The following is a 57,671-nucleotide window of genomic DNA, read 5'->3' on the forward strand; positions in this document are numbered from 1 at the left end:
AACGGACAGACTGGAGATCATCAGCGTAATGCTTCAAGCTTGTTCGTAATTACCGGTATTATGGCGTCAGGCAAATCCACGGTTGCGCAATTGTTGGCGGAACGCTTTGCGAGAGGCGTCCATGTTCGCGGCGACGTGTTCCGCCGCATGATCGTAAGTGGTCGCGAGGAAATGCTGCCCGATGCTGCGGAGGAAGCGATCAATCAGCTTCACCTTCGATACCGTTTAGCTGCAGGTACAGTGGATGCCTATGTAGAAGCCGGATTTACGACGGTCGTTCAAGATGTCATTATCGGAGAAGTGTTACAGTCTTTCCTACAGTATATTCGGACACGTCCTCTCTATCTCGTTGTACTTTGTCCTAAGCCTGAAATTGTAGCGGAACGTGAAGCGTTGCGAGAGAAGAAAGGGTATGGGCTCTGGAGTGTTCAGGATTTAGACGAAGGTCTCCGTCATGCCACGCCTCGAATCGGCATGTGGCTGGACAGCTCTGACATGACACCGGAAGAAACCGTCGGCGAAATCATGCGCAGAGCGTGGACAGAGGCAGAAATACGCTAAGTTTATTTTGAATCGGAGGACAAATAATGGCTGCTAAGGAATATCTCGATACATTTACAAGTGAAATGGAGCCTATCGGTGTTAGTTCACGGGACGAGGCTCATGCTAGGGGATTTTGGCATCAAACCTTCCATTGCTGGTTGTGGAAGATCGAGAATGGAAAGCTGCTTTTGTTGTTCCAACGCAGACATCCGCAGAAGAAAGATTATGCGGGTCTACTGGATATTACGGCTGCGGGCCATCTGGAAGCCGGAGAAACTCCAATGGATGGGATTCGGGAGTTGCGTGAGGAACTGGGGATCGAGGTTGAATTTTCTCAGCTAACGTACAGTGGTGTTATACCAAGCAGTATTGAGCACGAAAATAGGATTGATAATGAATTTTGTCATGTATTTCTTCATGAATACAAAGGAGACATTACAGATTTTCGATTGCAGGAAGATGAAGTGGTATCCATTGTCATGCTGGAAGCAGCACAATTCCGCAAGCTGATTGCAGGCGAAGTACAGCAAATTACTGGCGAGGAATTTATGCCGTCGAACGGTGTGAGCGGGAGCAAGCTGGAATTAAAGATGAAGGACTTTGTCCCATCCAGAACAAGTTATTATGAATATGTACTCGATCAAATTGCAAGCTTGGCTCTTCAAGAATCTCCATGCTTCATCCGGAAATAATCCATGGATTAATAGCATACTGGTTTTGTATGATGAGATGAATGAGAACCTTTTTCAATAATACGAACGAATGATCATGTAGTGGACGCAGCAACCGATAAAAGGAGAGCGAGATATGTTTATCGAAACGAAAACGATCCAAGTGAAGGAAGGAACTTCACAATTGGTGGTTGATAGGTTCAGTGGCGCGGGCGTTATCGAGAAATCAGAGGGCTTTATCGATTTGAGCATTTGCGTAAAGAAAGTCAGCAGAGGTGATGAGGAAGTCGTCATTCTCATTCGCTGGGAGTCTGAAGAGGCATGGAAGAAATGGGAGACAAGCGAAGCTCATATTGAAGGCCATAGACAGAGCCGCGGCAAGCCGAAGCCAGAGCATATATTGGGCTCTCAGCATGCGGTGTATGAAGTGAAGGCCGTCAAGACATTCGTGAAGATTTGATTTGATCAGAATATAGCGTAATCAGAAGAGGGGATCCATACGGATGCTCTCTTTTTGTTAATCAGACATCATGTTTGCTAAGGGTGTCACAGCCACTTCTGTTATTCAAGTAAAAGCCAATCCGGAGCGCAAACGCAACACAAGGAGCCGGTCCTCTGTACGAGAACCGGCCCTGCATCCTTTTACGATTGCGTAGTCTATTTAGATATAGAAGTATATTGGAGACTATACGAATTAATTAAGCTCGACCTTCACACTTGTTGTTGAACCGCCATATACGTATGCTTGTGTTATTCCGTCTTTTAATTTCCTATTGTAAGTATCAAATGCACCTACCCAGATTTGATGCTGATGGGGATTTAGTCCAGAAAGAGTAATATTCTTAGTAGCTACACCGTATTGTTGGTGTTCGATCACAATTTGGCCGGTTTCCATGTCTCTGACCGAAACTTTGAAATGGTCGACATTTAAGACGAAACTCCAAGAGATTTGGAGACTCCCTGTTGCAAGCGGGGCTACGCTTTGTTCGGATCCTTTCGTTGCTTGGGACTCCGTTGTATGAAATGGAACTTGCGAATCTTTAGCCAGCGCAGAACCCGTACCTAATGTTAGCATTACCGTCGCTGAAAGCAAAAGAGTTGAATACCGCTTTAACATAAAAAACCTCCTACTTAAAAATAAAACATACGATCTTAAAATATGATAATTAACCATAATTTAGAACAAAAAACTCTGAATGATAAAAAATATTATATGTTTTCTTCATTTGATTCTTGATCAGGTGAACACAAGTGCCCTTTAGGTTGTTTCATTTTTAAATAGAGTCTGTATAATTTTACCTAGTTATCATGTTCGATAATAGGAGGAATGCTTCTGTATGCAGCGATGGGTGGGCAAATCATTGAAGCGCAAGCTATCCATTATCTTGTTAGGTGCCATACTTGTACCGCTATTGTCCCTGGGGTACGTATTGTACAGCATTGCAGCGATGGAAGCCGAAGAGCGAACGAAGCAGTCCAGCCTTGGGCTGCTGGATCAGATCAAGACGAATCTGGAGTTCATCGTGCAGGATGTTGAGAATATGTCCATTTTCCTCATCGGACAGGAAGACATTCAGCGTTATCTAGCTTCAACCAATCAAGGCAGTGGGCTGCAAATTAAGCTTATGGGGTTTCTATCTAACTTTGCCTTTTCGAAATCCTACATTTCCAATATCTCCATTTACCCAAACAACGGCAATCACACGCTATCCAACACGACTATCTTCAATAATGGGCTTTTCAAAGACAGAAACAACACGATCATCCAGCAACTACATGATAAATGGTGGAGCTCGCTTTATACCAATGTGACAACGAACGGAGAAGAAAAGGTGATTTCCTTCGTTAGGCCGATAGGGAGCATGACTACTTATCAGCCTAAGGGGTTGTTGTCTATCAGCATTAGCGAGGCCGCTATCGCTGAATTTATGATGAAGCCGGTCCTCATAAGCGGAGAAAGCTTGCTGCTTGTAGATCGTGATCAACGGATGATATCAGGAACGATGAGGGATGGATTGACGCAAGCAGTGACCCATCTGCTGCCCGGCTTGGACGTGCCGAACATGCAGGAAGGGCAGGGATTTGTCACATATGGGGAGGGGGAAAACAAGAAGACGATTGTGTACGCAAAGGTACCTCATGTTGATTGGCTCCTGTTGGCCGTAATTCCGTATGCACAGTATCAGGCTCAGAACCAATATGTAGTTACAGTGACTGCGATTACGGTAGGTCTAGCCATGATGATCATTGCAGGAATCGTACTGTTCCTTATTATTCGAGTGACAAGACCGCTGCAGACGGTTGCTGCATCCTTGAAGGGCTTTCGTCCAGACGGAGAAGTCATCGCTCTGCCGATTACATCCTCGGATGAGATCGGCATGCTCGTGCACAGCTATAACAAGCTTGGAGAACGTGTTCATGTCCTCATGCAGGAGGTGAAACGCCAAGAATCGATGAAAAAAGAGGCGGATATGCAGGCACTGCAGGCGCAGATTAACCCGCACTTTTTATATAATACGCTTGCGTCCATACATTGGATGGCGCTCATGAACAAGGATGCCAAAATCGCGCAGATGGTTGGATCGTTAAGCGACTTCTTGCGCTTTAGTTTAAATAAGGGAAGCGAGTATTGTCAGGTCAAGCAGGAAGTGCTCCATGTGCAGCATTATGCATCCATACAGCAGATTCGCTACCCGGAGAAATTCGAGATTGCTTTTCATATCAGCTCCGAGCTTGAATCCGAGCACATGCTGAAGCTGCTGCTTCAGCCGTTGATCGAAAATGCGATCATTCATGGCATCCTTGGCAAGCAATCGAAGGGCTGCATTACCGTAAGTGCACAGCTGACCCAAATGGGCCATATGCAATTCACCATTGAAGATTCCGGACAGGGGATGTCACAGGAACAATTGCAGACGCTCCTTCAACAAATAGAGGTACCGCTTGATCATACCATTAAGCCAGCAAGCAGCTATGGGCTGCGCAATGTGCACCAGCGGCTCCTGCTGCATTATGGAGAAGAGTCCGGGTTAGTGATACATAGTGTTGAGGGACGAGGAACAACCATATCCTTCACGATTTCGTCCATAGAAAAAGAGGAGGAGGGAGAAGGCGATGAAGCTGCTTATCGTCGATGATGAAGTTATTATTCGAACAGGCATACATCAAGTGATCGACTGGCTGGCGATAGGAATTGCCCCCTTGCAGCCTGCCGCTTCGGGAGAAGAGGCATGGCAGCGAATTCAAGAAGAACAGCCGCACATTGTAATGACAGACATTCGAATGGGAGCGATGAGCGGTTTGGAGCTGGCAGCACTCGTGAGAAACCATTATCCATCTACAGAAGTCATTATGCTGTCCGGTTATGATGATTTTGCCTATGCACAACAGGCGATGCGGGCAGGAGCTCAGGATTACATCTTGAAGACAGGCCGTCCAGAGGAAATTATGGAGGCGGTATTGAGGGCTAAGCAGAGATTAGAAGTAAAGCGGCAGGAAGCTAGTGCAGGACGAATGAGCATGCGCATGTTGAAAACACAGCTTTTGGACAAGGTATTGACGGAGGGAATGCCGGAAGAAGAATCCGCACGTCGACAAATACTTGAATTGCTTCATCTCGAACCAATCTCCACAGCTTATCAAGTCATCATGCTTACTGTATCTGGCTGGAAGGATGAACAGCTGCTGCAGTTCGCGGCTGCCAATTTCATTGAGGAGACGCTGCAATGCGATACTCTGCTGCATTCGAGTCATATGGTGCTGTTGTGGCGGCTGAAGACAGCCTTTGAGTCCTCTAGACTCTTAACCGATACACTCTCTTCATGTGAGAGGCTTCTAAAATGCTCGATATTTGCAGCTTGTGGTTCCGTGGTCGCTCATTTCACAGAGACAAAGCAGTCTTACGGGGAAGCAGAGCAGGCATTTGCCTATGCTCAGATCGCGAACTGGAAAGGAGTCATTTCATATGCGGACATCCAGCATCGAACGGGAGGAAGGATAGTATGCACACGTGAGGAAGAGGCTGAGCTATTCAGTCTTTTAACGCAAGGAAATCGAGCGGCATTGGCGCATTGGATTCAAAGCGTGGTCACGGTTCACATGCAGGATGAACAGACGACACCTGACTCGCTGTTGGCATACACCCAGTCCATTCTTGTGTCCGCGTGCCGCTGGCTGGAGCGAATGATTCCGGAAGAAAGAGCACTTCGCGATATCCGTCATCGTCTTTTGTCCGATCAGCGTGTGGAAGAGGCGCTGTATCACGCATGTTGTGCGATTATGGAACGCTATCAGCAGTACGATGATCGGAACCGTACCAGCTCCTATATTCAGCGTGCGATGTTCTATATCAGGGAGCACTTGCATGACAGCTTGTCTTTGCAGCAAGTTGCCGCCTATGTGCATGTGAATCCGAACCATTTTAGCGAGGTATTCAAGCGTGAAGCGGGAATGAACTATATTGACTTCGTGACTGCGGAGCGCATGAGACTAGCGAAGGAGCTGTTAACGGGTTCGGAGCGCAAAATAAGCCATGTGGCTAGTGATTGCGGGTATGAGGACGTGAAATATTTTTGCAAGCTGTTCAAAAAGCATACGGGATTATCCCCGTCTCAGTATCGGCTTCACAACTGAAAAAAGTACCCCCTTTCACCGAAGATTATCTCCTTTTGCTTGAGGAGTCTTCAATTTATAGTGGTAGCAAGTGGATAAACGTTCAAAAATGTGTCGGCAAACAAGCAATGCGATGCTGGACGGAGATGCTTTTTGAACTTGTTTCTAAGTCATAAGGAGGGGCTGTGAATGTTGAAGGACAAAATGCGTTGGAGTCAAATGCTTATGCTCGTTATGATGTTGGCATTGGTACTGGCAGGGTGTGGAGGCGGTTCAGCATCGTCAACAGAGTCTAATTCGGGGGCAAAAACAGATTCAAAAAATAGGATTCAACTTACACTGTGGCACAACTTCACCGGGGAAGACCTGCGCGCCAAGGCAATGCGGGGAATTATTGAGCAGTTCAAGCAGAATCACGCAAATGTAGATTTGCAGATTCAAGCGATACCGCCGGATGCGTATCGCCAACGGTTGAAAGCGGTTGCGGCTGCAAATGAGATGCCGGACGTATTCATTATGCATCCCGGAACGATTGCCAAGGAGTTCTCGGCCGCAGGCTTGATTCAGCCGCTGGATGAGCTGCTGAATTCGAATCAGGCGTGGAAGGACGGCTATATGCCGAATTCCTTTGATGACTTTACTTTTGACGGTAAAATCTACAGTGCTCCGATGGGATTGTCGCCTACATCCATTTTGTATTACAACGAGAAAATGTTAGCGGACAATGGCTTAACCGTACCAAAGACGTGGGATGAGCTGCTGCATGCAGTTAAAACGCTTAAATCCAAAAACATCATTCCAATTGCGCTTGGCAACAAGGCTCCATGGCTTGCACAATCCAGTATCCTCAGTTCACTTGCGGATCGGGTGACGGGAACGGATTGGTTCCTGAAAGCAGTTGCCCAGGATGGATCGAAGTTTACGGATCCTGAATTTGTAAAGGCGCTTGGGCATTTGCAGGAGCTTGCGACGGTTGGCGCGTTCCAGGATGGCTTCAATGCGATCGACACGACACAAATGGAACAATTGTATTCACAGGGCAAGGCTGCGATGTTCATCGAAGGCGGATGGGCGGTTACGAATCTGGCTGCATCTGCTCCACAAGAGATACTAGATTCAACAGGTGTCGCTGTTCTACCATCTATTCCGGGCGGAAAGGGAGATCCGAACTCTGTTTCTGGTGCCATTGGTGTCGGACCTGCGTTAAGCAGCAAGATTGAGGGCGAGAAGAAAAAGGTTGCAGAAGAGCTTGTTCTCGCGTTGGCTGGCCCTGACGCCCAGAAGACGACATTAGAGGCTAATCAACTCGTTAGCTTCAAGGTGGAGCTTGATAAGAGCAAAGTAAATCCATTGTTCGCCAAGCTGTATGAGCTTGTTAACGAAGTGAAGCGAACGCCTGTTTATGATTCGAAATTAACGTCTGGCGCTACAGAGGCTGTTAATAATGGCTTGCAGGAGCTACTGCTCGGCGGGAAGGCCGAAGATATCGCGAAGAAGATACAGGATGCGCAGGAGCAGGGACTGAAGGAGTAGGATGGATTCAGTTCACACTTAGCATCTGCATCTCGGTCATATAGGCAAAAGTACTGAGATCATGGAATATTATGCAGCCTAACAAAAGAAAAGGATAGATGTCTATGACTGCTGCATCGCGTGCGCGGATGTTTATCGTGCTTGGCTTGTTGCCCGCGCTTCTTATTTATGCTGTATTCGTCATTATTCCGGTTATCTGGTCGTCGTATTATGGGCTTTTTAGTTGGAAGGGCATGGGCGCCATGAAGTTCATTGGACTGCAAAATTATAGGGAAGTCGTTAGCGATCCGATCTTCTGGAGCTCATTCCGCAATAATCTGTATATCGTTGCTTATTCCGTGTTCGGGCAAGTTCCAATTGCCCTGCTGCTGGCGCTGCTGCTTGTCCGCAACCGTTGGTACGAGAAGTTCATTCGGGCTTCGGTGTTCATGCCGATGGTGCTGTCTTCCGTCGTTATTGGATTAGTATGGGGATACATTTATCATCCGCAGATCGGTATATTAAACTATCTTCTTGATTCGCTTGGGCTATCTTCCTGGAAGCTCGGATGGCTGTCAGATCCGAAGGTAGCCATGCTGTCTATTGGGCCGCCGATAATATGGAGCAATATTGGGCCGTATCTAATTTTGTTCATTGCGGCTTTGCAAAATATACCGAGTGAAGTGAACGATGCTGCCAAGCTGGATGGCGCCGTAGGCTGGAAGAAGCTGTCCCGCATTACGCTGCCGATGATTTGGGGCATGATCAAGGTGGCTGTAATCCTATGCATTTCGGGGAGCTTGAAGGCGTTTGATCTGATTTTTATCATGACACATGGCGGTCCGGCACATTCAACCGAGCTGCTTGCCACGTACATGTACAATAACACGTTCAATATTTTCCGATATGGGTATGGCAGTGCAGTTTCAACATCTATCGTCATTCTTAGCTTAATTCTTATTGTCGTCAGTCAATTGTTGATGAATCGGAAAAAGGACGCGCTCTAAGTAGAGGAAGGTCTCGAACATGATGAGTAACATGGATGACATCGATGTGGATCTATTATGGTTATGTGGATGTAGATTGTGTGTTGCGTCATCCAAGTCCAAGAAGACAGGAGGAGTGGATCATGGGGAACCAACCCGTTCAACAGCTTGGCCGCATGCCTTCCTCTCGCAAGAGCCGTTATTCTCATTTGGCATGGAAACCGTGTATTGCCGGCATCACATGGGTATTGCTTGTGCTGTACGCTTTGTTGACTCTGTATCCATTAATTTGGCTATTTATAAGCAGCTTTAAAAGCAATGAAGAATTCTTTTCCTCTCCATTCGGCATGCCGATTGAGTGGAGATGGGAGAACTTCGTTCGGGCATGGGATGTTGCAAGTATGAATGTCGCCTTCGGCAATTCTCTGGCTGTGACGGTAATCTCGTTGCTTGCTACATTGCTGATCGGAGCGCTGTCAGCCTTCGTGTTGTCTCGGTTCAGCTTCAAGTGGAAGCCGTATATCATGGGCTTGTTCTTGCTCGGCATGCTCATTCCGATACACAGCACGCTTGTCCCGCTATTCATTATGATGAAGCAAATGTCTATTCTCGATACCTATGCGGCGCTTGTACTGCCTTATACGGCATTTGAGCTGCCGGTCGCGATATTTGTTCTGTCCGCATACATGACCTCCTTCCCGAAAGAGCTGGAGGAAGCGGCCTTGATCGATGGAGCGGGTTATACCGGAATCTTCTTGCGGGTCATTCTTCCGCTGTCGCTGCCTGCGCTTGCAACTGTAGCCGTACTCGGCTTCCTGCGTTTCTGGAATGACTTCGCATTCCCGCTCGTCTTCATCAGCAATCCGCTGCTGAAGACACTGCCGCTAAGTCTTTCCATCTTCGCGGATGGCTACGGCACGGATTACAGTCTGACGCTCGCCGCGCTGAGCCTGTCGGTTGTTCCGACGATCATTATGTACTTGCTCTTCCAGGAGCAGATTATGAAGGGGATGCTGGCAGGAGCAGTGAAGGGATAACGTTCGAAGATGATACAGCAGAGTTACCGCCAACGAAAGGAGTTGGCGGTATTTTTGCTTTTTTTGTTGTTGCTGAGGAAAAATAGCCTGGAGTTTTGCGTCTTGCAGCAGGGGATAAATGCTGCTTGTGGAATGCCTAATTCTTTCCGTATTGGCAACGCGCCGTGTCTAACCTTTCTCAGCATCATAAAATGAATATGTACCTAGAGAAAGGAGGTCATCTCAATGGGTGAATTCGTTGGCAATGCGGGTTGTGGAGTTGGAGGCTTTACTTCCACAGGCGTAATCTTAGTTCTGTTCATTTTATTGGTCATCATTTTATGCTCATGCTTTATATAATACGATAGGAATGAACACTGTTACTGCCTTCAATAAAACACATGCACGTGTGTTAGGCCTTGCTGATGAAGCAGGGCTTTTTTCTATAGGGAGTTCGTCTAGTTTCTTTGTACCTAACTTCCAGTTTAATTGCTCACATGTCATTATCGGTATCGTCATTGCAAATATGGCACACATACTATAGGGCTTGTTTTTTACAGCGGTTTAAAAGTTCCCTTTCACACTTATATGTTTACAATATGCTGAACGACTTGAACCCGACTGAGTAAAATGTAGAAGTTAGCAGCATCTATTTTATTCGGTGAGGGAAAAGAAAAAGCACCCTGTGCTGGGAAAGTCCAGACGAAGGGTGCTAAAGGGTAGGTCGAGCCTAATCCTCAAATAACTCATCCATCAATTGGTCGACTTCTTTTCTGCGTTTTGCCGTCGCTTGTTTGTCTACAGTAATTACATTCCCACGAATATGAACCACATCTCCAACCTCAGCTTCACCGGGCAGCAGGTGTTTCGGATACTCGATGGTATGCCCGTCTTCAACTTCTATGGTTGCGATATCGCATTCAATTTGGTCGATTACACCTTGAATCAATGCTTTTACCTCGCCTTCTCAAATGTTATTGAATTCCCGTCACTTATTGAAGTGACAGTACCCTCTTTATCGGTTCGGTACACTTTAACGTTGGCTGTTTTGAGACGCTTTATGATAACGTCTTTCGGATGCCCGTATTTGTTATCCTTGCCAGCGCTAATGACCGCATACGCTGGATTGATCGCCTGTAGGAATTCAGTGGATGAGGACGTATCCGAGCCGTGATGCCCTACTTTGTATACATCTGCTTTGAGGTTGGCTCCGCTTTTCACCATGTCGGCTTCACTCTTGCGTTCAGCGTCTCCAGAGAATAAGTATGATGTATTTTGGTATGTAAGCTTGAGAACCGCACTCCAGGCGTTCAAATCCTTTCCATAGTCCCCAACAGGGCCGAGGAACTCAGCGCGGACCCCATTTAGCGGGAGCTCGACACCCGCTTTGGCGGATTTAATCTTGAGCTTCTGATTTTTGACGGCGAATAGAAAATCTTCGTATGTCTTCGTAGTGTGCGATACTCTAGGCGCATATACGGATTTAGCTGGAATCGCATTCAGCACAGTATCCAGACCGCCGATATGATCGGCGTCAGGGTGAGTGGCAATGACTGCGTCCAGTTCTTTTACGCCGTACTGCTTCAAATATTTCACGACATTCTCGCCTTGACTGTTGTCCCCGCCGTCGATTAACACATGCTGCCCTTTGGGCGTGCGGATAAGTGTTGAATCGCCTTGCCCTACGTCAAGATAGTAGACCTTCAATACTTCTGATGAGTGTGTTGTGGACTTGTCTTGATGGATGTTTCCTTGGGTTTCCCTACTTGCAGTCACTGGCGAGCAGGCTGTCAGAAATACAGCCAAAAGTACGAATAGTAAGTATAGTTTCTTCATAGATGCCTCCCTCTCCTACTAATCTATTTTATCATAATGAATAAAGGATGAAGATAGTTGATATTGGTCTCATTTCTATATAAGAAAAAACTCATGCTCAGCAAAAAACACCTTCAAATTTGTGCTATATCCTGCGATATAAGAACACTCATGGGAAGGTGCTTTCATGCCACTCACAATCTGGGTGAGTTGGGTAACTTTGTTGTTTTATAATCCCGTGTTTAAAGATATGCTTACAGCTTCAACAGCATGTATGTAGGTTGTGTTAAATCTTGAGTATGCTTATATGTAAAAAACATATATTAAGATTCGATAGGATAGGACAAAACGTATAGCTAAGCAATCGAAATTAACCAAATTTAAGAGCTTATGTGAATATGGACACATACTCATTAACAATGTAATATGAATGTGAATAAACAACATGGGGAGTGTCATCATGAAGAAGTATTTTGTAATATTTTTAATGGCTGCATTAGCTGTAGTGACTGTAGTATCTATGCCAATGCAGACATCTGCAGCTACTGATTACAGAGGGGGAATATTGGACGGAGTCGGTCTTTATTTAGCCTCAGATGCAACAAAGCCAGGAACACTAGTAACAGAGGTCACTGATAACAATGAATCTACAACAGTAACAATGTCGGGTTGGAATGTTGGGACTAATCAAGATCATATTGTTAAATCGTTCTCGGAGCCGGTTACAGTAACTTCGTTAAGAGTTAGTGCAACTAAAGCTATTAGTGTAGGATTTTACGATAAAAGTGGCACTTACATTAAAGTGAATGGTCAAGATCTGTTAGAAATTCCTGCTGAACAAGCAGATGGAAGACTAATCGAAATTCCTGAAACAAGCGGAATTTATAAGGTGTTTCTATTTAATGGATTGAAAGAATCTTTAGATGTCAGGGAATTTAATCTCTATAACAATTCTCAAGAACCAGAACCCACACCGGATCCTAAGCCAGAACCTACGCCTGAATCAGGGGATAGAGCAATCTTAGTGGTCACTATGATCACAGGTTTAGAAAAAGAATTTGATCTGAGCATGGATGAGGTAAATGCATTCATCACATGGTACGAAAACAAACAAGCTGGATCGGGAACTGCATCCTATGCTATTGACAAGCACAACAATAACAAAGGACCATTCAGCGCACGTAAAGACTACGTTATCTTTGATAAGATCTTAACGTTCGAAGTAAATGAATATAAGACTAAATAATTTTAAAGCCGCTCCTAGTGGTCATAACTCTGTCAAGTAGACAAGAATAAAAAATATGCTGCGACCGTTTCTCGGTATTCCACCGGGGAACGGTCGTTTAGTTTCTTCTGAAAGCGTTCATGGTTGTAGAACGAAACGTATTCATGGATAACTTGTTCCAAGTCAGAGATCGATCGTAGATTGGTTAGATATATTTTTTCGGTTTTCAGATGTGAAAAAAACGATTCGATGCAGGCATTGTCAAAGCAGTTTCCACGTCGAGAATGGCTACCAACGATCCCAAGCTTTGTGAGTATACAGTTAAACGGCTTTGAGGTGTACTGGAACCCTTGGTCAGAATGCAGAAGAGCACCGGTAAGATTTGTTTTCTCGCTGAGGATGTCCACTGTCTTCGTAACAAGTGAGAGATCGTTTCGTTCGGACAGATGCCAAGCCACAACCTCGTTGTTGTATAGATCCTGGATTACGGAGAGATATACAAAACGATCTCCCACACGAATGTATGTAATATCAGTGACCAGCTTGCGCAGCGGCGCTTCTGCATGGAACTTGCGATCCAGCCGATTGGGATGAACAACAGACGCCTGCTTGCCGAAATAGCGCCGCCATTTCTTCTTCTACGCTTGTGAACTTGATCTTCGGTTGTCCTTTACGAAAGGCTTTTTGCTTAAATGGTTGGCCTTCCTGATACCGCTTCAACCATACTTCTACCTGTGTCTTATTTCGAATCCTAAGTTGTTTGGCCACCTCTTATGTACGACATATTCCCCTCGGTTACCAGTTTAACTGCTTGCATTTTTAATTCTTCAGGATATCTGTTATTCGTACGGCCCCGTTCTCCCATGAAAAAATCCCCTCCGGTCGATAACGATTTAAGTCCATCTTAACAGATGTCTTTTTTACGTTGTCTACCATGAGGGGATATTACCACTATGGGCGGCTTTTTATTTTAACCTTACTCTATAGCCACTCTAAGGGGCGGCATTATCAGATCTTAGTGAATTGGATAAACAGGACCCTCGTAAGTTACACCCCACCAATCACCGGCTCCATCTTTATACGAGATGACAACCGTAATTTTGAGGTTACCAGCGTACTTACCATCATCGTAGTGATATGTCGATGGGATGGATGCTCTCGTAGGGTAATATTTCTTGTTATATGCCCATACGACTCGTTCGGTACGTTGGGCTGTATAATCTTCTTTTGCAGAGTTTGGCGCTGTGGGGGGCGGGGCTGCACCTACTGTTGGTGTGAGCGAGCCGACTAACAAAACACCTGACAACACGAATGACCATAATTTGTAATTCACGACTATCTCCTTCCTTATTTGGTATATTAAATCATATAATATCCATATGTATCGGAATGAAATATATGCTGATACGGCGGTGTTTTGAATGCTCGGGGATTTTATAAAAACAGATGGGCAAAGGGAGAAAGGAATTTCTTCAAAAGAACCTCGACAAACCGTTCCCCAGTGGAATACCGAGAAACGGCCTGCAGCGTAAGATTTCCTTTTCATACTTGATAGGGGGATGGTCATTTTAGTTTTTCATTTAAAGATAAATTTACAGCTTCAACAGCATGTATATAGGTTGTGTCAAATACAGGAACCTTGGAATCCTCCGGTTTTACCAGCAATCCAATTTCTGTACATCCTAGAATGATTCCTTCAGCGCCCATTTTAATTAATCCATGGATCACTCGTTTATAATAATCCCTTGATTCCTGATGAATCTTGCCCAAACATAATTCCTCGTAAATAATCTTATTGATATGTTCTCTCTCCGTGGCATGGGGTACAATAACCTTTATTCCATTCAGCTCCAAGCGGGCTTTATAAAAATCCTGCTCCATCGTGTATTTGGTGCCAAGTAGCCCGACAGTTCGAAGCCCGTTTTCTTTAATTCTGCTTGCCGTTGCGTCTGCTATATGTACAATGGGGATATTGATTTTGGATTGGATATTATCGATAACTTTGTGCATCGTATTCGTACAAATAATGATAAAATCAGCCCCTCCTTTTTCTAAAGAACGAGCAGCGTTAGCTAGTACAGCCCCGGCTTTTTCCCAATTTCCTTCTGACTGGTACTGTTCAATCTCCTCAAAGTCGACACTATACAAAAGGCATTTTGCTGAATGCAGCCCTCCCCGTTTTCTTTTTACCTCTTCATTAATGACCCGATAATATTCAACCGAGGATTCCCAACTCATTCCGCCAAGCAAACCAATTACTTTCATGTTGCCCCTCCATTCATATAGTTGCCTGATTATTCTACTCCGTTCATAACCGCATTTAATTTCTGATTTGACGGTAAGCTGAACAAGCGGCTAGTAACAGTGAAATAAAAGTTATTTCATGTGTAGATTCTATGTTTCTTTTTATATGCCTCCTTCTTCTATGGTACTTTATTATAATATTGGAAAGAGTAATGATGGTCAGGTTAAATCGAAATGTACGTAAAAATTTTGTCGTCGACCTCCAATAGCGTAAAAAGTCTTGAGGATCGACGACAAATTATAAATAGGAGATATAAAGGGGAAATCGTTGATAGTAAAAGGAATCTATAAGTTTTTGTCTGTTTAGTGTTAAGAAAATATGGCTTGTTTGCTCAAGTGGCTGTTTGGTAGAATGGGCGTATTGGCGGTATTTTCTTGGGTTTTGAAAGTACCTATTAAGAATTGAAATTGTACACTTGCCTGGCAGTCTCCATCGCCTAAGGTGATCGTTTTGAGCGTACCTAAAGGTGTGCCGACGTTTCTAAGGAATCAAATGGAACCACCGCTTACGTTCAGAATAGGTTCAAATTAAAAATAAAATTGTAACGTAAAAGGACCTCAACAGATGTTGGGGTCTTTTTTTGTATTTCCATATTTTCATTGACTTCCCTATAATGGTATGTTAGTTTAATTTTGAAAATGAGAATCATTATCAATATATATATTTTTGGATTACTCATCAAATTGCTGCACCGCGAATTCAAGAGGGAGGGATATTTATGCGTACGATAGAAACAGCGCATACAGATAACGGCTCGAACGCGATGGTCCACATGCAGAAGACGGATTTGCAGGAGATTAAATTATTCATGGAGCGGCATTACAACGAGCAGCTCACCATCGGACAATTGGCGGAAATGGCGAATATCAGTCCCAAATATTTTGTGGATTTATTTAAACGTACGTTCGGTCAGAGCGCGATGGAATTTTTGACGGGTGTGCGCATTATGCATGCAAAGCGCCTGCTGGCGGGATCGGGTGAAAGGCTGCGGGAGATTGCCCAGAAGGTAGGTTACAAGGATGAGTTTTATTTTAGCAGAAAGTTCAAAAAGGAGGTCGGCGTGTCGCCATCTGATTTCGCTAAAAATTCGAAGAGGCAAGTCGCCGTTTGCCAGTCCTCGGCCATTGGCCATTTGCTCCCGTTAGGCATTATCCCAGAGGCCGCACCTCTCGATACCAAGTGGTCTCCTTATTATTACAACCTACTTAGCGGCAAAATTAAAACGCATTTGCTGTTAACGGATCCTTATCATAAATTCACGTTTGAAATTAATCTGGATAAGCTGTGCCGGGCACGACCGGACGTCATCATTGCCTCGGATCAGCTAAAAATGCGCGAGAGCAGCAAATTGAATTCGATTGCCCCTATTCACATCGTCCCGGGTAAAGCAGGCTGGCGGGAGCAGCTTATGGGGATTGCCCGTTTTTTGAACAAGAAAGAGCTTGCACAGCAATGGATCGATCGCTATGAAAAAAATGTGAAATTCGGGCGCGCGCAAACGACACGGACTCTTGGGGGAGATCGCGTTATAGCGCTGCGAATCTACCAGTCGCAAATATTTGTGTATCGCAATCGGGGTTTGGAGGAAGTGTTGTACGATGACTTGCAAATCAGGTCTGCATTTGAAAGAGAGCAGCACAGCCTCTCGACGATTTCGATGGAGGAGCTGCAGGAGCTCAATCCCGAACGAATTTTGCTTGCCGTGTGTCCGGAGGCATCTTCCCGCAAATATTGGCTGTCATTGCAGCACTCTTTGGAGTGGAAGCAGCTTCAAGCAGTGCGGAACGGTCATGTACATCCGATAACCGCTGATCCCTGGTTTGAATATTCGGCTGTTGCGATTGCCCGAATGCTGGATGAGGCTTTGCTTCTCTTTACTGGAAATTGTCCAAACACAGTTCTGGATAACAGCTATGGTGAATCTTTCGCAACGTGAGTATACTCAAAGTCGATTGAGAATCATTATCAATGAAGGGGAGATATTGTGTTGAGTCGGCGGAATGCACGTAAAAAAGTTGGAAGATTCAAATAACAGCACTGTTGTGCTGTGTGCTTATCGGAAGCTTGCTTGCAGGTTGCAGCAGCGCTAAGAAGGAGGACGGATCCGCTGCATCCGAACCTCAGGGTGCAAAAGGAGTCGCGTCCAATGTGGCGGCGGCTGCTGCCGGAGCAAAAAATGAAGCAGCAACCGAAGAACGGATCGTAACGGACGAGCTAGGGCATGAACTTAAGCTGTCATCCGCACCAAAGCGGATATTCGCCCCTAACATGGAGGACTCATTGCTGAAGCTAGGCGTGAAACCTGTAGCGCAATGGTCTAACGGGAAGAAAGGGCATGAGTACCTGCAAGAGGAGCTGAAGGATGTGCCGAAACTGGACTTGTCAGCAGGGCTGCCTTCGCCGGAGGTGTTAATGTCCTACAACCCGGATTTAATCATCCTACATACGGAAACGTACGCTAAGGACGCAACAACCTATGAAAGCTATGCAAAAATCGCACCGACGTATGTTTTTAAAAATGCGTCTGGAAATATTGAAAAATCACTTGCTACAATTGGAGACTTGCTCGGCAAGTCCACTGAGGCTGATGCGGCATTGCAGGCCTATCGGCAAAAGGTAACGGACGGTAAGGAGAAGCTGAGCAAGGTTGCGGAGAACAAAAAGGTCGCTATTATTCGATTTGCGCCGAGAGGAATTAGTCTGATGGGCGGCAAGTATTTGTGCGGATATGTGCTGCATCAGGATTTGGGACTTGGCATTACGAAGCTGGTTGGAAATGAGAACAGCGCGAATCTCTCGCTAGAAGTCCTTCCTGAACTGGATGCTGATTATATTTTCGTCATCAACGCTTACGATCAAGGAAGCGACCGCATGAAGGAGATGATGGACAGTCCAATTTGGAAGAGCATGCCTGCGGCCAAGCAGGGTCATGTCTATGAAGTGAACAACCAGTACTGGCTCGGGAGCGGCTTGATTGCGTACGAAAAAATCGTTGACGACACAGTTCGATTGTTGACGGAATAGGGGGCAATCCGGTTGGGACAAATGAATTCAACGCCAACGCTTACCAAGTTTTCACGCTATAGGATTGAGCTGCCTCTTGCGGAACAATGGGTACTTCGTTCACGCGCGGAGCGGCGCACGTATCGGATTATGGTGGCTCAGCCCATGGGATCGCCTCCACCCAGCGGATTTCCGGTCATTTACTTGCTGGATGGCAATTCCGTATTCAGCATGATGGTGGAGGCGCTGCGGCTGCAATGCCGTAGGCCGGATAAGACAGGGGTATTGCCCGCGATTGTTGTAGGCATTGGGTATGAGACGAATGGGCCGTATGCCCCGGATCGCTTCTACGATTTTACGCCGCTGCCAGCTGAGGACTTCAAGCAGCGTTCTGACGGTACGCCACTTCCTGAGCAAGGCGGGGCGGGGGCTTTTCTGCAATTCATTGAGGAAGAGCTGAAGCCGCAGATCGAGAGTGAGTTCCAGATTGACCGCGATCGTCAGGCGCTGTTTGGCCATTCGCTAGGCGGTTTGTTTACGATCTATACGCTGTTCAGCCAGCCGGAGGCATTCCGATATTACATCGCGGGCAGTCCATCGCTCCATTGGAATCCGGATTACATGCAAGAGCTGGAACAGAACTTTATCGAGCAAGCAAGAACGGGAGATCGCTCATATCCTGCACAGGTGCTTCTTGGTGTAGGAGAGCTTGAAAAAACGCATGTATGCCGTAACTGCGAGCGTGCCAGCGAATTGGCGAATCGTTTGTCGGCCATATCGGAAGACATCGGAGTAGAGGCAGAATACAAGGAGTTTGAGCAGGAAGGCCATGTGTCGGTGCTTCCGATATTGGTGAGCAGGGCGCTGCGATTCGTACTTAACCCGGACAAATAAAGAGAGGTTGGCAGGATGAAATATTCAGGGATTGAAGGCAAGGTGGCCGTTGTTACAGGCGCGGCCCAGGGGATCGGGAAGGCGGTGTCGCGCGCGCTTGCCGTTCAAGGTGCAATCGTGGCTGCCGTCGATCGGAATGAGGCTGGCTGCGTCAGCCTTGCAGCCGAGCTTGGTACAGACGGATATCGTGCAGCCGCTTATCCAGTTGATGTAGGCGACAGTTCCGCCGTGGATGTGACGGTGGAGCGGATTGAGAAGGAACTTGGCCCAATCGGCGTACTTGTCAATGTGGCAGGCATACTGCGGCCTGGCCCGATTGAGACGCTGAGCGATGAAGATTGGCAGGCGACCTTTCGGGTCAATGTCAACGGCGTATTCTACATGTCGCGCGCTGTCGTAACGCGGATGGCCAAGCGCAGATCGGGAGCGATTGTGACCGTAGGTTCCAATGCCTCCGGTGTACCGCGTACGTATATGTCCGCCTATGCGGCATCGAAAGCAGCCACAACGATGTTCACGAAGTGTCTAGGCTTGGAATACGCTCGGCATCATATTCGCTGCAATATTGTGTCGCCGGGCTCTACGGATACCGAGATGCAGCGCTCACTGTGGAATGGACAGAACGGAGCCGAAGCGATGATTGCCGGTTCGCCGGAATCGTTCCGCCTCGGGATACCGCTGGGCAGAATCGCTCAGCCATCGGATATTGCCGATGCTGTCGTTTTTCTCGCATCCGAACAGGCAAGACACATCACGATGCACGATATGTGCATTGATGGCGGCGCGACATTGGGATGTTGATGCAAACATCAGAAGAGCAGAAATTGCGGAAGGAGTCGATTGACATGTTAAAGTACGATGCCGTTCCCACAGCTGAGGGAATACGGCTTTTGGAACAATATCAGGCGGGTTCATCCTTCTTGTTCTCGTCGCCTCAAGGAGCATTGCTGACACACGGGGAATGGGCGCGGCTGGTAGAATGGCAGGCTGTAGATGAGGATAGTTTGCCTCAGGCTGTAGCGAAGCTGTTAGATGCGGCTCGGCAGGGCGACCGCGATTGCCCGGTCGTTGTTGGAGCAATTCCGTTTCACGCGGAGGAGCCTGTTCGCCTATATGTACCGAAGGAAGTGCATCGGTACGAGCCGTTGCGCATTGATACGCATGATTTGCAACAGGAAACGGAACGAGACAGCTATAGCGTACGAGCAGTTCCGGAGCCAGAACAGTATAAGCAGGGCGTCAACCAGGTTCTTGAGCGGCTGCAATCGGGCGAGCTCCAGAAGGTGGTGTTGTCCCGATCCTTGGAAGTGACATTGTCGCATGACGTTGATGTGCAGCGCCTGTTGCATCGGTTGCTCTGCCAAAATACCCGTGGATATACGTTTGCAGTGCCATTAACGATGGAGCAGCAGCATGTAAGTAAAGACAATGGCGTGTCTGCTGCGGCAGGAACGGCCCAAACGTTAATTGGAGCAAGCCCCGAGCTGCTCGTAACGAAGCGGGGAATGCAAATCAAGGTGAATCCGCTGGCTGGTTCAGCGGCACGCAGTGATGATCCGATCGAGGATGAGCGGCGTGCCGCCCAGCTTCTGAGGTCGGAGAAGGATCTGCATGAGCACGCGGTCGTCATTGAGGCGGTCGTATCTGCTCTCCGTCCATATTGCAGCAAGCTTCATGTGCCGGAAGGCCCGTCGCTCGTGTCTACGAAGACAATGTGGCATTTGTCTACGGAAATAAACGGCGAGCTTGCGGATCATGCCATATCTTCCTTAGAGCTTGCTCTAGCGCTGCATCCGACGCCTGCCATTTGCGGGACGCCTACGGAGGCGGCTCGGGACGTGATCCGGGAGATCGAACCGTTCGAGCGAGGATTCTTCACGGGGGCAGTCGGCTGGTGCGATGCGAATGGAGACGGAGAATGGGCCGTTACGATTCGCTGCGCGGAGGTGGAGGGACGCTCGCTGCGTCTTTATGCGGGAGCGGGAATCGTGGTTGGCTCGTCCGCGGAAGCGGAGCTAGCCGAGACGTCCGCCAAGCTTCGCACGCTGCTGCAAGCGATCGGGCTGAATGAACAACAACCGATGATGATGCAGGAGGGATGAACGATGCTGGCAGGATGCCCGACATGGCCGGAAGAGTTTGCTGCACGTTATAGACAGGAAGGATGCTGGCAGGGAGAGACATTCGGCACGATGCTGCGCCGCCGTGCAGCCCAATATGGAGATCGCATTGCAATTGTGAGCGGCGATCGGCGAGTCAGCTATGCAGAACTGGATGAACAGGCAGATCGCCTGGCAGCTGGATTCTATCGTTTGGGCATTAGGGCGCAGGATCGAGTTATTGTCCAGCTTCCTAATATTCCACAGTTCTTTGAAGTCATATTTGCGCTGTTTCGCATCGGAGCACTGCCTGTCTTTTCCTTGCCGGTGCACCGCAAGAACGAGATCGGCTACTTATGCGAGTTCACACAGGCAGCCGCGTATGTCATCCCCGACAAGGATGCGGGGTTCGATTATCGCGAGCTTGCTGCGCAGGTGAAGGACACGCTGCCGGATGCGCGCCGCATTATTGTTGCGGGTGAGCCAGGGGAGTATACAGCGCTGAATGATCTGTATGTCGAACCGAGCATTGGCGAGATCAAGGGGCCGAGCTCCGGGGACGTTGCTTTCCTTCAATTATCTGGCGGGACAACCGGCTTGCCGAAGCTCATTCCGCGGACGCACGACGATTACATATATAGCCTGCGCATAAGCGCAGAAGTTTGCGCATTGAATGAGCACAGCGTATATCTGGCGGTACTGCCGATTGCGCATAATTATCCGCTCAGTTCTCCTGGCGTGCTTGGCACGCTATATGCAGGAGGGCGGATCGTGCTTGCCCGCGGAGCAAGTCCTGATGAAGCCTTCCCGCTTATTGCCAAGGAACGCGTCACTATTGCAGCCGTCGTGCCGCCGATTGCCTTAATTTGGATGGATGCCGCGGAATCACGCCGCTGCGACATCTCCCATTTGCAAGTGCTGCAGGTTGGCGGCGCCAAGTTCAGCGCAGAAGCTGCCAAGCGGGTGAGAACGACGATTGGCTGCACACTGCAGCAGGTGTACGGGATGGCAGAGGGCTTGGTGAATTATACGAGGTTCGATGACCCCGAGGAGACGATAATCAACACGCAGGGCCGTCCGATGTCACCATATGATGAAATCCGCATCGTCGATGATGAGGATGACGAAGTGGCTCCGGGCGAGGTGGGACATTTGCTGACGCGCGGGCCGTATACCATTCGCGGATATTACAAAGCCGAGCAGCACAACGCAAGATCCTTTACATCTGACGGCTTTTATCGCACAGGCGATATGGCCAGAATGACTCCGGCTGGATATTTGGTGATTGAAGGGCGGGCGAAGGATCAGATTAATCGAGGCGGAGATAAGGTGGCGGCTGAGGAAATCGAGAATCATTTGCTTGCCCATCCTGGTGTGCATGATGCGGCTGTTGTGTCTATGCCGGATGAATTCCTTGGCGAGCGCACATGTGCATTCGTCATTCGATATGAAGCTGCCATAACGGGCAGCGAGTTGAAGGCTTTTCTAAGAGATAGAGGGCTTGCGTCATATAAAATTCCCGACCGCGTAGAGTTCGTCGAATCCTTTCCACAGACGGGAGTCGGCAAGGTGAGCAAGAAGATGCTGCGGGAACTGATCGCTGCGAAGCAGGAGGCGGCATTGAGCAAGAAGTAAGTGATAAGCGAAGATGCATTTATGGATGTAACGAAGCATTAGCAGTAGTTACTGAAGAAGCAACAGAAGAAGTGCTTGAATTAGCGCCCAAAGAATTGTCTAAAAGTGTCTGAGATTATCTGGAAGAAGTTTCCTATAGGAGTATGTGAAAAGTAAATGATGAGGTTTCCTATTCATGAAAATGTCTCGTGTTGTTGCAGCGTTTATCCTATAAAAATTAGAGAAAAGAGGAAAAATGATGGGTCTTCCTACTATCCTTCCATATCGAATGCCAAGTGAGGCAGAGCTACCAGAGAACAGAGTCGACTGGAGTCCGGATCCAAGCCGTGCCGTACTGCTTATCCATGACATGCAGCAGTATTTCGTCGATGCCTATCAGGCGGGCGAATCGCCGCTGGTCGAATTGATTGCGAATATTAAGGAGTTGCGCGAACGTTGTACGGAGCTAGGCATCCCTGTCGTGTACTCGGCGCAGCCAGGGGGGCAGACCCCTGAGCAGCGCGGATTGCTGCAGGACTTCTGGGGGGCAGGCATTAATGACGGACCGTACCAGAAAAAGTTCATAGACGAGCTGGCGCCGCGGGTAAACGATATTCTTATGACGAAATGGCGCTACAGTGCCTTTCAGAAAACGAATTTACTTGAGATATTACGGGAACGCGGACGGGATCAACTGCTCGTATGTGGGATTTACGCGCATATTGGCTGCCTGATGACCTCGTGCGAGGCATTTATGCAGGATGTCCAGCCCTTCCTCATTGCAGATGCGGTAGCTGATTTTTCGCTAGACAAGCATCACATGGCGTTAACCTATGCGGCAGAGCGTTGTGCAGTAGTGGCAACGACGGAACGGGTTCTGAACGCTCTTAACCGTCATGCTGCCGAGCAAGAATCGGAAGAAACAGCCGGAGCAGAAGCGGGTTGTTCGGTAACACTGCAATCTGTGCGCGAAACGGTTGCAGAGCTGCTGCAGGAGGAGCCGTCTGCGATTGGCGATCAAGATAATCTAATCACGCAATGGGGGATGGACTCGATTCGTATTATGAGCTTAGTGGAACGTTGGCGGCGCAGCAGCATTGCAGTGAGCTTCGTAGAATTGGCGGAACGGCCGACGGTAGCAAGCTGGTGGGAGCTCTTGTCCGCCAAGCTCAGCAGTAACTCGGTGCCTAATTATGATTATTACTCGATATAAAAGGAGGTCATCATCATGCACGATCAGGAGAAGGAACGATGGCCGCTATCGGGAGCGCAGGCTGGAATCTGGTTCGCGCAGCAGCTCGATCCTGACAACCCTATATTCAACACCGCTGAATGTGTGGACATCCGCGGGCCGATAGATCCTGCTCGCTTCGAAGCGGCCCTGCGTCAGGCGGTGACAGAGGCCGATGCGCTGCATATCCGCTTCGGAGAGGATGCAGACGGTCCATGGCAGAAGATCGTTCCCACAGATGACTGGATGCTGCACATGATTGACCTGAGCAGAGAGGCTGACCCGGAAGGCGCAGCCCGAGCGTGGATGAACCGCGATATGGAGAAGCCCGTTGATTTGCACACAGGGCCTCTCTTCACGGAGGCGCTGTTTAAGATCGAGAGCGAGCGTTATCTCTGGTATCAGCGCATTCATCATATTGTCATTGACGGATTCGGCGCAGCATTGCTGATGCAGCGCGTGGCGCAAAACTATACAGCATTAACCTATGCTCTTCCGAATGGAGCAGGAACGTTCGGTTCCTTGCAATCCATTTTGGAGGAGGATGAGGCATATCGTTCATCGGAACAGATGAACCGCGACCGGGAATTCTGGCTGGAGCGCTTCTCCGACAGGCCGGAAGCAGTTAGCCTAGGAGGACATGCGCAGCGAACGGCCCGTCGCTTCGTGCGCCGCACTGCGCATATTCCAGCCGCCACGGTGAGTGGATGGCAGTCGATTGCAGCTGAATCGGGAACAAGCTGGCCGGATGTTCTTGCAGCAGCGACCGCAATTTATGTGCATCGGATGACACAGGAAGAGGAGGTCATTCTCGGTCTTCCTGTAATGTGCCGACTAGGATCAGCCGCACTGCGCGTTCCCGGCATGGTTATGAATTTGCTTCCGCTTCGTGTGGAGGTTAGTTCGGAGAAAAGCCTTGGCGATCTGCTGCGGGAGGTGTCGCGTGAGATTCGCATGATTCGGCGCCATCAAGGGTATCGCCATCAGGATTTGCGCAGAGACTTGAAACTGCTTGGCGACAACCGAAGGTTATTCGGCCCGCTCATTAACGTCATGCCTTTTGTCGAGGATGTCAGCTTCGCAGGCTATCGCGGCAAAGTCAGCAACCTGTCCGCAGGGCCTGTCGATGATTTGACGATTAACGTATACAGCCATGCGGATGGCAGCGGGCTGCGTCTCGACTTCGACGCGAATCCCGAAATCTACAGCTTGGACGAGCTGTATGCCCATCAGAAGCGCTTCCTGCATCTATTGGATGGAATTGCGCATGCCGAATCGAATCGGCCTCTTGGACAGCTTCCGGTGATTACGCCTGAAGAACGCCGACAGGTGCTTGAGGAGTGGAACGATACTGCATATGATGTGCCGAGCATAAGTGTGCCAGAGTTGTTCGAGGAACAGGTGGAGCGCGCTCCCGAGGCAGTTGCGGTCGTGTGCGAGGACGACCTGCTTCGATATGGAGAGTTGAATGCGAAGGCAAATCGGCTTGCCCATTACCTTATTTCTTACGGCGTCGGGCCCGATCGTATTGTGGCGCTTTCTCTCCCACGCTCGCTGGATGCGGTCATTGCCATATTGGCTATCCATAAGACAGGAGCCGCTTATTTGCCGCTTGATCCGGACTATCCGTTCGAACGGCTTGCCTATATGCTGGAGGACGCCGATCCAATCTGTCTGATTGCGACGAAGGAGACGTCCGCGAGCTTGCCCCCTTGCAACAGGAAGACCATCGTGCTGGATGAATCGGCAACCGTAGACGCCCTGGTGCAATCACCTGCTCACAATCCTACAGATGAGGATAGGATCAGGGCAATCTCAGCATCGCACATTTCATATGTCATTTACACTTCCGGCTCTACTGGGAAGCCGAAGGGGGTCATGCTTACATTTGGCGGCTTGGCGAATCTGCTGCATGACATGAAGGTTCGGTTGGCGCTGAGCGAACAGGATCGAATGCTGTCCGTCACTACGATATCATTTGATATATCCGTAATGGAACTGCTGCTGCCGCTTATATCCGGATCCGCACTCGACATTGCCCGCAAGGAAACGATTCTGGATCCGTCCGCACTGGCAAGCCGCATTGCGGCAACAGGCGCGACGATCATGCAGGCGACGCCGACGCTGTGGCAGGCGCTTGCCGACAGCAAGCCGGAACGATTCGCCGGGCTCAAGATGATTTCGGGCGGAGAGGCGATACCGCTCGCGCTGAAGCTGGCGCTGCAGGAGTTGAACGGCGAGGTCAACAATCAATATGGCCCGACGGAGACGACGATTTATTCGACCGCGGGGCTGCTTGATCATAGTCCAACGAACAAGCCGTCTATCGGACGGCCAATTCGGAATACAAGGCTGTATGTGCTCGACAGTTCGTTGGAGCCAGTGCCTCCTGGGGTAGCGGGAGAACTGTATATTGCAGGCGCCGGGCTTGCGCGCGGATACTTGGGACGTGCGGATTTGACTGCTGAGCGCTTCATTGCCGATCCATTCGGACCTCCTGGTACTCGAATGTATCGAACAGGAGATATGGTGCGTTGGTTGGCAGACGGCACGATCGATTATTTGGGACGCACGGATCAGCAAGTGAAGCTGCGCGGATTCCGGATCGAAACCGGTGAAATAGAGGCGCTGCTGGATGCCCATCCTGACATATCGCAAGCAGCGGTTACGCTTTACGAGGATTATGCGGGTGAACGACGGTTGGCAGCTTATGTGGTTCCATCATCATCGTCAGGACTTGAACCTGAGGAACTGCGTCAATATGCAGCACGGAAGCTTCCGGATTACATGGTTCCGTTTGCTTTCGTTGTTCTTGATGCTATGCCGCTTACGCCGAATCGCAAAATTGACCGCAAAGCTCTGCCTGCGCCAGAGCGCGCTGCCGCAGCAGCGGGTCGCGAACCGCGTACACCGCAAGAGGAAATCATATGCGCCCTGTTCGCAGAAGTGCTGGGTCTTGCCCGCGTAAGCATCGATGATGATTTCTTCGCTCTAGGCGGTCATTCCTTGCTCGCGGGACGGGTTATGGTGCGTGTGCGAGAGGCATTCGGCGTTGAGATGAATATCGGAAGCCTGTTCGAAGCGCCTACCGCAGCGTCTCTTGTGCGGCGTCTCGAACCTGCACAGGAGCAAAGACCAGCCATTCGCGCGAGCTTAGGCAAGCGGCCTGAGCGGCTGCCGCTTTCTTTTGCCCAACAGCGACTATGGTTTCTGTACCGGCTAGAGGGGGCAACGCCTACTTACAATATTCCGCTCGTTGCCCGAATGTCGGGCGAGTTGAATGTCGAGGCGCTGCAGGCAGCTGTTTTTGATGTGGTGGATCGCCATGAGACACTGCGCACGATTTTTCCGGATGAGAATGGCACTTCAAGTCAAGTGATACAACATTCCAAGGATGTACAAATACCGTTCCATGTGCTGGACGTAAGTGAGCAGGATCTGCACGACAAGCTAGAGGAAGCAGCACGATATAGCTTCCGTCTTTCGGAGGAGCCGTCGCTGCGGGTTCACTTGTTCCGGACGGGGGCGAAGGAGCAGGTGCTCTTGTTGTTGCTGCATCATATTGCAGGCGATGGTTGGTCGCTCACGCCGTTGACTCGTGATTTGTCGATTGCTTACGAGGCGCGTTGCCGGGGCGAGGCGCCTGCGTGGACACGACTTCCCGTCCAATATGCTGATTATGCGCTGTGGCAGGAACGGCTGCTTGGAAGCGCTGATCAAGCGGACAGTCTTATCGCGCGCCAGCTCGATTACTGGACGGAAGCTCTGAAGGGATTGTCAGAGGAGCTGGAGTTGCCTACGGATTATCCGAGACCTCCGGCCGCCAGTCATAAGGGAGGCACCGTCGGGCTGCAAATTGATTCTGTTCTGCATGGTCGGCTGACAGAGCTTGCACGAGGCAATCGGGCCAGCTTGTTCATGGTGCTGCAGGCTGCGTTGGCCGTGTTGTTCACCCGACTTGGAGCGGGCAATGATATTCCGCTTGGAAGCCCGATCTCAGGCCGTAACGATGATGCGCTTGACGGTTTGATCGGTCTGTTCATTAATACACTTGTCATTCGCACCGACACGTCGGGCAATCCAGGCTTCGAAGAGCTGCTGTCCAGGGTGCGCAAGGTCAGTTTGGAGGCGTATGAGCATCAGGATGTGCCTTTCGAGCGCCTTGTTGAAATACTGAATCCGATTCGTTCGCGTGCGAGGCATCCGCTTTTCCAAATCATGCTGGTGCTGCAAAATACGCCGGAGGCGTCGCTGCAATTCCCAGGATTATCGTCAAGCCTGCAGATTAAGAGCGTGGATACGGCGAAGTTCGATTTGACTTGGGAACTGAACGAGCGCCGCAATGCAGATGGAGCGCCAGATGGTCTGGATGGGATTGTAGAGTTCAGCGCAGACCTGTTCAAGCGTGATACGGTTGAGATGCTCGCAGCGCGTTATGTGCGCATATTGGAAAGCATCGCCTTAGAACCAAGCAAGCCGATTGGAGAAATCGATATATTATTGCCTGAGGAGCGGAACGATCTAGCGAAGGATTGGCTGGCATGGAGTTCAACTGTCCCCCATGCTGAGCAGGCCACGATTCCGCAATTGTTTGAAGCGCAGGCAGTTCGTTCGCCGCAGGCCATTGCTGTCGTCCATGAAGGCGCGGCAATAACATATGAACAATTGAATAAGCGGGCAAATCGCTTGGCACATCTGTTGATGGAGCACAGGGTTGGGCCTGAGCATATTGTGGCGCTCGGATTGCCAAGGTCGATGGAAATGATCGTCGGCGTATTGGCTGTATTAAAGGCAGGAGCAGCCTACTTGCCGCTTGATCCTGATTATCCCGCGGAGCGGCTTGCCTATATGCTGGAGGATGCAGGCCCTGTATGTATTGTCACGGATCGTCGTACGATTGAAAAGCTCCCGGATGGGGGAATGGGGGCTGTGCCGCGCATCTTACTGGATGATCCAGAAGTGATGCGCCAGTTAGCAAGCTGTTCCGAATCTGATCCTATAGAGCAGATGTGCAGGCGCAAGCTCTCTCCTTACAGTCCGGCTTATATCATTTATACGTCCGGCTCGACGGGCAAGCCGAAGGGTGTGCTTATTCCGCACCAAAACGTGGTAAGGCTATTCTCCGCAACCGAGCATTGGTTCCATTTCGGCGCCGATGATGTCTGGACATTGTTCCATTCTTATGCTTTCGACTTCTCGGTATGGGAAATATGGGGCGCGCTGCTGCATGGCGGCCGACTCGTCATTGTCCCTCACGCTGTCAGCAGATCGCCAGAGGAGTTCCTGGGTCTGCTTGTGCAAGAAGGGGTAACGGTTCTGAATCAGACGCCGTCTGCTTTCTATCAACTCATGCAGGCGGACAGGGAGCATCCGAACCTCGGGCAAGCGCTGTCTCTGCGCTATATCGTCTTCGGAGGAGAAGCGCTGGAGCTAGGCCGTCTGAGAGACTGGTACGAACGGCATGCGGATGATGCGCCGCGGCTTATTAATATGTACGGGATTACGGAGACGACAGTTCATGTCAGCTTCAATGAGCTGAATCGCAATAGCGACGTTCCGGGAGCATCCAGCCTTATCGGCGGATCGATTCCGGATTTGAGGGTGTATGTGCTGGATGATGCACTGCAGCCTGTACCGTATGGCGTAACAGGAGAAATGTACGTATCCGGAGCAGGCTTGGCGCGCGGCTATTGGGGCCGGCCGGGCTTGACGGCGGAGCGGTTCGTGGCCGATCCATTTGGCCCGCCTGGAAGCAGAATGTACCGCACTGGAGACCTGGCGAAGCGTGTGATTGGTGGAGGACTGGATTATTTGGGCCGTGCCGATCATCAGGTGAAAATTCGCGGCTTCCGCATCGAGCTGGGCGAGATTCAAGCCGTGCTTGCCAAACATCCAAGCGTAGCGCAGGCGGCGGTCATTGTGCGGGAGGACAACCCAGGTGACAAGCGGCTTGCGGCTTATGTGGTTCCTGCTGCAAATGCTCCTTGGGACGCGGTGGAGCTGCGCCGACATGCGGCTTCTATGCTTCCCGATTATATGGTGCCATCAGCCATCATTGGGCTTGATGCATTGCCGCTCACGCCGAATGGCAAGCTGGATCGCAAGGCGCTTCCGGCGCCTGATATTGTCCTTGATGCAGATGGACGCAATCCGAGAACGCCGCATGAAGAGGTGCTCTGCGATTTGTTCGCCGAAGTGCTGGGCCTTCGCCGCGTCGGGATCGATGACAGCTTTTTCGAGCTGGGAGGACATTCACTGCTTGCGGTTCGGCTTATCAGCCGCATCCGCGAAGCGCTTGGGCGAGAGCTTAGCATTGCGGTATTGTTTGAGGCGCCAACCGTGTCTGGACTCACCGAGCGAATGGAGCTGGATCGGGACAGCGGGAACAGTGCGCTCCAAGTGCTTCTGCCGCTGCGGACGCATGGCGAAGAGATTCCGCTGTTCTGCGTCCATCCGGCAGGTGGCTTAAGCTGGTGCTATGCCGGATTAATGAAGCATCTTGGTGTGAATTATCCAATTTACGGCTTGCAGGCACGTGGAATTGCGCAGGCTGAGAAGCTTCCGCAGACACTGGACGAGATGACGGCTGATTATATTCGCCACATTCGCCTGATTCAACCGCAGGGACCGTACCGCTTGCTGGGCTGGTCGCTGGGCGGCAATGTTGCGCATGCGATGGCCGTGCAACTGCAAGAGGAAGGGGAAGAGGTTGCGTTTCTGGCGATGCTGGACGCCTATCCGAGCCACTACTTGCCGATTCGGGGGGAACCGGATGAGGAGGAGGCGCTGACCGCCCTGCTTGCCTTGGGAGGCTATGACCGCGACAGTATCGGCGATGAGCCGCTGACGATTGCAAGCGCAATCCGCATTTTGCGCAGCGACAGCAGTGCCTTGGCTACACTGGATGAAGCGACGATTATGAATTTGAAGGTTACGTATGAGAATTCGGTTCGCCTGTTAGGTGCTTATGTGCCAAGAAGGTACGAGGGAGATCTGTTGTTTTTCCGCTCGACGATCATTCCAGATTGGTTCGATCCAATTGAGCCGGAGATGTGGATTCCTTATGTGGGCGGCCGTATCGAACGCCATGATATTGCATGCCGGCATAAAGACCTATGCCAACCAGGGCCTCTAGCTGAAATTGGGGCGAGCATCCTAGAGAAGCTTCGAAATGCGAGCAGTAGGAAGGACGTTTCTGAAATGCATGTGTAGGTATCCTCTGTATCCTCAATTCTTAGGAGACCATCCTTCTTTTGCAGTGATAGTCGAGCAATTTAAGGGGAGAAGGGGAACAAGGGATCAATAGTTGCAACAAAATGCCTAATTATTTTCAATGAGCAGTGTCTGCATATGGCCAGGGTAGTCGGCTTGGCAATGAAGATCTTACCCGAACTGATTTGCAAGCCGACAGGCCAACTGAAATTAATCAGAAATCCATTTTTCAGATTCAAATTTAAAAATTCGAAATCTGAGTCTGAAAAATGGGAAACCAGAATCCGAAATCTAAAATCCAAATCTGAAATTCACATGAAACCTACATATGAAGGGGAGAGGTTGCAGAATGGCAAATCCTTTTGAACAAGCAGATGGCTCGTTTTTGGTTCTTCGAAATGATGAGGAGCAATATTCGCTTTGGCCGGCTTTCGCAGCCGTACCTGAGGGCTGGAGCAGGGTTCTTGGCCCCGCTTCTCGGGAAGAGAGCATCGAATATATTAATTTGCATTGGATAGATATGAGGCCTCGAAGCTTGGTGGCGTCAGTGGCATCCGTGCCGGTAGAGGCTCAATGAGCAGGCGCTTGGATCCGAAAAAAGCAGTGTGCATCGTGTACGTGGCAGCCATGTTCGTGGTTGCCATGGATGCGACCATCCTCAACGTTGCGTTGAAAACGATTAGCGACGAGTTTCACATTCCGCCAGCCGCATCGGGAGCGCTTAACGTAGGATACTTGGTAAGCATTGCGATAGTACTTCCGCTGGCAGGCTGGCTGGGAGACAGATGGGGCACCAAGCGCATCTTCTTGCTTGCACTTGCGATATTTACTGGTGCGTCGGTGCTGTGTGGAACGGCTGCAGATGTATACTCCCTGATCTTCTACCGCATTCTGCAGGGGATTGGGGGAGGTTTAATTACTCCACTCGGAATGGCGATGCTGTTTCGGACATTCCCTCCCCAGGAGCGGGCGAAAATCTCGCGGTCGCTCGTGCTTCCAATCGCAATTGCACCCGCAGTGGGGCCAATCCTGAGCGGTGTTATGGTCGAACACCTTTCATGGCGCTGGATTTTTATGTGAATTTGCCGCTTGGAATTGCTGCTTTGCTGCTTGGCCTTTTGTACTTGCAGGAGCACAAAGAGCCGGAGGCGGGCCGTCTGGATGTTCCGGGCGTCCTGTTGTCGGCACCGGGGCTCGGACTGGTGATGTATGCGCTTAGCCAAGGTCCGCTGCAGGGCTGGAATTCACTTGTAATAACCGTTGCGGGCAGTGTGGGAACGGTGCTGCTGGCAGGACTGGTTTTCGTTGAATTGCGAGTACAGCAGCCGTTGCTGGATCTAAGGCTCTTGCAAGACCGCTTGTTCCGGACGGCAGGACTTGTCGCCATGTGTTCCGCTGCGGGATTGCTCGGCATGCTGTATGTATTTCCGCTCATGTATCAGCATGCGCTGCAAGCATCGGCCTTAGATGCCGGCTTGACGACTTTCCCCGAGGCATTGGGACTTATGGTGTCCTCGCAGCTTGTACCACGCTTCTATCCAAGGTACGGACCCAAGCGAATTATTATTGTCGGACTGCTCTGCACATCGGCGATCTTCGTACTGCTAAGCATGGTTGGGGCGGGGACGAGCCCATGGCTCATACGAAGCATGCTGTTCGCGGTTGGCCTGTGCTTAGGACATACAGTCGGAGCCCTTCAGATCGCGGCCTTCTCCAACGTACCTCCAGCCTCGATGGGGCGCGCTACCACTTGGTTCGCAGTTCAAAACAGGCTAGGACCGGCCATAGGAATGGCCGTATTGTCCGCCATCATGGCTGCAATGGCAAGCGGGCAAGTGATGAACGGAGCTGTAGATGCTGCTCATGCTGGACAGCTTGAAATGAATCTTTTCGCTTACCGTACTGCCCTGATCGGTGCAGCTGTATTTTTGCTCCTTGGCTTATGTGCCGCCTTCCGAATCCAGGACAGCGACGCCGCCACGACCATGAAATCTCGGCAATCTTCCATTCCTGCGACGAAGCCTGTAAAGGCTGAAGGATAGAGGATAAAAGATCACGTATCTATGCCCAAATATTAGAATTTAATGCTTCAATATTCTATCTTTATTACAGAGATAGTCTGTTTTTCCCAACCGTCGTGGATAAGTGATAGAGGCAATATCCAAGTACAGTAAAGGTTTAGAACAATTTTGACGAGTTTTCAGAAAATTCCGTTTTAGGTTGGGAAAATTATAGTGAAACCCGCGTGGTTGTAGTAAAATTGCTATATTAGTGTTTTGAAAAAGCCTGATTTATCTAGGGTTGAACAGTAACATTAGATGTATTGAAATTGAGCTGCCTCCCCTCATTCCGCCGATGATCTTGATGTTGAACAGTAACATTAGATGTATTGAAATTCTTTTTTTTATACACTTTCAACAGCCATAAAGAAGTTGAACAGTAACATTAGATGTATTGAAATTTGCTTCCGATATCGTGGTGAAACTTCCGCCACCTAGTTGAACAGTAACATTAGATGTATTGAAATATAGCAGCCCTATCTATAACGGGTAGGGGCTTGAGCGTTGAACAGTAACATTAGATGTATTGAAATACGGGCTGTAAAAAGTATACGAATAACTTCGCGCGGTTGAACAGTAACATTAGATGTATTGAAATACACCTACCAAAAAACGCTATCCAGATAACAACGTTGAACAGTAACATTAGATGTATTGAAATTGCTTAAGCAGCCGCGGACATCTTCTTCTTGAAGATGTTGAACAGTAACATTAGATGTATTGAAATAATCTAGTAAGTTGCAAGCCCGTTTGGACTTGCTGGAGTTGAACAGTAACATTAGATGTATTGAAATCGTCCCACTGAATAACGCTTCAAAACCAAATCCACTGTTGAACAGTAACATTAGATGTATTGAAATATAAACGAACGCATTTCCTTAGCATACTCTTCATTCGTTGAACAGTAACATTAGATGTATTGAAATTTCGCTTTAGAAAGACGATCCTTTTCTCCGCGAAGTGTTGAACAGTAACATTAGATGTATTGAAATGCCCCTCATTCATCCAGTCAGGAAAAACATAGTCATGTTGAACAGTAACATTAGATGTATTGAAATACATATTGCCAAAGTGGAAATGGGCAATTTTTTGTTAGTTGAACAGTAACATTAGATGTATTGAAATCGGCTAACCACCCTCCTATTATTGCGCAATCATGATGTTGAACAGTAACATTAGATGTATTGAAATTAGCGTTTACCAGAACGAAACTTTAATACAGCTTGGTTGAACAGTAACATTAGATGTATTGAAATTCCAGATACTAAGTACATAGTTAAAGGTTTAACGCCAGTTGAACAGTAACATTAGATGTATTGAAATTTCTCAAGCGGATTATTAAGCCCAAGATAGTCAGGCGTTGAACAGTAACATTAGATGTATTGAAATTCGGGTACTTGCACCAACTCTTTTTTTCGTTGTATGTTGAACAGTAACATTAGATGTATTGAAATTGAGAGTCGGGAAGTATAGACGCGTCTCCACTGACAGTTGAACAGTAACATTAGATGTATTGAAATAGTTGTGCAATCACAATGCCGTCAAGGTTTACTCCCGGTTGAACAGTAACATTAGATGTATTGAAATTATAAAGGCATCGCAAGCCAATATTTTAATGAAGAAGTTGAACAGTAACATTAGATGTATTGAAATCCTAGCACATAACGGGCAGGAGTAGATGCAAGTCCAGTTGAACAGTAACATTAGATGTATTGAAATTTTCACGTAGCTCTCGCATTCGTTCCGGTGAAATACGTTGAACAGTAACATTAGATGTATTGAAATAATTCATGATGTTGATGGTGAGTGACATTACCATAAGTTGAACAGTAACATTAGATGTATTGAAATAGTACGTAAGCAGCATCATAGTCACCATCTTCTTTACGTTGAACAGTAACATTAGATGTATTGAAATTGATGAACATTGGTGTTTTCCGTCCCTGCCCGTTCGTTGAACAGTAACATTAGATGTATTGAAATAAAAACATACCCGCTAATGTGATACCTTGAATTAGGGTTGAACAGTAACATTAGATGTATTGAAATTACCAGCTCGTCCTCGTCGAGTGCATCCATCCAGAGTTGAACAGTAACATTAGATGTATTGAAATTGGGTTTCCCATGGAGAAGACCACCCGGATACGCATAGTTGAACAGTAACATTAGATGTATTGAAATTAGATTCGTGGCGCTACTGCAAAAGCCTTTGATTTAGTTGAACAGTAACATTAGATGTATTGAAATTTTGTGGAAAGTGTATGAAACGCTTTATTAAGATTGAGTTGAACAGTAACATTAGATGTATTGAAATAGTTGATGGGTAAACCTGCCGTTGATAATATCATCCGTTGAACAGTAACATTAGATGTATTGAAATAACCTATGTAACGGCTAAAGGGCTTGAATATATCTAGTTGAACAGTAACATTAGATGTATTGAAATTCGCCATCCGTCATCTGACTATAAAGCTTATTATCGTTGAACAGTAACATTAGATGTATTGAAATTTGAGCCGGTGGACGCGTCGATCGTATTTCCGGAATGTTGAACAGTAACATTAGATGTATTGAAATAATGGAGTCAAGCTTTCTTCTCGACCCTGCTTGATAGTTGAACAGTAACATTAGATGTATTGAAATCTGATGATCAAGCAACAGTCCAATTGTAGATGGTATGTTGAACAGTAACATTAGATGTATTGAAATTTGGTGTAGACATAGTAGCCTTTTAGGTCGATGTCTGTTGAACAGTAACATTAGATGTATTGAAATACGCTGCCCCCTCTCTAATCTGTACATGCGTGTACTTGTTGAACAGTAACATTAGATGTATTGAAATTGTCCGCACTCTGAGCATGTAATATGTCTATTCCTTGTTGAACAGTAACATTAGATGTATTGAAATTGTCCGCACTCTGAGCATGTAATATGTCTATTCCTTGTTGAACAGTAACATTAGATGTATTGAAATATCCATGGTCGAACCGTGCGGATATGGACAAGGCCGGTTGAACAGTAACATTAGATGTATTGAAATTATGGTACGAACCTTGCGAGCAAGTATGCGGAGCTGTTGAACAGTAACATTAGATGTATTGAAATGGGAATAGTGATATCGCTGATCCTTGTGAATCTCCGTTGAACAGTAACATTAGATGTATTGAAATAGTGTGAAGAATGGTGGGTTAGCTATTCTGGACAACGTTGAACAGTAACACTAGATGTATTGAAATTATGCGCCAGTAGGACCGGCAACCGAGAAACGTTCAGGTTGAACAGTAACATTAGATGTATTGAAATACTACTAATTGACCCGTGATAATCTCCTGCTTTCTTGTTGAACAGTAACATTAGATGTATTGAAATTACTCCTGGATTGCTTCGGTTACCCGGATCACGAGTGTTGAACAGTAACATTAGATGTATTGAAATTGGTTTGTGGGGACGCATCAAGATAAATCCGAATGACGTTGAACAGTAACATTAGATGTATTGAAATACAATTGCGGGGCCGAGTTCGATCTTTTTACATCACTGTTGAACAATAACATTAGATGTATTGAAATATCGTGGAATGGATATGGGGATGTAAGGGAAAGTTGGTTGAACAGTAACATTAGAAGTACAAAATTAATAAAAGCGCCACCTATACTGTAGCGCATTCTCCTTTTGAAGGATATTAGTTTTAAAGTTTTATATAAAGACAAAATGATTCTTCCTAACAGTTGTAAATAGTGGTACTATAGTTATAGGAAAATCACACCATGTGTTACTGTTGATTTTAGAACATAATTTAAAGTCAAAAATTTCAATGCATCGCACGCTACAGTTAAATAATGAATATTTAATTTGCTTTCATTCTATTGCTCTACTATATCGTTTCATTACTAGAGTCTGCAATAGGTAATAATATTCAATCTACTTAGGAGAGGGGAACGATATGTACTTTGAATTAAAGGCGACGGTCATGCTGAAGCAGTCGGGACATTATTTGGAATGGCCTGAGCGTATAAGTGCTTGGATCGGAAGGGTCAGCTTGCATGATCCCATGTTGAAACACTCACATTATGAAACCGCATACAAGCATTATGTGTATGGAGCACCTTATCCGAGAGAGAATGATGGAATCTACAAGAAAGGTAAAGTATATGTCATAGAAATACGGAGCTCAATTGAGCAGACGTTAAGACGTATCTCCGCTGCACTGCAAATAGAGAGTGGAGATGATTATCTCGAACTTCTCGCCGTATCAAGTGTAAATAGTAAACGATTAACGCATATTACAGAACTTACGACAGTGACTCCTGCAATTGTAACCATTGATAATAAGCCGTGGGTACCAGGTGGAGATATCGAACTATTGTTGAAGCAGGTGCACGCCAACGCTGAGAAAAACGTAACAGCTTGTTCCCGGATGAGCCGATTCGACTCGATTATTATTTTGCCGAAGGTATTCAGATATTGAATGGCAAGCCAATTGCTTATTGCTACAAAGGCCGCAAGCTGCTCGGCAACAAGTTCCGATTGTTTATTCGAGAGGATCCTTGGTCGCAGCAACTGGCGCATATCGTTCTTGGATCTGGCGCAGCTGAGAAGGGAGCCATTCTAGGGGCTGGTTTCTGTCTTGCCAAGGGTCTGAATTAATTGCTGAAAGGAGGGGCTGGACTTGCTGCATGACGTATCAGATAGTTATTTGCTGGCCAAAGGAAAGTTTCCTAATATCGTCTTCGATTCTCACCAACCGAAAGAGGGTTTATATATCCGATTACGGCTTGATCAGAGCTGGGAACAGCAAGCTGAGCAATTCACTCAGAATCATATCATTATCCAAGCGAAGGACGATGCAGCACCGAATCAGCAACAATTGTATGATTGGTTTATCACACGGGATTACTATAGTTCACTTATTACAATGAACAAAGCAGTAGATCCGGGCAAACAAATCCATAGCAATAATCCATTTGCACTGTATGCCAAACGCGAGGTGTTCTTGGGGGAGAAGCAGGGCAGCAACAAGTCTACCATGCAGGAGCATGTGAATCGATTTTTGGATATGACGAAGCCGAATGAGATTCAGCAGAAGTGGAACAGTCTGCTCCCGAAAAAGTTACAAAAAGGTGCTGACGCGCTAACTCCTGATATCTTGTTCAGCAATACAGAATACGCAGCAGCATTGGAATATCTCATCAGTGACGAGCGAAGTGAACGTGTTGCTAGAGTTGCTGCATGGTACACGGACAATTTACAACACTTGACGGAGTTTATTAAATCCATTGAATTTAGAAATTACATAAAACTGTTCTTCATTTCTACGCAAGATGACCACACCTTAGAATCACAACGATGTGAGCAAATGTATAGGCTAGAGCACCTCCTTTATACCATTCCGAAAATATATAACAGCAATGATTATAACCAAATAGTTGATGGGCAATTAGTTGGATTGCCGAGCTTCAACGTCAGCATGAATAGTAAAAAGCCATATCTTGAACATAAAAGTATGCGCGTGCAGGTTCCTATCCGTGTATCCCTTCAGGACGCTATTTTAATCAAGCGCGCATCGGAATGGCTTCTGTCAAAACCGAAAAATGTGATGAACAAGCTTTCTTACGTGAAGGACTTCACTTTATCATTCACCGCTAAACCTGAAGGCGCTTATCATGTCTATATAGACGGGAAAGAAAATGAAGTGCTGGATTATGAAAACGTTCCATTCCCTACGGAAGTTTCAGTAAAAATCAGTATTAACAATGTATTGGGGATTACGATGGGGAAAGAGAAAATGAGAAAAGAATATCCCCGTATCGAGAATGTCGAGCAGCTGCAGCGAGAAATTAGCCGCTATTTCTTCAGGGGGCGCATGAATGAACAGTTTGTGCGTGCTGAACCAAAGCCAAAGAGCAATGAGTTCACTTCCATTATGGCTGCGTTGTTCATACAGAGCAGACAAGCTTTTCATGACTGGTTGTATAAAGGGACGGAGATCACAATTCGTCCGCTTTTCGCACGTACTACCTTGCGGCTCATTCAGGAGCAACTGATGTATGTGGAACCTGTCGGACAGAACAATGGGTATTCGCTTGACTTGCGCTGGCTTGCAGATGCCATGAACTTTAGGCTGTCGTTAATATCTTATTTAGAACGAAATGAAGGAGGAATGACTGTGTCAGACCGGATTGCTGAAGTGATGAAATCGTTAAAGACGAAGCTGGAAGCGGGGAACAGTGGTTGTATCTGTAGCAATGATAACGAATATTATTTCCTAGTGGGGCAACTTGCCTATTACTTGAAAAGTCAATCGGAGACTCAGCAAAAAACAGGGGAGTTATTAGGGCCATTCCTGATGGCCAAACGAAGTGAGCAGATGAAGGTTCGCTTGCAAGAAGCCTATATTCTGCATAAGCACAAGATTGGACTTCAACATGTGAAGTTCAATCGGGCATTTTCAAGTGTGTTTGGTTATGTACCAGATGCTGATATGGATGAAGATGGGATGGAGATGTTTATGGCTGGCTTGTTCGCAGATAACTGGTTCTATGAGAAAAACGATAAATCTAGCAATTCCGAAGATTAATTAGTTGCTGAGGAGGAGATTGCAATGGCAAAGAAAAATAACCGGGTTGTAGGGTTAGTTGGAATTGTAAGCAGAATGGCAAATTGGAATGCGGATTTTTCAGGTCATCCGAAAACGATTAGCAATGGACAAATTTTCGGAAGTGACAAAGCGTTTAAATATAGCATCAAGCGATATTGGGAGGAAGAAGGCCATAAAGTGCTGTATATCCGCTCCTATAAGATGGCGGCTGGAAAGGGGAAAGAGGCGGATAAATTACAGCCTCGCTCACTTGATGAGCGCTATGAAGAATTATTTGGAGAGAAAGTATCTTCAAGCTCATCAGAAGTATTAACTCGGTTATTTCAGTGTATAGATGTTATGAATTTTGGCGCTACATTTGCGGTAAAAGAACAAAATATTGGCCTTGCAGGTGCTGTTCAGATTGGACAAGGATTCAATAAATGGGGGAGAACTTCTGTTGAAGTACAGGACATTCTATCGCCGTTCCGTAATTCGAATGAAAAAAGCGCTGACAAGGATGCTACTTCAATCGGTAAAAAGACGACAGTAGATGAGGCACACTACATCTATCCATTTTCCGTGAATCCGAAGCATTATGATCATTATTTGGAGCTTCAAGGCATGGAAGAATTCGAAGGATACACAGAAGAAGCGTACGAAGCCTTCAAGCAAGGAGCATTGATCGGAGCAACGATGCAGAATACGAATAGCAAGTCGGGGGCGGAGAATGCTTTTGCCTTATTTATCGAGTTCAAAGCAGATGTCCCGGCTTACATGCCGAATCTTGATCCATATGTTTCTGTTAGAAAAATAAAGACCAAACGATTTACGATTTAACAGCTATTGAATCTCTATTATCCGATGCAGATGATTGGATAGAACGCGTAGAAGTATATGTAAATCCTTATGCGGCGGATGTCAAACTAGCATATCCTCGGGCGAATTTCTTTAATATTTTTACACGGAAAGCGATTGTTCGGGAGAAACAGGAGATGGCTAGTCAGCGATAGGAGGGACAACGATGAGAGCACTCCGATTCGAGCTTAGTGGCGAAACTGCTTTTTTCAAGAAGCCAGATGTAAATGTCCATGCCTATTTTACTTATAGTCACATTCATAAGGTTGCATTATATGGATTGCTTGGCGCAATTATCGGTCTTAGCGGATACGCTCGGCAGCATGAGCGTAATAGGATGAGGTCTACAGGTTCAAAGGCAGATGAAAGTGAAATTGCAATCTTCCCGGAATTTTATGAAGTGCTTCGGGATACTAGAGTCAGTATTGTTCCACATGGAGATCGCGGATATTTTTCTAAAAAAATTCAAATCTTTAACAATACAGTAGGTTATGCAAGCCAAGAAGCAGGCGGAGTATTGAATGTACGAGAGCAATGGATTGAGCGTCCGCATTGGACTGTCTATATAGCGGACTGTAAGGGGTTATCAGATCAGGTATTTGAAAAACTAGCTGATTATATATTGAACTCCAAAGCGGAGTTCATGCCGTACTTAGGAAAAAATGATCACCCCGCCACTATCTCGAAGCCATGCTTAATCGAATTGGAACAGTTGGATGAGGCCCCGTATTATATAGATTCTTTACGGGCAGCCCACATTGGATGTGATGCTCGTGGAACTATTAAAAATAGAGGGCTGCAGAGTTACTTTCAGGAACATATGCCTGTAGGCTTGAATGCAGCCAATAATGGATATGTCACGCAACCGTTGGTGTATACCAATCAAGAGATTGATCCGGATACCTTGAAGGAATCCGATTGGAGCAGACTATATGCAGATGGTGATCAAACATTGTATTTTCTATAATTGAGCATCATATGCACGCACAGCTGGAAAGGGTGTTCGAATCCTTTTCAGCTGTTCTTTGTACGAAGGAGGTATTGAAATGCCGACGGATATGCACATCGCGAAGTGGCTAACAGATGAAGCGAGAGGAAAACTGCATGCACATCGTCCAAATGATGAGAGTCCACGCGCAGCAGAGACACTTGAGGAGCATAGTGATCTCGTTATGCATTATGCAGAGATGCTATTGGCCAATAATGGAGCAGGCGAAGCTGTGGAACGGGCAATTAAGCTTCTGAAAATTGACGGAGAAGAATTGAGTGAATCTGTAAGGGACACCGTTCGGAGATATTTTGAACAGGCGATCTATCTTCACGACCTTGGAAAGTTAAATCCAGCGTTTCAGTGGAAGAAGATGAAGAACGGAGTGGTAGGACAGCGTGGCAAGCTGGGAAACAGTCACCATTCCTTGTTATCTTCGGTATTGTATCTACATATATATTTGTCTGAATTACGAATGAAGGAACAATCAGGCGAATTATCTTCAGGCAAGCGCCGCAACAAGAAGATATTCGCTTTTTTGCGTCATATTCTGTATGTATTTGCTTATGCAATTTCCCGTCATCATACCTATTTAGGTGATTTGGAGGAACCTGCTGGCGATCAATTAACTGTATTTGAAAAAGATATTCAGCGCATGCATGAACTTGTTCGAGAGAACCCTGATTATGTGTTCTACTATCGGCAGAAAGATTCCTTACTGCAGAACGAAGCTTTATTTCAAGATATTGTGGCAGCCAGAAATGAACGATTTACTGATATGCACCCGCCATTTCCGATGTACATCCTTGTCAAGCTCCTGTATTCCATTTTGGTATCGTCAGATTTTCGTGCTGCTTATCATTATGCAGAGCAAAAAACTGTTGAGTTGCAGTATTTCGGGAAAGGGTTTCTCCTTCAGCCAGTCATTGATGCCTATCGGCGGGGCGAAATATACAAAGGAATCATGCGCTATCAGCAAAATCCGGAAACTTCGGAAATAAGCGAGATGAACCGTTTGCGCGCTATGCTGTTTTTAGAAACGGATAAACGATTGCTGGACAATATCAACGAATACATCTTTTATCTTGAAGCCCCTACCGGATCGGGAAAGACCAATATGTCGATTAATCTTGCCTTACAATTGCTTAATAGCAATGTAAGTCTTAATAAACTAATTTATGTGTTTCCTTTCAATTCGCTCATCGAACAAACCAAGAAAACCTTGGATGATGTGTTTGCTCCAATAGCGTCTAATCAGTACAAAATCGAAGTTATTAACTCGATTACACCTATGGTTACCGTCTCCGAACAGGAAGCGGTAGAGGGAAAAGATGAGAATAAACGCGAACCAGACTTTGATTATAAATCGATTCTTCTACAGCGTCAGTTGCTTCAATACCCAGTGACTTTAACCTCACACGTTAATCTGTTCAGTTATTTATTTGGAACGGGAAGAGAGTCGAATTTGGCATTTGCCCATCTGTGCAACAGTGTCATTGTTCTAGATGAAATACAGAGCTATCGAAACGTATTGTGGAAGGAGATCATTCACTTTCTGAGGTCTTTTGCAGAGATTTTGAACATGAAGATCATTATTATGTCTGCCACATTGCCGCAATTGGATCACTTGTTGGAACGAACAGATGAGAACAAGTGTGCAGAGACGTATTCCTTGGTACATAGCAGGGAGAATTACTTTACTCATCCGCTCTTTCGTGATCGGGTACAGCTTCATTTCGAATATTTAGCAGATGGAAGAATCGATATGGAGCGATTGTTGGATCAAGTCGTTGAGATATTTCAGGAACGTAAGCAGCGGGGAAAAAGCAACCGCATCTTGATCGAGTTTATTAGTAAGAACTCAGCACGCATTTTCTATGATATGATTCGTCAACAGGTAGGCATGTCTGTCTATGAATTAACAGGTGACGATAGCCACTTTTATCGCAATGAGCTGTTGAAGTTGTTAGGCAAAGACGCGGACGGAAACTTTCACTTGCAAGAGGTAATTGTAGTAGCTACCCAAGTGATTGAAGCGGGTGTGGACATTGATATGGATGTCGGCTTCAAAGATATTTCATTGCTAGACAGTGAAGAACAATTTCTTGGGCGTATTAATCGCTCCTGTAATCGAGCGGATTGCCATGCCTTTTTCTTTGATATGGACAAGGCGAATATGATCTATCGCAGTGATTGGCGTACAGAGTATGATCTCCATCATGCAAACTATCAACAAATGCTGCGTCATAAGGACTTTCAAGAGTTCTATCAGTTGAATATGAGGCGAATTCTGGAGTCTCGTCAGCGAGCGGATCAGAACAATTGGAATTATTTCATCAATGACGTGCAGTGTCTGAACTTCCCGGCAATACAACGACATATGGAGCTTATACCCGATAAGAACGTTTCTTTATTTCTTAACTATAATTTGGATACAGAAGAGGGTAAATTATGCGGTGAAAGCGTATGGAGAGACTATGTTCGTCTAGTTAGCGATCGACAGATGGATTACTCTGAGCGAATGGTCAGATTATCTATTGTAAGGCAGCAGATGAACTATTTTACTTACACGTATCGTGTTGTGAATGGAGAAACTCCGCGCATATATACGGAGCGAATCGGATCGCTGTATTATGTTCCGAATGGAGAGGAATATATGGATTGGAATGAGCAGACGCGTTCGATGAAGTTCAATCGATTCGCATATGAGCAGGCTGAGAGGGGGCCTCTTCTATGAAGATAACGGGAACGATGGTGAACTATTATGTACACTGCCGCAGACAATGTTGGCTGTTCGCAAATGGTGTAAAGTTGGAGGATGATAGCGAAGATGTGCGAATCGGCAAGATTATGCATGAGTTGCAAAGCGAAGGCAAACAAAATCGGGAAGTAGCAATTGAAGGCATTAAGGTAGACAAGCTTACGGATTGTTATGTGACAGAAATAAAGAAATCTGATGCAGATGTTGAGGCTACGAAATGGCAGACACTTTATTATATGTATGTTCTAAAGCAAAAAGGAATGGAGCGCAAAGGAATGCTTCAGTTTATCGAACGGAATAAAGGAACGAGCAGGACGATTGAACTGGAGCTCGATGCGAAGACGGAGGAAGAGCTAGTAATAATGCTGAAAGAGTTAGAGGCATATATTCATCAAGAACGGCCAGATAAGGCTGTTGAAGATAAGAAATGCAAACGTTGTGCTTATTACGCTTACTGTTTTCTTTAAACATGGGAGGGGAATACATGTCTAGAAACAAGTCTGCTTCTTCAACAAGATATATTCGAACTCCAGGGACACTGGGAAGAGAGGATAACTCTTTAACCTTTCGCAATGAGAAAGGAATTATTCATTTGCCGATTCATGGAATTAAGGAACTCTACTTGTTAAATGAAATATCGCTGAACAGTAAGCTGTTTTCATTTTTATCAGCTGCAGGAATAACCGTTCACTTTTTTGATTATTATGGTCACTTTAGAGGCACCTTTTATCCGAAAGAAGCGAGGGTTAGCGGGAAAGTGAAGCTTTTACAGGCTAAGGCTTGTTTGGAACGAAGGATGCCAATTGCAAAAGCATTTGTTTTAGCGATTGCGCTTAACATTCACGAAGTGCTCTATCATTATTATAAACATGGGAATAAGGAGATCAAGCCTTATTTGGATTGGTTAAAGCAAGATGTTCCTCGCCTGTTGGACAAAATTAATGATATTTCCCGTCTTCTTAGTGTGGAAGGTGAGATATGGCGCCGATTTTATGATACTTTCAAGACATTTCTACCTGAGGAATTTAAAATGAACAAGCGGGTTAAGCGACCGCCAGATAATCCTTTAAACGCCATGATTAGCTTTGGGAATATGATATTGTATACGAAAACGATAACTCAAATATATCATACTCATCTCGATCAGAGCATTAGCTTTTTACATGAACCAAGTGACCGAAGGTTCTCTTTAAGTCTTGATTTATCAGAACCTTTTAAGCCGTTACTAGTATACCGAACGATTTTTGAACTCGTAAACAATCGTAGAATTCAAGTAGGAAAGCATTTTGAGAAAAAGTATAATTATTGCCTTCTTAATGATGCGGGGCGAGATGTTTTTATAACAGCGTTAGAGGAGCGGATGGAGCAAGTATTCGATCATGGAACATTAAAAAGAAAGATAAGCTATTTAACCGCAATAAAGTATGATGCGTATAAATTAAAAAAACATATTGTTGAAGAAACACCGTTTATGCCTTTTCTTCTTAAAGAACGGAGATGAGCGAGGATGGGGAAGAACTATAACTATGTCATTTTAGTTTATGATATCGGAGAAAAGCGTGTAGGACGCGTATTTAAAATATGCAAAAAATATCTGGTACATTTTCAGAAATCAGTGTTTCGTGGAGCGATTACACCTGCAAATTTATTGAAATTGCGAGGTGAATTGAAGAAGGAAATTGATAAAGAATCTGATTTTGTAGCGATATTCAAAATGACTGGTGACTACGTGTTTGATGAAGAGATTATTGGGGTTAGATTGAACAATTCTGAGTCTTTACTACTCTAATTTTCCCAACCTCTTTCGTACATATAATCGATAGAACCTTAGTGCTACAAGGGATTAGGGAGATTATTGACACGTTATATCATGATTCACTCATAGTTGGGAAATAAATAGCGAAAGCCGCTTGGCTGTAGTAAAATCGACTTATTCAAAGACTAGAAAAACCTGATTTTACTAGGGTTTGACAGTAACATGAGATGTATTGAAATTTTTGTATATCCTCCGAATTTTTAATATAATTAATAGTTTGACAGTAACATGAGATGTATTGAAATTACGTGAAAATGAAAAAAAGCCGTCAACGCCATCGGTTTGACAGTAACATGAGATGTATTGAAATTAACCTACTGACGGGATCCGGTATAAACTGTTGAAAGTTTGACAGTAACATGAGATGTATTGAAATATTTTCAGAACACCTTCCATCGACGCGAGCTGAGATGTTTGACAGTAACATGAGATGTATTGAAATCATTGTCCCTTAACACGATTCGATCCCCTACGCCGAGTTTGACAGTAACATGAGATGTATTGAAATACTTTTAAACCGCAGGTGAAGGCCTAATGTACGAAGTTTTGACTAAACGAAGGAAGAAAGGTAGAAGTACGAGGTAGAATAAAATACGGCAACCCAAAAAGTCGAGTAGAGCTTTAGGGCCTCCATACTCGACCTTTTAGATTTAACTTACATATGGATCACCCAAAATTGCAGCGGACAATCCTTACTCTGAACCGTTATTCTTCTCGGATTTAGATACTTCAATAGCAGCGGCATCGACCGCTTGTTGGCCTTTTTCATCGATTTGAATTAACGCTTCATCAATGGTTAGTTTGTTGGCAATGACGTCCTCCACGATTTGGTTACCGATACTTTTGAATGCGTTGATGATATCATAATGAACAGATTCATAAGGATTGTGATTGGATGGGGAAGCTTTAAGCATCGTCAATGGGGATAAGTCATGTCCCTTCACGGAAGCGATAAGTTCGGTTCGCGTCGGAAGTCCGTGATTGATTTCCGTGGAAGTCATAGCTCCTCCTTGCACCATCCACTTCAGCAATTCCCAAGCTGCTTCCTGGCGCTCTGAAGCCGTTGAGATTCCGTAAATTTCCTTAATGAGATAGTAATCGCAGTATTCCGGCTTGCGCGGGTCTACTGGAACAGTTACCATGTCCCAATTAATAGGCTGTCCAGCACCATAAAGCTGATTGATGTCAAAATTATAAGCGGCAACGTGGGATTGCAGGGCCATAGCGGCATTGCCTGTGTAGATCGGGTCGAGTGACATCGCACCTTCGGTTTGCTGCGTTTGCTTATAGATGCGTCCAGAGCGCAGTGCGTCAATCGTTCTCCTCCATATTTCCTTCCATGCGGGGGTGTTCATCTGGATTTTCAAGGTTTCGGGGTCGATGAACCGCAATCCTTCCGTTTGTCCCCAACGCATAATGAGAGAGATTCCCACATTTTCATAGTAATTGGGCTTAAATCCGTATAAAGGCTCTCCATCATCGGTTTGCGAAGGAAATCGTGTGGCCAAGTCAAAGATATCTTTCCAAGTGGATTGATTCCTCGGAGGCGGGATTTTGTATTTGGCAAACAGATCTTTGTTATAGTAAATGGCGTAGCTAGAGAAGGTAGGCGCCAAACCGTAAAGTTGGTCTCCAGATCTGATTTTTAAGGTATCGAACATGATCGGAGTTATGTTCTTCCACGTGCCAGGCTCCTCCTTTATATACGATTCAAGATTAAGCAGCTCACCCGAGTCGATAAGTTTCTTATAAGTGGATAAATTGTCCATATAGCGTAGATCAGCCGGTGATGACTGATCTGCCTCTGGGATAACTTGAATGCTGATAAGGGGTGATTTTTGCTCGAAGGCATGGCCATATCTCTTGTGAAATTCGTTCGGTGAAGGATATTCCACCGTGATCGTTATCGGCTTCTCAACGTTGTTTTGGCAAGCTGATAATAATAGCATTGAAAGTATAATGCCAAGTATCGCAATTTTGTTCTTCCTCATGATGATACCTCCAACGAATATAAACTGGGAGAAAGGGTGGAGATTTTATAGGTTAATTCCAAGAAGCGCTTGCCGATGATTGCTCGCTTTCACAATACAGTGAATTTCTTTTTCATTCTTTACACCCCCTCCATATATTGTGCAATTCAAATTCTGAGGTGAAAGGAGATACCTCCTGCAAGACAATGTAACGACTCGCTTGTACATTCTGGATGATGTGATTTATGTAGACAGAATGATCCGCATATATCGGAATTATTTTGGAAGCTGCTGTACCTCGTTCTGTAATTGTTTCAATGCATCTTCCAGTGACTTCCCGCCATCCAGTATGCTCTGAATCGCAGCGTTCGCCTTATCTACAAGTTGAGACGGCACTTCTTCCATGGGATGATAGGATTGCCGCAGCGCATACATGACAGATAGTCGTTCACGTTCCTCCTGATTCGTGCTCAATTCATTTTGTAGGGTGGAAAAGCCATATAAAGAACGGTAATTCCATTTCGCAACGGTACGAGAATTGAGAAACTTTACCAACTCCCAAGCTGCTTCTTTCTCTGTAGATTGAGCAGATACTGCATATAATCCGTCAATTAGAAGCGTATCGTTGTGATTGGGGCTAACAGGAAACGGAGCTAGCGCCCATTGAAACGAGGATTTTTTACGAGCGGCAAGCTGTTTATACTCTTCATATGTAACCATGGCCATTGCTTGTTTGCCAGCTAGGAAGGCGTTCATATATGCATTAAGGTCTGAACTATTGATCAATTGCCCGCTGTTCAATAGAGGGAGTGTAAGCTCCCAAATTTGCTTCCAAGGATCACTTGCAACAGTCGCTTTGGAGGGATTTCCCTGTGTTATGGCTAGGTTTTGTCCGAAGCCGACCTTCAACATGAATTCAAAGGGAGAAGGATCACTGGTAGCAAGCGCGATAAGCGAATTTCCATTTCCATCTTCCTTTGGAAATTTATTAGCTAAGCGGAGCAAGTCCTCCCAAGTCATTCCTTCGTGCGGATACTCGATATGGTACGCATCGAAAAGGTCTTTATTGTAAGCGAGGGCTTGTCCATGGAAGGTAGGGGGTAATCCATATAGCTTCCCGTTTCCAATCGATCGAGCATATTCGATGACTTGTGGAATGTACGCGTCCAGCGGGAAGGAATCTCGCTTTATCCATAAATCCAATTCTTGCAAATCGTTGCGTTTTGCCATTTCCTTTACTAGTTCGGGTGGCAAGTAGATAATATCGAATTTGTTCTGCTGAACCCAATTTTCTACAGGTAACTTCTTCGTCACGAGAGGTTTCGTGGATATGATCGAAAGCCTTATATTTGGGTATTCTTGATTAAATAGGTTTCCATATCGCTTTAGAAAAGCATTTTCATTCGTATATGCAATCGTAAGCTCTGCTTTTTTGTCTTTTGAGAACGGAGGAGCATCGCTTTGTTGACACCCCATCAGGAGAATTGCCAAACATGCAATGGAAACGAGAAGTGTTGGAAAGAGTTTTCTTTTCAATAGAAACACCTCGGTGAAAAAGTTTGCTTTCTAAATAAATAGAATATGTTTTTTCTGTAAATCTTTTATACCATATATTGGAATTAATGTAAATAGGGGAGTGGTGATGGGGAGTGAGGCTGAATTGAACTGTAGGATCGTCTATTAAAAAATGAAAAGGCCGAGTCGGAGAGCCAGCTCGGACTTGACCTTTTCATTGAAACTAAAAAGCTCTTGCTGAAAGCTGATATCTATAACCGCTTCCGCCGTCATTAGGTACGATAATCACTCTATATTTGCCGATATATTTTGACGGTGGCCTAAATGACTGATTCACATAATAATTATTGGTTTTGGACGTTTTTGCCGTAGCGACTTGACGATTCTCATCATTGTAGATTTTAAGAGTCATTCCGGCTTTGTCGTCGTCTCTCAAATAATACCGAATTTCATTGCCAAGGCTAGGATTGTAATCGAACGTGAACTCAACCTCTCCTTTCGATGGAATCACTCCTATTTCATCGAGCAGAAGAGCCTTTACACTGTAATCATCCTGGTTGTCGATTGAAGAAACGGTCGTCTCGTGAGCTTGTGCAGCAGGAACAGCCGCAAATACGGTTGCCGCTGCAGCCAAAGTCAGAAATGCTTTTTTCAAGTGAACAACCTCCCAAATAAGAATGATGACTGTAAAATATAGGTTTCTGAGGATAGATTAACATGAAAAGAAACATAAAGTAAATACCTAGAAGGATAGTTATTTTATCGTGGATAGGATGAATCAAAAGCCGTAATCGATAGGTTGCATAGCTTTCTTGGAACAATGCAATAGGTTGCTAGGATAGCGGAGTTGCAGAAAGGACGTCTACTAACATTTTAACATTCACCGTGTACTGGACTTTAGGCACTTTCTTGTCCTTTAAAATCGAAGGAGAGCTTTTATCATACGGAAAAAATCGAAGGGTTATAGCTTCTACATTAGTGACGGTGAACTGAGAAGTGGACACCCCATTTTTTATATTCTATAATGCATTCAAATTCTAGGAATCAATTGGGCGCATATCGGAATATTCCCACACTATTCTTGTTTTAGCCCATCTATCAGGCGTTTGAATACCAAAATATTGAAGATACTTATTGGTTTCATTTAAGAGTTTCGATATAATGATGACACAGATATTTACAGCAACTGGAGGTGGAAGTAATAATGGGATGGGTATATTGGCCGGAGCTATTATTGTTAGTTGCAGGCGTAATATTAGTTCTTTTTGGTATTTATTATTGTATTCGCAAATTAATAAGTATTCCTCGCAGAGTGAAACGATTAGAGGATGTTGTTTATAAGAGTGAGAAGCAACAGTAACCTGTCATTATGGCAGGTTATTTTTTTACATCAAAATTAAATAGTTATGAATTTAGTAGGAATAGTTATTTTAGCAGGGATCTCCTGATAAAGATCGAACTATGTTCAAGGAGACAACATGCATCTTACCTTATGGGGCTTATGGTGCGTTTTTTAATTCATTGTATAAAGGATAGATGTCAGATTGACAAGGAGAGGTGCCGAATGGCCGTACACGTAATCATAGGTGACTTATTGAATGCGAAGGAATCTATTATTGGACATCAGGTAAACTGCCAAGGGGTAATGGGCTCAGGCATAGCGAAGGTGCTGCGGGAAAGATACAATACATTGTATCCAAGCTACAAGCAGTATTGTGATCAACATCAAAGTCCGGATGAGCTGCTTGGCAAGTGTCATATCGTCAAGGAAGGTTCCACACATATAGCGAATCTGTTCGGTCAACTGGACTATGGCAGACAAAAGGGTAGAGTGTACACGAACTATGAGGCGCTCCGAACCTCCCTAACTACGTTAAGAGAATATGCCGTACAGAACCATCTATCTGTTGCTTTGCCATATGGTATCGGCTGTGGGTTAGCGAATGGAGATTGGAATGTTGCAAGTGAGATCCTTGAAGAGGTATTTGCCGATTATGATGTTATACTGTACAAGCTAGAAGGATAAGCTCGATCATAATCATTCTATAAAATAAAGATAGCGGACCGCATAGGGGGCGGCATTTATAGATTACAATTCAATGTCGGTGCTGATCGACAGGTGCTGAAAGGATTGCGGCTCACTCAGCTCAGGCAGGTGAATAAGGAAGATCACTTCAACTTTGTATCTGCCTTTCGGTAACGGCTTGCCTTCATTATCTTGGAAATTCCATCGCTCCTGAAAGATAATCTTTTCATCTCGTTTCAATGTCCGTTCAACTACTTCTGCGGTAAATAACTTATTTAGCGACCAACGATAAACTTCCTTGCCATCTTCATTCGTGACGATGAAGTCATACGGTTGCGAGCCGTAAGAAATGACCAGATCTGCTCCAGAAACATTTTGTATTCCGAAATGCAATGTTACGTAGTCGTTATGCTGCTCTGTTGAAAGAAATGTTGTGATCATATGACACGTCTCCTTCTCCGTTTGAACTAATGGATATCTCTGTATCTTTGTTAGATACAAAAAAATCAACCTCATCCCTCATACGCGATACTGCTGCAAAATGTTCCAATTCTACATAAGCGCGTTACACCTTAAGAAGGTGGTTCTTCTATTCTTCTCGGTTCCGCAACGATAGCGTTACCCTATGCGATATGCGGCAAAGCCGCTGCACCTGGCTTCGGTACAACGGCAGGAAATCAGTTATCAAGTTATTGTCCGGTCGTTTATTCCTTTTGCATAATCTTTACTATATACAATTCTACCAATGTTATATCCAATATGTATCATAGAATAACTTTACGATCAAGCTTGTAGCATGCAAACCACAATCCAGCCCCATATTTATGCTTCGTGAAGCCCTGTCCCCATTAATGCCCAGAATAGCAAGGCATGACGCAGGAAGCCTTTTTTCATTTTAAGATCAAATATTGAAATCTGGATGATTCCGTCCCAGCACCCGCTGCCGTCTGTTCTTGCTCCTGCATCCAACCCTCTTAATGGTAAGATGAGAATTTCCTACGAGCCTTGTTGAAAAAAGTGCCTAGGCACTTCCTATTTTGTTGAAAAGATGCAATGGGTGAACATGAAAATGCGGCATGTGTTGAGATTTTTTCAACAGTTGCTGATCGTACAAGCACATTTTCCTTAATATGGTTGGTATAATATATAAAATATGGAGAGGGGCTGGAGGGATTGAGTACGGGGGGATTTGTCCTTATGGTCATTTCGACAATCGTATCGTATACACTGGGAATATGCGTGTTGAATAAATTTCATGGACGAAAAAATAAAGGGGAAATTTTGATACGCATACTAAAAAGAGCCATAGGATGTTTTTCCTACGACTCTCACAATTATTTTATCGAATACTCATTTACTTCAAACGTTAGTATTTTATCGAAAATCACATAGTCTTTGCGGCTGCTGAACGGCCCCTTGTTATTGTTATGCTTATTTATGGCGTAGGACGCTGTACCTGAACCGGCTTGTTTATTTTCATACCAGTTGATAAAGTCGTTTACTTCTCCCATGCTTAAGTCAAACTCCTTTTCCAACCCCGTTGTCATGGTAACGACTAGAATGGCTCTTTCGCCTTGTACGGGTTCCGGTTCTGGTTTAGGTTCGGGCTTAGGCTCTGGTTTGGGTTCCGGCTCCGGAGTTTTCGGATCAAACGGTTGTAATGTGCTGCCGTCAGGCAAATCCAGAGCAACGACATATAAGTAGTCTGTCGTGTTGTTCACGATTTCAACGGAATGTTCTTTTGACGCCAAAATCGGACTTTCGTACATGATTCTCCAAGTGCTGTCATCATTCCCGATTAGCGAGAAATTTCCTGTTTTTACTCCGTCAATATAAACATCAATATCCTTCGAGCCATTGCTCCAATAATAGGAAATGAATCGGAATTGTTCTCCGACAAAATTAAATTTCATCTTCGAGCCGCTTGTGTACCTTACGTTTTTAGTACAGCTCGACACCTCGCAGACTTTCCATTGTCCCTCGTACGATATGTTGAACTCATTATAAGGGTATCTTTTCCAACCGCTCTCAGCATCTTTGGACTCTTGCCCAGTACTTGAAGCAAATGCATGAAATGAAAATGATAATACAAGAAAGATTGATAATACAACAGGCAGTAAGTATTTTTTCATGAAATTAAGTCCCCTTAAGTGCGTAATATATGAACATATTATCGGGTCAAAAAGGGATTGTCTAAACATAAACTCCCATAAAATGATAGAAATAGAATATAACTGAAAAAATTATGCATTTGGTGCTTGAAGAATCGTACTCTTTAGAAGAGTTTCAACATCAAGATCGTCTTGAATAATTTGGTAATTAGATTTATAGTAAGTATGATGTCAACATACTAACCGGTCAGTATGTTGAGCGAAGGGAGGATATGCAATGAATTTCGATTATTCCGAGAAGGTTGAATCTATGCGGAAAACGTTGCTGGAATTCATGAATGATGTGGTATATCCGCAAGAACGAAAGTACGAGGAGTATCTTAGTCAGGCCGGCAGCAGATGGGAGATCCCTCCGATCATGGAACAGATGAAGGAGCAGGCTAAGCGGGCTGGTCTGTGGAACCTGTTCCTGCCGGACAGCGAATACGGTGCAGGCCTCAGCAACCTAGAATATGCGCCCCTGTGCGAGATTATGGGACGTTCCCTGATTGGCCCAGAGGTATTCAATTGCTCGGCGCCGGATACGGGCAATATGGAGGTGCTTGTGCGGTATGGGACGCGGGAGCAGAAGGAGAAATGGCTTGTTCCTCTGCTTGAAGGAAATATCCGTTCATGTTTTTCGATGACGGAACCGGATGTCGCGTCCTCGGATGCAACGAACATCGAAGCGACCATTGAACGGCAAGGCGACGAATATGTCGTAACCGGACGCAAATGGTGGTCTTCCGGTGCCGGAGATCTGCGCTGCAAGGTGGCGATCGTGATGGGGAAGACGAATCCGAACGCGCCGGCCTATGAGCAGCAGTCTATGATTCTCGTGCCGATGGATGCTCCCGGTGTAAAGGTCAAGCGCATGCTGCCCGTGTTCGGCTACGATCACGCGCCGCATGGACATGCGGAAATAGAGTATGATCGCGTACGAATACCGCTGGATTCCATGCTGTGGGAACCGGGCAAGGGATTTGCCATTGCACAGGGAAGGCTCGGTCCGGGACGCATCCATCATTGCATGCGCTTAATAGGGGCGGCAGAGCGGGCACTCGAAGTGTTGTGCAAGCGCGTACGGCAGCGTACTGCATTCGGCAAGACGCTAGACCGTCAAGGCGTCGTGCAGGATTGGATTGCCACCTCGCGTATTGAGATCGAGCAGGCGCGACTGTTGACGCTAAAGGCGGCTTACATGATGGACACGGTCGGAAATAAAGCGGCAAAAGCGGAAATTGCCATGATTAAAGCGGTCGCTCCCAATATGGCGCTTCAGGTCATTGACCGGGCCATTCAAGCGCTTGGGGCCGCAGGTGTCTGCGAAGACTTCCCGCTTGCCTCGCATTGGGCCAATGCAAGAACACTGCGCTTGGCGGACGGGCCGGATGAAGTGCACAAGGCGGCCATCGCCAAAATGGAACTTCGCAAATACGAAGAGATGAAAGCGATTACGATGTAAAAAGGGTAGAGAAGATTAGATAGTACGGAACGAGACTTTAGCCTTTTCATGAATGGGGGATGGAAGGTGAACGTCAAGCAATTATTTGACTTAACGGGTAAAACGGCTGTTGTAACTGGCGGCGGGCGAGGGCTCGGAGAGCAGATTGCTCAAGGCTTGGCAGAAGCGGGGGCGAATCTCGTTCTCTGCTCGCGCAGGGTCGACGCATGTCTGGAGACGGCGGCCCGAATCCATCGGGATACGGGCTCATTATGCCATGCGATGGCTTGTGACGTCAGAAATCCGGACGACGTGCGGCGTGTGGTGGAACAGACGGCGGAAAAGTTCGGACGCCTCGATATTTTGGTGAACAATAGCGGGGCCTCCTGGGGCGCGCCAGCTGTCGATATGCCCCTCGAAGCTTGGAATAAGGTAATGGACATCAATGCGACGGGTACGTTTTTGATGTCACAGGCGGCAGGGAAGATCATGATTGAGCAGCACGGCGGAAAAATCATTAACATCGCTTCCGTGGCAGGTCTGGGCGGTTCGGATCCGGCATGGCTGGATGCTATCGGCTACAGCGCGAGCAAGGGCGCGGTCATTGCATTCACGAAGGATCTCGCGGTCAAATGGGGCCAGCACAACATTAATGTCAATGCGATCGCGCCGGGATTTTTTCCGACCAAGATGACCCGCGACGTTCTTCTACATGGAGGCGAACAGATAGTAAGCCTTACCCCGTTGGGACGGTACGGATCTGATCGCGATCTGAAGGGGAGCGTCGTATTTTTGGCATCCGAAGCTTCCGATTACATTACCGGTGCGGTGCTGACTGTGGATGGGGGCATGACAGCCATGTAACTGTCCCTGAATCACGATCCATGGCATTGTCTCTTCCTCTTATCCAGTAAAGCTATCTTGAAAGAATGAAGGAGGTCTGCATACCATGACGTCCAGGCAAGAGGCGTTACCGCAGGATACGATTCCCGTTCGCAAGGGCGAGGAGTTGAACGTTGCTGCGCTAGAAGAGCATTTACGAAATCATCTCGATATTCCGGAAGCCCCATTGGAAGTAGAGCAGTTCGGGGCGGGGCATTCCAATTTAACATACGCGATACGCAGCGGGGATTGGCAGGCAGTAGTGCGCCGTCCTCCACTGGGGCCGGTCGCTCCTAAAGCACACGATATGCAGCGCGAATATACGATTCTCTCAAGGCTGCATCCGTTTTTTTCGCTTGCGCCTCGTCCTTATTTATATTGCGGGGATCTCTCAATCATCGGCAGTCCTTTCTTCGTAATGGAGCGTCGGAACGGACTCGTGTTGGATCGAAGCTTTCCTTCGGATGTGGAATATACGCCGCAGCTGGGCAGGGATATTTCCGAAACGATGGTCGCGACTTTGGCTCGGCTGCATGAAGTTCCTTACCGTGAAACGAATCTAAGGGCGATTAGCCAGCCTGACGGCTTTATGCGTCGGCAAGTGCATGGCTGGATAGAACGTTATGAACGCGCCAAAACGGATGAGATTCAGGGGGAAGAGAAACTCAAAAAATGGCTGGCCGATTTCCTGCCGAATTCGCAGACACCGACCGTCATCCATTATGATTATAAGCTGAACAATATCATGTTCGCAGGCGACAATCTTACAGAGATAGTCGGCGTGTTCGACTGGGAGATGGCTACGGTGGGCGATCCAATGGCGGATGTTGGAGCAGCGCTCAGTTACTGGTTCGAACCGAATGATCCGCCGGAGCTGCTGCACGGCTTGGGGCATGTCCCGCTTACGGTTCGCCCGGGCTTCATGTCGCGTGCCGATTTCCTAGAGGCTTATGCGTCAAAAAGCGGTCGAGATGTATCGGAGGCCCATTACTACTTGACCTTTGCTTACTTTAAGCTGGCGGTTATCTGTCAGCAAATTTACTACCGTTGGAAAAAGGGTCAGACGAGCGATGAGCGCTTCGGCCGTTTTAATGATACCGTGCAGACGCTGATTGCACACGCCTGGCAGCAAGCCGAACGGGGCGAGCTGTAAATTAGATCACGATTATTGCGCAAGATAGAGTTGCGATTCATCACATTAGGGAGGTTCTTTGAGATATGGGCAATGAGCATTTACTTGTACAAAAAGTAGGGCATGTTCTGTCGTTGAAGCTGAATCGTCCAGAAAAGCTGAATGCGTTCAGTCCTTCCATGATTCGGGGGATAATCGAGTCGCTGGAGGAGGCGAAGAGAAACGCAGACATTCGAGTTATCTGCTTGTCGGGAGCGGGACGCGCCTTCAGTGCAGGCGGGGACGTGACGACAATGAGCGGCGCAAAGCCGAATAATGTTTACGATCACATTGGGATGTTTAATGAACTGGTACATTCCATTAAAGAAATAGAGAAGCCCGTCATCGCGGTCGTGCATGGATTCGCGGCAGGGGCAGGCTTCAATCTCGCGTTAGCTTGCGATTTGATTGTTGCAGCCAATGATGCCAATTTTGCGATGAGCTTTGCCCAAGTTGGTCTCATCTCCGATGGAGGAGGATTGTTCTTCTTGCCGCGCCTCATTGGCATACATCGAGCCAAGGAATTGCTATTCAACGCCGAGCCGATCGATGCGGAATATGCCCACCGCTTGGGTATCGTGAATAAGCTGTATCCTTTGGAACAATTGGAATCCGGTGCGCTGGAATACGCTTCGCGCTTGGCGAAGGGCCCCATTAAGGCGTATGGGATGCTTAAGAAAATCGCCGACCGGTCGCTGACTTCCTCGTTGGATGAT

At 46.5% G+C, this 57,671-nt stretch carries 43 protein-coding genes, 2 pseudogenes and 2 CRISPR repeat arrays (2 of these 47 cut by a window edge); of the genes and pseudogenes, 33 read left to right on the forward strand and 12 right to left on the reverse strand.

Annotated elements, in window-relative coordinates:
* The 3 genes from PAV_RS11710 to PAV_RS11720 form a co-directional block, all read left to right on the forward strand.
* Positions 1 to 561, forward strand: the 3' portion of a protein-coding gene (locus PAV_RS11710) for an AAA family ATPase (RefSeq protein WP_005546346.1). The gene continues 3 nt to the left of window position 1, outside the view; 561 of the gene's 564 nt are visible here — the last part of the coding sequence; its start codon lies beyond the left edge, outside the window; it ends in the stop codon at positions 559 to 561.
* 26 nt (positions 562 to 587) lie between these two features.
* Positions 588 to 1,235 carry an NUDIX hydrolase gene (locus PAV_RS11715; RefSeq protein WP_005546348.1) on the forward strand — a complete coding sequence of 216 codons (648 nt, stop codon included), beginning with the start codon at positions 588 to 590 and terminating at the stop codon, positions 1,233 to 1,235.
* Between the two features lie 115 nt (positions 1,236 to 1,350).
* Positions 1,351 to 1,674, forward strand: coding sequence for an antibiotic biosynthesis monooxygenase family protein (locus PAV_RS11720; protein ID WP_005546350.1), 324 nt, complete (start codon positions 1,351 to 1,353; stop codon positions 1,672 to 1,674).
* A gap of 234 nt (positions 1,675 to 1,908) precedes the next feature.
* Here PAV_RS11720 and PAV_RS11725 read toward each other — a convergent pair whose 3' ends face one another.
* Complete coding sequence (locus PAV_RS11725) at positions 1,909 to 2,331, reverse strand: hypothetical protein (RefSeq protein ID WP_005546354.1); 423 nt, start codon at positions 2,329 to 2,331, stop codon at positions 1,909 to 1,911.
* Between the two features lie 220 nt (positions 2,332 to 2,551).
* Between PAV_RS11725 and PAV_RS11730 the strand changes: the two genes are divergently transcribed.
* From PAV_RS11730 to PAV_RS11750, 5 genes are all read left to right on the forward strand, one after another.
* Positions 2,552 to 4,351, forward strand: a complete 1,800-nt coding sequence (locus PAV_RS11730) for a cache domain-containing sensor histidine kinase (RefSeq protein ID WP_005546358.1) — start codon at positions 2,552 to 2,554, stop codon at positions 4,349 to 4,351.
* Positions 4,329 to 5,846 carry a response regulator gene (locus PAV_RS11735; protein WP_005546360.1) on the forward strand — a complete coding sequence of 506 codons (1,518 nt, stop codon included), beginning with the start codon at positions 4,329 to 4,331 and terminating at the stop codon, positions 5,844 to 5,846. The genes PAV_RS11730 and PAV_RS11735 overlap by 23 nt, the downstream gene beginning before the upstream one ends.
* A 168-nt stretch (positions 5,847 to 6,014) precedes the next feature.
* Positions 6,015 to 7,358 carry an extracellular solute-binding protein gene (locus PAV_RS11740; RefSeq protein ID WP_005546361.1) on the forward strand — a complete coding sequence of 448 codons (1,344 nt, stop codon included), beginning with the start codon at positions 6,015 to 6,017 and terminating at the stop codon, positions 7,356 to 7,358.
* 104 nt (positions 7,359 to 7,462) lie between these two features.
* Positions 7,463 to 8,344, forward strand: a complete 882-nt coding sequence (locus PAV_RS11745; RefSeq protein ID WP_005546362.1) for a carbohydrate ABC transporter permease — start codon at positions 7,463 to 7,465, stop codon at positions 8,342 to 8,344.
* 122 nt (positions 8,345 to 8,466) lie between these two features.
* A complete protein-coding gene (locus PAV_RS11750; RefSeq protein ID WP_005546363.1) occupies positions 8,467 to 9,360 on the forward strand; it encodes a carbohydrate ABC transporter permease in 894 nt (297 codons plus the stop codon).
* A 709-nt stretch (positions 9,361 to 10,069) separates the two neighbouring features.
* On the opposite strand, the gene PAV_RS11755 is transcribed toward PAV_RS11750, so the two are convergent.
* Positions 10,070 to 10,288 (reverse strand): DUF3006 domain-containing protein, encoded by a 219-nt coding sequence (locus PAV_RS11755; RefSeq protein WP_005546365.1) that lies wholly within the window; start codon positions 10,286 to 10,288, stop codon positions 10,070 to 10,072.
* A gap of 5 nt (positions 10,289 to 10,293) precedes the next feature.
* Positions 10,294 to 11,175, reverse strand: coding sequence for a ComEC/Rec2 family competence protein (locus PAV_RS11760; RefSeq protein ID WP_005546366.1), 882 nt, complete (start codon positions 11,173 to 11,175; stop codon positions 10,294 to 10,296).
* A 439-nt stretch (positions 11,176 to 11,614) separates the two neighbouring features.
* Here PAV_RS11760 and PAV_RS36115 point away from each other — a divergent pair, with 439 nt between their 5' ends.
* The gene (locus PAV_RS36115) at positions 11,615 to 12,400 is read left to right on the forward strand and encodes a hypothetical protein (protein ID WP_005546368.1); all 786 of its coding nucleotides are present in this window, start codon (positions 11,615 to 11,617) and stop codon (positions 12,398 to 12,400) included.
* 32 nt (positions 12,401 to 12,432) lie between these two features.
* Here PAV_RS36115 and PAV_RS33360 read toward each other — a convergent pair.
* From PAV_RS33360 to PAV_RS11780, 3 genes and pseudogenes are all read right to left on the reverse strand, one after another.
* A pseudogene (locus PAV_RS33360) lies at positions 12,433 to 13,014 on the reverse strand (IS3 family transposase); the annotation flags it as partial.
* A 380-nt stretch (positions 13,015 to 13,394) separates the two neighbouring features.
* Positions 13,395 to 13,712, reverse strand: a complete 318-nt coding sequence (locus PAV_RS11775; RefSeq protein WP_005546372.1) for a hypothetical protein — start codon at positions 13,710 to 13,712, stop codon at positions 13,395 to 13,397.
* 230 nt (positions 13,713 to 13,942) lie between these two features.
* Positions 13,943 to 14,644: an aspartate/glutamate racemase family protein gene (locus PAV_RS11780; protein ID WP_005546373.1), complete on the reverse strand. Its 702-nt coding sequence runs from the start codon at positions 14,642 to 14,644 to the stop codon at positions 13,943 to 13,945.
* 758 nt (positions 14,645 to 15,402) lie between these two features.
* Here PAV_RS11780 and PAV_RS11785 point away from each other — a divergent pair.
* The 19 genes and pseudogenes from PAV_RS11785 (at position 15,403) to cas2 (ending at position 45,770) form a co-directional block, all read left to right on the forward strand.
* Positions 15,403 to 16,620 (forward strand): AraC family transcriptional regulator, encoded by a 1,218-nt coding sequence (locus PAV_RS11785; RefSeq protein ID WP_005546375.1) that lies wholly within the window; start codon positions 15,403 to 15,405, stop codon positions 16,618 to 16,620.
* 212 nt (positions 16,621 to 16,832) lie between these two features.
* Complete coding sequence (locus tag PAV_RS11790) at positions 16,833 to 17,708, forward strand: ABC transporter substrate-binding protein (RefSeq protein WP_005546378.1); 876 nt, start codon at positions 16,833 to 16,835, stop codon at positions 17,706 to 17,708.
* Positions 17,709 to 17,729: 21 nt separating this feature from the next.
* Complete coding sequence (locus tag PAV_RS11795) at positions 17,730 to 18,581, forward strand: alpha/beta hydrolase (RefSeq protein WP_040735894.1); 852 nt, start codon at positions 17,730 to 17,732, stop codon at positions 18,579 to 18,581.
* A 15-nt stretch (positions 18,582 to 18,596) separates the two neighbouring features.
* The gene (locus PAV_RS11800) at positions 18,597 to 19,382 is read left to right on the forward strand and encodes a 2,3-dihydro-2,3-dihydroxybenzoate dehydrogenase (RefSeq protein ID WP_005546381.1); all 786 of its coding nucleotides are present in this window, start codon (positions 18,597 to 18,599) and stop codon (positions 19,380 to 19,382) included.
* 44 nt (positions 19,383 to 19,426) lie between these two features.
* Complete coding sequence (gene dhbC / locus PAV_RS11805; RefSeq protein ID WP_005546383.1) at positions 19,427 to 20,683, forward strand: isochorismate synthase DhbC; 1,257 nt, start codon at positions 19,427 to 19,429, stop codon at positions 20,681 to 20,683.
* A gap of 3 nt (positions 20,684 to 20,686) precedes the next feature.
* On the forward strand, positions 20,687 to 22,315 hold the full coding sequence (locus PAV_RS11810; protein WP_005546385.1) for a (2,3-dihydroxybenzoyl)adenylate synthase: 1,629 nt from the start codon (positions 20,687 to 20,689) through the stop codon (positions 22,313 to 22,315).
* 238 nt (positions 22,316 to 22,553) lie between these two features.
* A complete protein-coding gene (locus PAV_RS11815) occupies positions 22,554 to 23,507 on the forward strand; it encodes an isochorismatase family protein (RefSeq protein ID WP_005546386.1) in 954 nt (317 codons plus the stop codon).
* A gap of 15 nt (positions 23,508 to 23,522) precedes the next feature.
* Positions 23,523 to 30,737, forward strand: coding sequence for an amino acid adenylation domain-containing protein (locus PAV_RS11820; RefSeq protein WP_005546389.1), 7,215 nt, complete (start codon positions 23,523 to 23,525; stop codon positions 30,735 to 30,737).
* Positions 30,738 to 31,086: 349 nt separating this feature from the next.
* Positions 31,087 to 31,314 carry an MbtH family protein gene (locus PAV_RS11830; RefSeq protein ID WP_005546392.1) on the forward strand — a complete coding sequence of 76 codons (228 nt, stop codon included), beginning with the start codon at positions 31,087 to 31,089 and terminating at the stop codon, positions 31,312 to 31,314.
* A pseudogene (locus tag PAV_RS11835) lies at positions 31,311 to 32,779 on the forward strand (DHA2 family efflux MFS transporter permease subunit). Before PAV_RS11830 ends, PAV_RS11835 begins: the two are co-directional and overlap by 4 nt.
* A 258-nt stretch (positions 32,780 to 33,037) precedes the next feature.
* Positions 33,038 to 36,432: a CRISPR direct-repeat array (repeat unit 30 nt; unit sequence GTTGAACAGTAACATTAGATGTATTGAAAT).
* 308 nt (positions 36,433 to 36,740) lie between these two features.
* Positions 36,741 to 37,265 carry a hypothetical protein gene (locus tag PAV_RS11840; protein ID WP_005546394.1) on the forward strand — a complete coding sequence of 175 codons (525 nt, stop codon included), beginning with the start codon at positions 36,741 to 36,743 and terminating at the stop codon, positions 37,263 to 37,265.
* Positions 37,262 to 37,444, forward strand: coding sequence for a hypothetical protein (locus tag PAV_RS36120; RefSeq protein WP_238555808.1), 183 nt, complete (start codon positions 37,262 to 37,264; stop codon positions 37,442 to 37,444). Before PAV_RS11840 ends, PAV_RS36120 begins: the two co-directional genes overlap by 4 nt.
* A gap of 22 nt (positions 37,445 to 37,466) precedes the next feature.
* Positions 37,467 to 39,374 (forward strand): hypothetical protein, encoded by a 1,908-nt coding sequence (locus PAV_RS11845; RefSeq protein WP_005546398.1) that lies wholly within the window; start codon positions 37,467 to 37,469, stop codon positions 39,372 to 39,374.
* A gap of 24 nt (positions 39,375 to 39,398) precedes the next feature.
* Positions 39,399 to 40,214, forward strand: coding sequence for a type I CRISPR-associated protein Cas7 (locus PAV_RS11850; RefSeq protein ID WP_005546399.1), 816 nt, complete (start codon positions 39,399 to 39,401; stop codon positions 40,212 to 40,214).
* A gap of 184 nt (positions 40,215 to 40,398) precedes the next feature.
* Positions 40,399 to 41,199, forward strand: coding sequence for a type I-B CRISPR-associated protein Cas5b (cas5b, locus tag PAV_RS11855; RefSeq protein WP_005546401.1), 801 nt, complete (start codon positions 40,399 to 40,401; stop codon positions 41,197 to 41,199).
* A 79-nt stretch (positions 41,200 to 41,278) separates the two neighbouring features.
* A complete protein-coding gene (locus PAV_RS11860; RefSeq protein ID WP_005546402.1) occupies positions 41,279 to 43,957 on the forward strand; it encodes a CRISPR-associated helicase/endonuclease Cas3 in 2,679 nt (892 codons plus the stop codon).
* Complete coding sequence (locus PAV_RS11865) at positions 43,954 to 44,448, forward strand: CRISPR-associated protein Cas4 (RefSeq protein ID WP_005546403.1); 495 nt, start codon at positions 43,954 to 43,956, stop codon at positions 44,446 to 44,448. Before PAV_RS11860 ends, PAV_RS11865 begins: the two co-directional genes overlap by 4 nt.
* Positions 44,449 to 44,465: 17 nt before the next feature.
* A complete protein-coding gene (cas1b, locus tag PAV_RS11870) occupies positions 44,466 to 45,482 on the forward strand; it encodes a type I-B CRISPR-associated endonuclease Cas1b (RefSeq protein WP_005546406.1) in 1,017 nt (338 codons plus the stop codon).
* Between the two features lie 6 nt (positions 45,483 to 45,488).
* On the forward strand, positions 45,489 to 45,770 hold the full coding sequence (cas2, locus tag PAV_RS11875) for a CRISPR-associated endonuclease Cas2 (protein ID WP_005546407.1): 282 nt from the start codon (positions 45,489 to 45,491) through the stop codon (positions 45,768 to 45,770).
* A 176-nt stretch (positions 45,771 to 45,946) separates the two neighbouring features.
* A CRISPR array of direct repeats spans positions 45,947 to 46,305; the repeat unit is 30 nt; unit sequence GTTTGACAGTAACATGAGATGTATTGAAAT.
* 184 nt (positions 46,306 to 46,489) lie between these two features.
* Here cas2 and PAV_RS11880 read toward each other — a convergent pair.
* The 3 genes from PAV_RS11880 to PAV_RS11890 form a co-directional block, all read right to left on the reverse strand.
* Complete coding sequence (locus PAV_RS11880; protein WP_005546408.1) at positions 46,490 to 47,788, reverse strand: ABC transporter substrate-binding protein; 1,299 nt, start codon at positions 47,786 to 47,788, stop codon at positions 46,490 to 46,492.
* Positions 47,789 to 48,043: 255 nt separating this feature from the next.
* Complete coding sequence (locus PAV_RS11885) at positions 48,044 to 49,243, reverse strand: ABC transporter substrate-binding protein (RefSeq protein WP_157266824.1); 1,200 nt, start codon at positions 49,241 to 49,243, stop codon at positions 48,044 to 48,046.
* A gap of 262 nt (positions 49,244 to 49,505) precedes the next feature.
* Positions 49,506 to 49,937: a hypothetical protein gene (locus tag PAV_RS11890; protein ID WP_005546411.1), complete on the reverse strand. Its 432-nt coding sequence runs from the start codon at positions 49,935 to 49,937 to the stop codon at positions 49,506 to 49,508.
* 909 nt (positions 49,938 to 50,846) lie between these two features.
* Here PAV_RS11890 and PAV_RS11895 point away from each other — a divergent pair.
* Positions 50,847 to 51,308 carry a macro domain-containing protein gene (locus tag PAV_RS11895; protein WP_005546415.1) on the forward strand — a complete coding sequence of 154 codons (462 nt, stop codon included), beginning with the start codon at positions 50,847 to 50,849 and terminating at the stop codon, positions 51,306 to 51,308.
* 63 nt (positions 51,309 to 51,371) lie between these two features.
* Here the strand turns inward: PAV_RS11895 and PAV_RS11900 are convergent, their stop codons facing one another.
* From PAV_RS11900 to PAV_RS11905, 3 genes are all read right to left on the reverse strand, one after another.
* On the reverse strand, positions 51,372 to 51,749 hold the full coding sequence (locus PAV_RS11900; RefSeq protein ID WP_005546416.1) for a BsuPI-related putative proteinase inhibitor: 378 nt from the start codon (positions 51,747 to 51,749) through the stop codon (positions 51,372 to 51,374).
* A gap of 381 nt (positions 51,750 to 52,130) precedes the next feature.
* On the reverse strand, positions 52,131 to 52,277 hold the full coding sequence (locus PAV_RS34615) for a hypothetical protein (protein WP_157266787.1): 147 nt from the start codon (positions 52,275 to 52,277) through the stop codon (positions 52,131 to 52,133).
* Between the two features lie 365 nt (positions 52,278 to 52,642).
* A complete protein-coding gene (locus tag PAV_RS11905; protein WP_005546418.1) occupies positions 52,643 to 53,440 on the reverse strand; it encodes a hypothetical protein in 798 nt (265 codons plus the stop codon).
* Positions 53,441 to 53,696: 256 nt separating this feature from the next.
* On the opposite strand from PAV_RS11905, the gene PAV_RS11910 reads away from it, so the two are divergent.
* The 4 genes from PAV_RS11910 to PAV_RS11925 form a co-directional block, all read left to right on the forward strand.
* Entirely contained in the window at positions 53,697 to 54,923 is a 1,227-nt protein-coding gene (locus PAV_RS11910; RefSeq protein ID WP_005546420.1) for an acyl-CoA dehydrogenase family protein, read from the forward strand.
* Positions 54,924 to 54,989: 66 nt separating this feature from the next.
* Positions 54,990 to 55,766 carry an SDR family oxidoreductase gene (locus PAV_RS11915; RefSeq protein ID WP_040735814.1) on the forward strand — a complete coding sequence of 259 codons (777 nt, stop codon included), beginning with the start codon at positions 54,990 to 54,992 and terminating at the stop codon, positions 55,764 to 55,766.
* 85 nt (positions 55,767 to 55,851) lie between these two features.
* Positions 55,852 to 56,937 (forward strand): phosphotransferase family protein, encoded by a 1,086-nt coding sequence (locus PAV_RS11920; RefSeq protein WP_005546424.1) that lies wholly within the window; start codon positions 55,852 to 55,854, stop codon positions 56,935 to 56,937.
* A gap of 65 nt (positions 56,938 to 57,002) precedes the next feature.
* A protein-coding gene (locus PAV_RS11925) for an enoyl-CoA hydratase/isomerase family protein (protein WP_005546426.1) crosses the window boundary here: on the forward strand, positions 57,003 to 57,671 show its 5' portion. Its footprint extends 111 nt past the window's final position; the window shows 669 of its 780 coding nt (coding positions 1-669); its start codon is at positions 57,003 to 57,005; its stop codon lies beyond the right edge, outside the window.

Source organism: Paenibacillus alvei DSM 29, assembly GCF_000293805.1.
In the GTDB taxonomy this organism is placed as follows: domain Bacteria; phylum Bacillota; class Bacilli; order Paenibacillales; family Paenibacillaceae; genus Paenibacillus_B; species Paenibacillus_B alvei.

Coding starts and splice junctions, on each gene's coding strand:
- PAV_RS11885 (WP_157266824.1), bottom strand. CDS start 49,243: ATGGGGTGTCAACAAAGCGATGCTCCTCCGTTCTCAAAAGACAAAAAA.
- PAV_RS11795 (WP_040735894.1), top strand. CDS start 17,730: ATGAATTCAACGCCAACGCTTACCAAGTTTTCACGCTATAGGATTGAG.
- PAV_RS11785 (WP_005546375.1), top strand. CDS start 15,403: ATGCGTACGATAGAAACAGCGCATACAGATAACGGCTCGAACGCGATG.
- PAV_RS11895 (WP_005546415.1), top strand. CDS start 50,847: ATGGCCGTACACGTAATCATAGGTGACTTATTGAATGCGAAGGAATCT.
- PAV_RS11900 (WP_005546416.1), bottom strand. CDS start 51,749: ATGATCACAACATTTCTTTCAACAGAGCAGCATAACGACTACGTAACA.
- PAV_RS11800 (WP_005546381.1), top strand. CDS start 18,597: ATGAAATATTCAGGGATTGAAGGCAAGGTGGCCGTTGTTACAGGCGCG.
- PAV_RS11865 (WP_005546403.1), top strand. CDS start 43,954: ATGAAGATAACGGGAACGATGGTGAACTATTATGTACACTGCCGCAGA.
- PAV_RS11750 (WP_005546363.1), top strand. CDS start 8,467: ATGGGGAACCAACCCGTTCAACAGCTTGGCCGCATGCCTTCCTCTCGC.
- cas2 (WP_005546407.1), top strand. CDS start 45,489: ATGGGGAAGAACTATAACTATGTCATTTTAGTTTATGATATCGGAGAA.
- PAV_RS11860 (WP_005546402.1), top strand. CDS start 41,279: ATGCCGACGGATATGCACATCGCGAAGTGGCTAACAGATGAAGCGAGA.
- PAV_RS11780 (WP_005546373.1), bottom strand. CDS start 14,644: ATGAAAGTAATTGGTTTGCTTGGCGGAATGAGTTGGGAATCCTCGGTT.
- cas1b (WP_005546406.1), top strand. CDS start 44,466: ATGTCTAGAAACAAGTCTGCTTCTTCAACAAGATATATTCGAACTCCA.
- PAV_RS11830 (WP_005546392.1), top strand. CDS start 31,087: ATGGCAAATCCTTTTGAACAAGCAGATGGCTCGTTTTTGGTTCTTCGA.
- PAV_RS11910 (WP_005546420.1), top strand. CDS start 53,697: ATGAATTTCGATTATTCCGAGAAGGTTGAATCTATGCGGAAAACGTTG.
- PAV_RS11760 (WP_005546366.1), bottom strand. CDS start 11,175: ATGAAGAAACTATACTTACTATTCGTACTTTTGGCTGTATTTCTGACA.
- PAV_RS11850 (WP_005546399.1), top strand. CDS start 39,399: ATGGCAAAGAAAAATAACCGGGTTGTAGGGTTAGTTGGAATTGTAAGC.
- cas5b (WP_005546401.1), top strand. CDS start 40,399: ATGAGAGCACTCCGATTCGAGCTTAGTGGCGAAACTGCTTTTTTCAAG.
- PAV_RS11730 (WP_005546358.1), top strand. CDS start 2,552: ATGCAGCGATGGGTGGGCAAATCATTGAAGCGCAAGCTATCCATTATC.
- PAV_RS11920 (WP_005546424.1), top strand. CDS start 55,852: ATGACGTCCAGGCAAGAGGCGTTACCGCAGGATACGATTCCCGTTCGC.
- PAV_RS11880 (WP_005546408.1), bottom strand. CDS start 47,788: ATGAGGAAGAACAAAATTGCGATACTTGGCATTATACTTTCAATGCTA.
- PAV_RS11720 (WP_005546350.1), top strand. CDS start 1,351: ATGTTTATCGAAACGAAAACGATCCAAGTGAAGGAAGGAACTTCACAA.
- PAV_RS11745 (WP_005546362.1), top strand. CDS start 7,463: ATGACTGCTGCATCGCGTGCGCGGATGTTTATCGTGCTTGGCTTGTTG.
- PAV_RS11815 (WP_005546386.1), top strand. CDS start 22,554: ATGGGTCTTCCTACTATCCTTCCATATCGAATGCCAAGTGAGGCAGAG.
- PAV_RS11715 (WP_005546348.1), top strand. CDS start 588: ATGGCTGCTAAGGAATATCTCGATACATTTACAAGTGAAATGGAGCCT.
- PAV_RS11905 (WP_005546418.1), bottom strand. CDS start 53,440: ATGAAAAAATACTTACTGCCTGTTGTATTATCAATCTTTCTTGTATTA.
- PAV_RS11840 (WP_005546394.1), top strand. CDS start 36,741: ATGTACTTTGAATTAAAGGCGACGGTCATGCTGAAGCAGTCGGGACAT.
- PAV_RS11740 (WP_005546361.1), top strand. CDS start 6,015: ATGTTGAAGGACAAAATGCGTTGGAGTCAAATGCTTATGCTCGTTATG.
- PAV_RS11820 (WP_005546389.1), top strand. CDS start 23,523: ATGCACGATCAGGAGAAGGAACGATGGCCGCTATCGGGAGCGCAGGCT.
- PAV_RS11735 (WP_005546360.1), top strand. CDS start 4,329: ATGAAGCTGCTTATCGTCGATGATGAAGTTATTATTCGAACAGGCATA.
- PAV_RS11725 (WP_005546354.1), bottom strand. CDS start 2,331: ATGTTAAAGCGGTATTCAACTCTTTTGCTTTCAGCGACGGTAATGCTA.
- PAV_RS11810 (WP_005546385.1), top strand. CDS start 20,687: ATGCTGGCAGGATGCCCGACATGGCCGGAAGAGTTTGCTGCACGTTAT.
- dhbC (WP_005546383.1), top strand. CDS start 19,427: ATGTTAAAGTACGATGCCGTTCCCACAGCTGAGGGAATACGGCTTTTG.
- PAV_RS36115 (WP_005546368.1), top strand. CDS start 11,615: ATGAAGAAGTATTTTGTAATATTTTTAATGGCTGCATTAGCTGTAGTG.